Source organism: Pseudomonas sp. Ga0074129 (assembly GCA_001465025.1).
Lineage (GTDB): Bacteria > Pseudomonadota > Gammaproteobacteria > Pseudomonadales > Pseudomonadaceae > Aquipseudomonas.
Map to the genome: position 1 here is coordinate 1 of LNDO01000036.1, position 43,495 is coordinate 43,495.

At 57.2% G+C, this 43,495-nt stretch carries 39 protein-coding genes and 3 tRNA genes; 20 read left to right on the forward strand and 22 right to left on the reverse strand.

Features of this window, described 5'->3' with window-relative positions:
- Positions 1-216: 216 nt before the first annotated feature.
- Positions 217-2,379 carry a TonB-dependent receptor gene (locus AUK77_RS02040; RefSeq protein WP_296125619.1) on the reverse strand — a complete coding sequence of 721 codons (2,163 nt, stop codon included), beginning with the start codon at positions 2,377-2,379 and terminating at the stop codon, positions 217-219.
- A gap of 357 nt (positions 2,380-2,736) precedes the next feature.
- Positions 2,737-3,900 (reverse strand): type III PLP-dependent enzyme, encoded by a 1,164-nt coding sequence (locus AUK77_RS02045; RefSeq protein ID WP_296125620.1) that lies wholly within the window; start codon positions 3,898-3,900, stop codon positions 2,737-2,739.
- Between the two features lie 481 nt (positions 3,901-4,381).
- On the opposite strand from AUK77_RS02045, the gene AUK77_RS02050 reads away from it, so the two are divergent.
- Entirely contained in the window at positions 4,382-5,965 is a 1,584-nt protein-coding gene (locus AUK77_RS02050) for a peptide chain release factor 3 (RefSeq protein WP_296125622.1), read from the forward strand.
- A 389-nt stretch (positions 5,966-6,354) separates the two neighbouring features.
- Here the strand turns inward: AUK77_RS02050 and AUK77_RS02055 are convergent, their stop codons facing one another.
- Entirely contained in the window at positions 6,355-6,741 is a 387-nt protein-coding gene (locus tag AUK77_RS02055; protein ID WP_296125624.1) for an endonuclease domain-containing protein, read from the reverse strand.
- 49 nt (positions 6,742-6,790) lie between these two features.
- Between AUK77_RS02055 and AUK77_RS02060 the strand changes: the two genes are divergently transcribed.
- Complete coding sequence (locus AUK77_RS02060; RefSeq protein ID WP_296125626.1) at positions 6,791-7,612, forward strand: TatD family hydrolase; 822 nt, start codon at positions 6,791-6,793, stop codon at positions 7,610-7,612.
- A gap of 147 nt (positions 7,613-7,759) precedes the next feature.
- Here AUK77_RS02060 and AUK77_RS02065 read toward each other — a convergent pair whose 3' ends face one another.
- Positions 7,760-9,790 (reverse strand): methyl-accepting chemotaxis protein, encoded by a 2,031-nt coding sequence (locus AUK77_RS02065; protein WP_296125627.1) that lies wholly within the window; start codon positions 9,788-9,790, stop codon positions 7,760-7,762.
- A 229-nt stretch (positions 9,791-10,019) separates the two neighbouring features.
- Here AUK77_RS02065 and AUK77_RS02070 point away from each other — a divergent pair, with 229 nt between their 5' ends.
- Positions 10,020-10,910 carry an ROK family protein gene (locus AUK77_RS02070; RefSeq protein WP_296125629.1) on the forward strand — a complete coding sequence of 297 codons (891 nt, stop codon included), beginning with the start codon at positions 10,020-10,022 and terminating at the stop codon, positions 10,908-10,910.
- On the opposite strand, the gene ampE is transcribed toward AUK77_RS02070, so the two are convergent.
- Positions 10,903-11,739: a regulatory signaling modulator protein AmpE gene (ampE, locus tag AUK77_RS02075; protein ID WP_296125630.1), complete on the reverse strand. Its 837-nt coding sequence runs from the start codon at positions 11,737-11,739 to the stop codon at positions 10,903-10,905. The genes AUK77_RS02070 and ampE overlap by 8 nt on opposite strands.
- Positions 11,736-12,293, reverse strand: coding sequence for a 1,6-anhydro-N-acetylmuramyl-L-alanine amidase AmpD (gene ampD / locus AUK77_RS02080; protein WP_296125632.1), 558 nt, complete (start codon positions 12,291-12,293; stop codon positions 11,736-11,738). The genes ampE and ampD overlap by 4 nt, the downstream gene beginning before the upstream one ends.
- Here ampD and AUK77_RS02085 point away from each other — a divergent pair.
- Positions 12,189-12,410: a hypothetical protein gene (locus tag AUK77_RS02085; RefSeq protein WP_296125680.1), complete on the forward strand. Its 222-nt coding sequence runs from the start codon at positions 12,189-12,191 to the stop codon at positions 12,408-12,410. The two genes, ampD and AUK77_RS02085, sit on opposite strands and share 105 nt — an antisense overlap.
- Positions 12,411-12,487: 77 nt before the next feature.
- On the opposite strand, the gene AUK77_RS02090 is transcribed toward AUK77_RS02085, so the two are convergent.
- Positions 12,488-14,809 carry a DUF1631 domain-containing protein gene (locus tag AUK77_RS02090; RefSeq protein WP_296125634.1) on the reverse strand — a complete coding sequence of 774 codons (2,322 nt, stop codon included), beginning with the start codon at positions 14,807-14,809 and terminating at the stop codon, positions 12,488-12,490.
- A 349-nt stretch (positions 14,810-15,158) separates the two neighbouring features.
- On the opposite strand from AUK77_RS02090, the gene nadC reads away from it, so the two are divergent.
- Positions 15,159-16,007: a carboxylating nicotinate-nucleotide diphosphorylase gene (gene nadC / locus AUK77_RS02095; protein ID WP_296125635.1), complete on the forward strand. Its 849-nt coding sequence runs from the start codon at positions 15,159-15,161 to the stop codon at positions 16,005-16,007.
- Positions 16,008-16,087: 80 nt separating this feature from the next.
- Here nadC and AUK77_RS02100 read toward each other — a convergent pair whose 3' ends face one another.
- The 6 genes from AUK77_RS02100 to AUK77_RS02125 form a co-directional block, all read right to left on the reverse strand.
- Positions 16,088-17,098 (reverse strand): acyltransferase, encoded by a 1,011-nt coding sequence (locus AUK77_RS02100; RefSeq protein WP_296125637.1) that lies wholly within the window; start codon positions 17,096-17,098, stop codon positions 16,088-16,090.
- A 41-nt stretch (positions 17,099-17,139) separates the two neighbouring features.
- On the reverse strand, positions 17,140-18,021 hold the full coding sequence (locus tag AUK77_RS02105; RefSeq protein WP_296125639.1) for an ABC transporter ATP-binding protein: 882 nt from the start codon (positions 18,019-18,021) through the stop codon (positions 17,140-17,142).
- On the reverse strand, positions 18,018-18,854 hold the full coding sequence (locus tag AUK77_RS02110) for a hypothetical protein (protein WP_296125640.1): 837 nt from the start codon (positions 18,852-18,854) through the stop codon (positions 18,018-18,020). Before AUK77_RS02110 ends, AUK77_RS02105 begins: the two co-directional genes overlap by 4 nt.
- Positions 18,851-19,651, reverse strand: a complete 801-nt coding sequence (locus tag AUK77_RS02115; RefSeq protein WP_296125641.1) for an ABC transporter permease — start codon at positions 19,649-19,651, stop codon at positions 18,851-18,853. The genes AUK77_RS02110 and AUK77_RS02115 overlap by 4 nt, the downstream gene beginning before the upstream one ends.
- 68 nt (positions 19,652-19,719) lie before the next feature.
- Positions 19,720-20,172: a hypothetical protein gene (locus AUK77_RS02120; protein ID WP_296125643.1), complete on the reverse strand. Its 453-nt coding sequence runs from the start codon at positions 20,170-20,172 to the stop codon at positions 19,720-19,722.
- Between the two features lie 18 nt (positions 20,173-20,190).
- Positions 20,191-20,376: a prepilin-type N-terminal cleavage/methylation domain-containing protein gene (locus AUK77_RS02125; protein ID WP_296125645.1), complete on the reverse strand. Its 186-nt coding sequence runs from the start codon at positions 20,374-20,376 to the stop codon at positions 20,191-20,193.
- A gap of 238 nt (positions 20,377-20,614) precedes the next feature.
- Between AUK77_RS02125 and pilB the strand changes: the two genes are divergently transcribed.
- The 5 genes from pilB to yacG all read left to right on the forward strand — a co-directional run bounded on the left by pilB (position 20,615) and on the right by yacG (position 25,421).
- The gene (pilB, locus tag AUK77_RS02130) at positions 20,615-22,321 is read left to right on the forward strand and encodes a type IV-A pilus assembly ATPase PilB (protein WP_296125646.1); all 1,707 of its coding nucleotides are present in this window, start codon (positions 20,615-20,617) and stop codon (positions 22,319-22,321) included.
- Positions 22,322-22,324: 3 nt separating this feature from the next.
- Positions 22,325-23,548 carry a type II secretion system F family protein gene (locus AUK77_RS02135; RefSeq protein WP_296125648.1) on the forward strand — a complete coding sequence of 408 codons (1,224 nt, stop codon included), beginning with the start codon at positions 22,325-22,327 and terminating at the stop codon, positions 23,546-23,548.
- On the forward strand, positions 23,548-24,417 hold the full coding sequence (locus AUK77_RS02140) for an A24 family peptidase (RefSeq protein WP_296125650.1): 870 nt from the start codon (positions 23,548-23,550) through the stop codon (positions 24,415-24,417). The genes AUK77_RS02135 and AUK77_RS02140 overlap by 1 nt, the downstream gene beginning before the upstream one ends.
- Before the next feature lie 192 nt (positions 24,418-24,609).
- Positions 24,610-25,224, forward strand: a complete 615-nt coding sequence (gene coaE / locus AUK77_RS02145) for a dephospho-CoA kinase (protein WP_296125652.1) — start codon at positions 24,610-24,612, stop codon at positions 25,222-25,224.
- Positions 25,221-25,421: a DNA gyrase inhibitor YacG gene (gene yacG, locus AUK77_RS02150; protein WP_296125653.1), complete on the forward strand. Its 201-nt coding sequence runs from the start codon at positions 25,221-25,223 to the stop codon at positions 25,419-25,421. The genes coaE and yacG overlap by 4 nt, the downstream gene beginning before the upstream one ends.
- Before the next feature lie 341 nt (positions 25,422-25,762).
- Here yacG and AUK77_RS02155 read toward each other — a convergent pair whose 3' ends face one another.
- The gene (locus tag AUK77_RS02155; protein ID WP_296125655.1) at positions 25,763-25,978 is read right to left on the reverse strand and encodes a hypothetical protein; all 216 of its coding nucleotides are present in this window, start codon (positions 25,976-25,978) and stop codon (positions 25,763-25,765) included.
- A 104-nt stretch (positions 25,979-26,082) separates the two neighbouring features.
- On the reverse strand, positions 26,083-26,772 hold the full coding sequence (locus tag AUK77_RS02160; RefSeq protein WP_296125657.1) for an energy-coupling factor ABC transporter permease: 690 nt from the start codon (positions 26,770-26,772) through the stop codon (positions 26,083-26,085).
- Positions 26,773-26,948: 176 nt separating this feature from the next.
- Between AUK77_RS02160 and AUK77_RS02165 the strand changes: the two genes are divergently transcribed.
- The 4 genes from AUK77_RS02165 (at position 26,949) to AUK77_RS02180 (ending at position 29,648) form a co-directional block, all read left to right on the forward strand.
- A complete protein-coding gene (locus tag AUK77_RS02165) occupies positions 26,949-27,578 on the forward strand; it encodes a DUF1780 domain-containing protein (protein WP_296125659.1) in 630 nt (209 codons plus the stop codon).
- A complete protein-coding gene (locus AUK77_RS02170; protein ID WP_296125660.1) occupies positions 27,575-28,069 on the forward strand; it encodes an MOSC domain-containing protein in 495 nt (164 codons plus the stop codon). The genes AUK77_RS02165 and AUK77_RS02170 overlap by 4 nt, the downstream gene beginning before the upstream one ends.
- Positions 28,070-28,109: 40 nt before the next feature.
- Positions 28,110-28,283: a DUF3094 family protein gene (locus tag AUK77_RS02175; protein ID WP_296125661.1), complete on the forward strand. Its 174-nt coding sequence runs from the start codon at positions 28,110-28,112 to the stop codon at positions 28,281-28,283.
- A gap of 63 nt (positions 28,284-28,346) precedes the next feature.
- Complete coding sequence (locus tag AUK77_RS02180) at positions 28,347-29,648, forward strand: NAD(P)/FAD-dependent oxidoreductase (RefSeq protein WP_296125663.1); 1,302 nt, start codon at positions 28,347-28,349, stop codon at positions 29,646-29,648.
- 158 nt (positions 29,649-29,806) lie between these two features.
- Here AUK77_RS02180 and AUK77_RS02185 read toward each other — a convergent pair.
- The 3 genes from AUK77_RS02185 to AUK77_RS02195 all read right to left on the reverse strand — a co-directional run bounded on the left by AUK77_RS02185 (position 29,807) and on the right by AUK77_RS02195 (position 30,049).
- Positions 29,807-29,882, reverse strand: a tRNA-Lys gene (locus AUK77_RS02185).
- A 5-nt stretch (positions 29,883-29,887) separates the two neighbouring features.
- Positions 29,888-29,964 (reverse strand) — tRNA-Pro (locus AUK77_RS02190).
- Between the two features lie 9 nt (positions 29,965-29,973).
- Positions 29,974-30,049 (reverse strand) — tRNA-Asn (locus AUK77_RS02195).
- A gap of 212 nt (positions 30,050-30,261) precedes the next feature.
- Here AUK77_RS02195 and AUK77_RS02200 point away from each other — a divergent pair.
- Both AUK77_RS02200 and AUK77_RS02205 read left to right on the forward strand, forming a co-directional pair.
- Positions 30,262-32,613, forward strand: coding sequence for a DUF1631 domain-containing protein (locus AUK77_RS02200; protein WP_296125664.1), 2,352 nt, complete (start codon positions 30,262-30,264; stop codon positions 32,611-32,613).
- Between the two features lie 9 nt (positions 32,614-32,622).
- Entirely contained in the window at positions 32,623-32,958 is a 336-nt protein-coding gene (locus tag AUK77_RS02205) for a PilZ domain-containing protein (RefSeq protein WP_296125666.1), read from the forward strand.
- Between the two features lie 213 nt (positions 32,959-33,171).
- On the opposite strand, the gene clpB is transcribed toward AUK77_RS02205, so the two are convergent.
- From clpB to rluD, 3 genes are all read right to left on the reverse strand, one after another.
- Positions 33,172-35,736: an ATP-dependent chaperone ClpB gene (clpB, locus tag AUK77_RS02210; protein ID WP_296125668.1), complete on the reverse strand. Its 2,565-nt coding sequence runs from the start codon at positions 35,734-35,736 to the stop codon at positions 33,172-33,174.
- Positions 35,737-35,898: 162 nt separating this feature from the next.
- Complete coding sequence (gene pgeF / locus AUK77_RS02215; protein ID WP_296125669.1) at positions 35,899-36,624, reverse strand: peptidoglycan editing factor PgeF; 726 nt, start codon at positions 36,622-36,624, stop codon at positions 35,899-35,901.
- Positions 36,625-36,628: 4 nt separating this feature from the next.
- Complete coding sequence (gene rluD / locus AUK77_RS02220; protein ID WP_296125670.1) at positions 36,629-37,603, reverse strand: 23S rRNA pseudouridine(1911/1915/1917) synthase RluD; 975 nt, start codon at positions 37,601-37,603, stop codon at positions 36,629-36,631.
- A gap of 158 nt (positions 37,604-37,761) precedes the next feature.
- Here rluD and AUK77_RS02225 point away from each other — a divergent pair, with 158 nt between their 5' ends.
- The 4 genes from AUK77_RS02225 to AUK77_RS02240 all read left to right on the forward strand — a co-directional run bounded on the left by AUK77_RS02225 (position 37,762) and on the right by AUK77_RS02240 (position 42,084).
- A complete protein-coding gene (locus tag AUK77_RS02225; protein ID WP_296125672.1) occupies positions 37,762-38,745 on the forward strand; it encodes an outer membrane protein assembly factor BamD in 984 nt (327 codons plus the stop codon).
- Positions 38,746-38,919: 174 nt separating this feature from the next.
- Positions 38,920-39,165, forward strand: a complete 246-nt coding sequence (locus AUK77_RS02230) for a PP0621 family protein (protein WP_296125674.1) — start codon at positions 38,920-38,922, stop codon at positions 39,163-39,165.
- The gene (locus tag AUK77_RS02235; protein ID WP_296125676.1) at positions 39,155-40,744 is read left to right on the forward strand and encodes an ATP-binding protein; all 1,590 of its coding nucleotides are present in this window, start codon (positions 39,155-39,157) and stop codon (positions 40,742-40,744) included. The genes AUK77_RS02230 and AUK77_RS02235 overlap by 11 nt, the downstream gene beginning before the upstream one ends.
- A 2-nt stretch (positions 40,745-40,746) precedes the next feature.
- Positions 40,747-42,084: a sigma-54 dependent transcriptional regulator gene (locus AUK77_RS02240; RefSeq protein WP_296125677.1), complete on the forward strand. Its 1,338-nt coding sequence runs from the start codon at positions 40,747-40,749 to the stop codon at positions 42,082-42,084.
- 57 nt (positions 42,085-42,141) lie between these two features.
- On the opposite strand, the gene thiO is transcribed toward AUK77_RS02240, so the two are convergent.
- Complete coding sequence (gene thiO, locus AUK77_RS02245) at positions 42,142-43,248, reverse strand: glycine oxidase ThiO (protein WP_296125678.1); 1,107 nt, start codon at positions 43,246-43,248, stop codon at positions 42,142-42,144.
- Positions 43,249-43,495: the final 247 nt, after the last annotated feature.

A 43,495-nucleotide genomic window follows, 5' to 3' on the forward strand; every position in this document is an offset into this window, starting at 1 on the left:
ACCGTGAAAATTGAATCGTCTTCATGATCAATCCCTCGTATTCGGAGATGTCACGATTCAGTTTAGACCACTGCAACAGTTAACTCAGACAGAGCCATCTTTATTAGATCTGTATTAAGGGATGAAGCCTGAAAAGCGCGATTTAAAAGGCAGAAGGTAGGCGGGAAGAAGGACCATGAGCCCCTGCCTGTATTCAGGGGCTCATGGTGTTATTGCTTAGAAGCTCAGGCGAACACCTACCGCTGCTGTTCTTGGCGCATTGCCGCGCGCACCGTCTGCACCGCGATGGGTAATGGCTTGCTCGTCAAACACGTTATCGAGACGCGCATAAACATCTGCTTGCTCAGTCAGCGGGTAAGTAGCAACCAAGTTCACCGTGAACAGATCATCCGTCTTCAGGAAGCGATCATCCACACCCGAACGCCCGGCAATGGGAGAGGTATAGGACTCGTCGGAATAATTCAACGCCGCATACGCACTCCAGCCACGATCGGCCTCAAGGCCAATTTGCAGCTGACCGATATTTTTTGGGGTGTAATCGATCACATCCCCTTTGAGTACCGCACCGGTGTCAGAGCCACGGGTGTACTCGCCATCGGTGTAGGTGTAGGCCAGGCGCACCGGGACGGTGTAACCACGACCTTGATAAAGATCGGCAAACAGACCCAGTTCAACCCCGTAGACCTCCTTCTCACCGTCTTGCTGACTGCCTTCAACAATGCCACCCGGGCATGGGTTAGCCACCAGGCAGGTACGCACGGCGTTTTGGTAGTCCGTGAGGAAACCAATGGCATCGACCCCGAAGCTGCCACTACGGAAGCGAACACCGCCTTCGTAGTTAAGGCTTTCTTCGCCCTCAGTCCCTTCAGAGGCACCGTTACCCGGTGGAGCAAAGCCTTCATGCACACCAGCCAGCAAGGTCCACTGCTCTGTCAGTGCATAGTTCACGCCCAAGCCAGCGGTCGTGCTGGTCAGGCTATTGGTGGCACGCGCGGCGCGCTGAGCCGGAGTTGCATTGGAGGCGATGTTGGCTTTGGATTCGATGTCTTCGTAACGCAGGATCGGCAACAAGGTCCACTTGCCCACACTGATTCGATCAGCAATCCAGCCGGACCAGGCTTCGCTTTCGCCCTGCTGGGGTGCGCCCAACGTCGTGCGATCATAAACGAGGCGGCCATTGATCTGGCGGTAGACACTGGAGGCACGGCCCTTGACCTGATTCTTTGTGGTGTCTTCATGCCAGCGCACGCCGACCATCAACTCGTGTTCAAGCACACCGGTCGTAAACCAGTGGTCAACCTGAGTCTGTAGCCCCTGACTGATGTATTCCTGATCCCCATGCTGATAACGCACATGGTTGGCATGCGTCGTATCGGCCGTGCCATCGAGCACGCCTTGAATCAAGCCAGCATTGGCCAGCCCGTTGTTGACGATGGAGGTCACGCCACCCAAGTTAACCCCGTTAATCTGGTTGATGCGGTCGTAGTAGCGGTAGGTGTCGCTCCAATAGGCCGTGGTAGTCAACTGGGTGTTATCGGTAAAACCAAACACGTGGCGCAAGCTGGCCGATTTGCGACCGCGGTCCATCTGCTCCAACTCACTCAGACCGTAGCGGCGGTTAGGATCACGCTTGAAATCCTCATCTGTCAGGCCAAGGTAGCTGACGTTTGCGACCTCAACGCCATACAGTAACTTCAGCTCCAACTCCTGGGCATAGGCCGCATCGGCATCGCTGGTCCAGCGCAGCTTACCCATGTATTCCTCAACATCGTGCCCCGCTGAGCGATCAGAGCGGTCGATTTCATGGAAACCGTCACCTTGCGCTTGGTAGGTCTCAACCAGAAAACCCCATTGACCTTCGGTCGCACCGTAATGCGCGTGTAACTTGAGCGCACCAAAAGAGCCGTACTCGGCATTGAGCTTGCCGCCGGCCTTCTCGGGAATTGGCGTGGAGATTAAATTGACCACACCGGACGTGGTGTGCGGACCATGCATCAGAATTTCCGGTCCTTTGAGTACTTCAACGCTGCTCATGCGCCCCATATTGGGAAAGTAGTAGGCCGAGGTATTGGCATAAGGGGCCATAGCAGCCGGGATACCGTCTTCCAACACCGAGATGCGATCGCTGCGACCGCTCGCGGCAGCACGGATGCTGATGCGCGGGAATACCCCTTGACCAACTTCTTCACGGGTATAAACACCCGGCACGCTGCGCAAAACATCGTTGGCGTTGCTGGAGGAAAATTTCTCCAACTCACGCTCGGTGAGCACATAAGCTGAGCCGGTCGAGCTTTGCGGATCTTCCGGGTTGGCAATCACGCTCATCGAGTCAAGCTCTTTGACCTTCTTGCTCTCATCCGCAAACGCGGAAGGCGACATGGCAACTAAGAGGGCCGTAGCGAGGGGGGTTAGGCAGAACGATCGAACGAATGAATAACCATCAGCAGGTAATTTGCATTTGCGCACAAGAATCACTCCTTTTAAGACTGCGCGGATCTTAAATGAGATGCGATCTCAATCAATCTTTACATAGCCTTTACAGGAACTTATTTGTAACAAGATTGTAATGCACTCTCACCGACCCACGCCGCGGCCAGCGCGCGTCGCATAGCAACAGCAGCGCCGGCTGTAGAGCATCGCGTCAGGGTCGACTATGAGCGTTGGTCACACGCGGGGCAGAACGAAAAAAGGCACGGTGCTAAGCCCGTGCCTTCTTGAACCGCAGTGAATACTGCCTTACAGGTAGAACGACTTCAGCGGCGGGAAGCCGTTGAACTCCACGGCGCTGTAACTCGTGGTGTACGCGCCGGTGGACAGCCAGTACAGGCGGTCACCGATGGCCAGGTTGAGCGGCAGGCCGTACTTGTAGTTCTCATACATGATGTCGGCGCTGTCGCAGGTAGGGCCGGCGATGACCACTTCTTCCACTTCGCCTTTTTTCTCGGTCCAGATCGGGAATTTGATCGACTCGTCCATGGTTTCGATCAGCCCGCTGAACTTGCCCACGTCCACGTACACCCAGCGCTCGACGGCGGTGCGCGACTTACGCGCGACCAACACCACTTCGCTGACCAGAATGCCGGCGTTGGCGATCAGCGAACGGCCCGGCTCCAGAATGATTTCCGGCAGGTTGTCGCCAAAGTCTTCCTTGAGGAAACGGATGATTTCCTCGGCATAGGTTTCCAAGCTGTTGGTGCGGGTGATGTAGTTGGCCGGGAAGCCGCCGCCCATGTTGATCAGTTTGAGTTCGATGCCGTCTTCTTCTTTCAAGCGCTCGAAGATCACCTTGACCTTGGCAATCGCCGCGTCCCACACCGAGATATCGCGCTGCTGCGAACCGACGTGGAAGGAGATGCCATACGGCACCAAGCCCAGGTCGCGCGCGAGGATCAGCAGGTCCATGGCCATGTCCGTCTGGCAGCCGAATTTGCGCGACAGAGGCCAATCCGCCGTGGTCGAGCCTTCGGTGAGGATGCGCACATAGACTTTCGCGCCCGGCGCGGCCTTTGCGATATTGCGCAAGTCAGCTTCCGAGTCGGTGGCGAACAGGCGCACGCCCTTCTCAAAGAAGTAACGGATGTCCTTGGATTTCTTGATGGTGTTGCCGTAGCTAATGCGCTCAGGGCCAACACCACGGCTCATCACCTTATCCAACTCGTAGATCGAGGCGATGTCGAAGCTGGAACCCTTTTCCTTGAGCAGGTCGATGATTTCCACAGCCGGGTTGGCTTTGACGGCGTAATACACGCTGGCAAATTCAAAACCCGCGCGCAGGTCGTCGTAGGCCTTGCTGATGATCGAGGTGTCGATCAGTACGAACGGGGTTTCCTGGGTATCAGCGAAAGCTTTCATTCGCTGAAAAGTGGCGGGTGCGTAATAGTCTTCGACCTTGATCGACATGCGTGAGCTCCAGTGGGCAGAACCAGTTAAAACACATTCAGCAGGCGAGCACTGCAACACAGTCACTCGCCCACCGTTCAGGGAGACCTGCGGTGCGCGCAGGCAGAACGTCTGATCAGTTTCCCCATTTTGGTTCGCCTACTTCCCAAGGCTGTGTCGCCGAGGATTGTCTATATAGAGGACAACCTCTCGTCGTCAGTACTTGAGCCGGATGGATCGTTGCCAGCATGGACGTTCGGGCGCGAACTTTAGGGCCATGGGGAGCCGAGATCAATCAAAAAATGCCGTGCTTTTGACCCCCTTTGTCGCCTTATTGACTGAACGTTTTATATTCAAAACAAAACGTTATGGAATGCTGCACAAGCCACGCTAAATCACTGTTTTGTCACGCTGACTTCAGGTCGCCGCGCGGGCCGACGTTTACCGTTATAATCGCCGCCTTTTTTGACAGACCGACTCTTCAGTCGACGGATTCCGCACAATGACCCTCCAGGCCACCGAAGTCGGCAAACGCCGCACATTCGCGATCATCTCCCACCCCGACGCCGGTAAGACCACCATTACCGAAAAGCTCTTGTTGATGGGCAAGGCGATTGCCGTGGCCGGTACGGTGAAGTCGCGTAAATCCGACCGCCATGCGACGTCCGACTGGATGGAAATGGAGAAACAGCGCGGCATCTCGATCACCACCTCGGTGATGCAGTTCCCGTATCGCGAGCACATGATCAACCTGCTCGACACCCCCGGCCACGAAGACTTCTCCGAAGACACCTACCGCACCCTGACCGCAGTGGACAGCGCGCTGATGGTGCTCGACGGTGGTAAAGGCGTTGAGCCACGCACCATCGCCTTAATGGACGTGTGCCGCCTGCGCGACACGCCGATTGTCAGCTTCGTCAACAAACTCGACCGTGATATCCGCGACCCGATTGAGCTGCTCGACGAGATCGAAGCAGTCCTCAAGATCAAAGCCGCGCCTATCACCTGGCCAATTGGTTGCTACAAAGACTTCAAGGGCGTTTATCACCTGGCCGATGACTACATCATCGTCTACACCCCCGGCCACGGCCACGAGCGCACCGATGTGAAAATCATCGAAAAACTCGACTCCGACGAAGCCCGCGCCCACCTCGGTGATGAGTACGAGCGCTTTATCGAGCAGTTGGAGTTGGTGCAGGGTGCTTGCCATGAATTCAATCAAGAAGAGTTCATGAACGGCCAACTGACCCCGGTGTTCTTCGGCACCGCGCTGGGCAACTTCGGCGTTGATCACGTGCTGGATGCCGTGGTGAATTGGGCACCCAAGCCGCTGGCACGGGTGGCCAACGAGCGCACCGTGGAGCCGGTGGAAGAGAAGTTCAGCGGCTTCGTGTTCAAGATTCAGGCGAACATGGACCCCAAACACCGCGACCGCATCGCCTTTATGCGCATCTGCTCGGGCAAATACAGCCAGGGCATGAAGATGCGCCACGTGCGCACCGGCAAGGACGTGCGCATCGGCGACGCCCTGACCTTCTTCTCCAGCGAGCGTGAAATGCTGGTTGAAGCCTACGCTGGCGACATCATCGGCCTGCACAACCACGGCACCATCCAGATCGGCGACACCTTCACCGAAGGCGAAGCACTGGGCTTCACCGGCATCCCGCACTTTGCCCCGGAACTATTCCGCCGCGTGCGCCTGAAAGACCCGCTGAAGTCCAAGCAACTGCGCCAAGGCTTGCAGCAATTGGCCGAAGAAGGCGCGACCCAGGTGTTCTTCCCCGAGCGCAGCAACGACATAGTCCTCGGCGCCGTCGGTGTGCTGCAGTTCGACGTGGTCGCCAGCCGCCTGAAAGAGGAATACAAGGTCGAGTGCGCCTACGAGCCCATCACCGTGTGGTCGGCGCGCTGGATCGAATGCAGCGATAAGAAGAAGCTAGAAGAGTTTTCCAACAAAGCCGTGGAAAACCTCGCACTGGATGGCGGCGGCCACCTCACCTACCTGGCCCCGACGCGGGTCAACCTGGCGCTGATGGAAGAACGCTGGCCGGACATCAAATTCCGCGCCACGCGCGAGCATCACTAAACCGCACCACCCTCTCCCCAACCCTCTCCCGCAAGCGGGAGAGGGAGCCGAACGCGGCAAGCCGTCGATCTGCTACCTGCCTCACGTGCGCTGGCGACATGCGATTTTGCGTCATGCATCCCCTTCCAAAACGACACGGCTAGCTCCCCTCGCCCGCTTGCGGGAGAGGGAGCCGAACGCGGCAAGCCGTCGATCTGCTACCGGCCTCACGTGCGTTGGCGACATGCGATTTTGCGTCATGCATCCCCTTCCAAAACGACACGGCTAGCTCCCCTCGCCCGCTTGCGGGAGAGGGAGCCGAATGTGACAAGCCGTCGATCTGCTACCTACCTCACGTGCGTTAGCGACGCGCGATTTTGCGTCATGCATCCCCTTCCAAAACGACACGGCTAGCTCCCCTCGCCCGCTTGCGGGAGAGGGGCTGGGGGAGAGGGCTGATTTTGCTCCACCCGCAAACGCAATCGCTCAAGCACAGCATCCGTTTGCAGCAATACTTCATGATTCCAGAAACGCAAAACATCAAAACCTTGCGTTCGCAGCCAACAATCACGCCGCTGGTCATACACAAATTGCTCGGCGTGCTGACCGCCGTCCAACTCGATGATCAGGCGCATCTCCAAGCAAACGAAATCAACAATGTAACGACCTAGCGGCTTTTGCCGATTGAACTTCAGCCCCATAAAGCGATGGGCGCGCAGTTGATACCAAAGACACCGCTCTGCCTCGGTCATCTCACGCCGCAGCGTTCTGGCACGCTCCCTAATCAGCCCGCCCATAAGCTACCCTGCTCCCTGCAAAGACCACTGTTTGAGCAAACACTAGACCATGCACCTGATCGACACCCACACCCACCTAGATTTCCCCGACTTCGACGCTGATCGCGGCGAACTGCTGGCCCGCTGCCGCGATCTGGGCGTCGCGCGCCTGGTGGTGTTAGGCGTGCATCAGGCCAATTGGCAGCGTGTGTGGGATCTGGCACAGGCAGAAGACAGCCTGTACGCCGCCTTCGGCCTACACCCCGTGTATCTGATAGAGCATCGCCCGGAGCACCAGAGCGAACTGCGTGACTGGCTGACCCGCTACGCCGGGCATCCCAAGCTCTGCGCCGTGGGCGAGATCGGCCTGGACTACTTTCTCGACACGCTGGACCGTGAGCAGCAACAGCGGCTGTTCGAAGCTCAACTCAAGCTCGCCATCGAATTCGAGCTGCCTGCACTGCTCCACGTGCGCCGCGCCCATGCCGCGACCATCGCCACGCTCAAACGCTTAAAACCGGGCCGTGGCGGCATCATCCATGCGTTTGCTGGCAGCCTTGAAGAAGCCCGCGAATACCTCAAACTCGGTTTCAAACTGGGTCTTGGCGGCGCACCCACCTGGCCACAAGCCTTGCGCCTGCGCAAAGTGGTCGCACAACTGCCGCTGGAGGCCATCGTGCTGGAAACCGACGCCCCTGACATGGCTCCCGCCATGTACCCCTACCAGCGCAACAGCCCGGAATACCTGCCAGCGATTTGCACAGCCCTGGCCGAATTGCGCTGCATCAGCCCCGCCGAGCTGGCCAGCGCCAGCAGCCGCAATGCGGCGCATTTATTTGGTTGGGAGGCTGACGCAACCACCGTAGCCCGGGTGCAATTCGAGAACAGTTAACGACTGGCACCGCTCCCGGATTTCAGCCGGGCTACTGCCTGCCCGCCATGGCCAAGCGGGTGTGACTTTAAGACCCAGCGCATCGCTAAACTCAACTGCAAAAAAGCCCGTCAACTCGACGGGCTTTTGATTTGCGTACGGCTTTATCTAAACGCGGAACGCACCAATCAGCTGCTTGAGCTGCGCCACCAAGGCGGACAGTTCACGGCTGGCTTGCTCGGTCTGGTTCGCGCCTTCGGCGGTTAGCTCACCGGCCTGGCTGATCTGCACGATGTTTTGATCAATGTCCTGCGCGACAGCCGTTTGCTCTTCAGCAGCGGTGGCAATCTGCTGGTTCTGATCAACGATCATACCCACAGCGCCGAGTATGTTTTCCAACGCCTGCTGCACTTTGGACGACTCGCTGACCGTGTTGTCGGCCATCTGGTGGCTGGTATTCATGGCTTTAACCGCTGCGCTCACGCCGCTTTGCAGTTTGGCAATCATGGACTCGATTTCTTCGGTGGACTGCTGAGTGCGCTTGGCCAGGTTACGTACTTCGTCGGCAACGACGGCAAAACCACGCCCCTGTTCACCGGCACGTGCGGCCTCAATGGCAGCATTGAGCGCGAGCAGGTTGGTTTGCTCAGCAATGCCTTTGATCACATCCAACACCTGGCTGATCGAAGCGCTGTCGCTGGCCAATTTGTTGATCACTGAAACCGATTGGTCGATTTCACTGGCCAAACGCTGAATGCTGCCAACCTGGGACTCGACCAGCACGCGGCCATTTTCAGTTTCATGGTTCACGCTTTGCGCGCTGCCCACCGCTGCCGCTGCGCTGCTGGCCACCTCCTGCGCGGTAGCAGACATCTGATTCATGGCGGTAGCAACCTGATCAATCTGCCCACGCTGGCCAGCCACGGCATTGTTGCTCTCGCCCGATACGTGCTGCACACGATCTGCTTGGCGCTCAACCTCTACAACCGTCTGCCCGACGCGCTCAATCAGTTGGTGAATCTTGCTCACCGTCTCGTTAAACACCTCGCCCAACTCGCCCAACTCATCACGGCTCTGGGCTTTGAAGCTGACCGTCATGTCGCCGGCAGCCACCTGATTCATCACCCGACCGAGGCTTTTCAGGGTGCCGCGAATCGATACATAAAAGCCGCTGTACAGATACACAATCAGCAGGAACACCACTGCCAGCGCAGCGACCAGCAGCACCATTTGCGAGCGATTTTCTAGCAGGCGCACCTGCAGTTGCTGCTCAAGGTACTCAAGCACAGCGCTGTTGAGTTGATAGGTTTGATCCATCGCACTGCTGACGTCGGTATAGAACTGCCCCCAAGGCGTATCCAGCGAGTCGGCAATAACCACTTGATCTTCAAATATCACCGCACTGGTTTTGAGCGTTTCAAGGCTGTTTGCGGCCTGAGTGGCCAAGGCGGCACGGGCTTGCGCGCTGCTGTTGAGCGTGGCTTGCAGGGTCAAACCGTACTCTGCGTGCAGTTTTTCCAGCTCCAGCAGCAACTCATCAAAAGCAGTACTGGCCGAGGAATTAAGAAAGCCCTGCGCCAGCGAGTACGCACCGATGGCTCGCCCTTCACTTAGCGTTGCGGTGACCGTGGGCGTTGCAACAGTCACCAACTCAACCATCTGCCGGACAGCGCCGTCGCGGTCCTGGCTAAGCCCCGCCTGATTGGCCACCAGCTTGATAAGCACCTGCGAGGAGCCCAGCAGCTTTTCGGCCAGAGCAATCTTGCCTTGCAGTGAAGTTTCATTTTTGATCGCTTCTAGCTCAGCGATCAGCTCATCACGCTTGCTGTTGAATTCTTCAATCTGCTCCGCTTCATGCACCACAGCGGCGAAACTCTGCAGGGAGGTGGCGATAGAATCATGCAGACGGTTCAGGCGTGAATCCAAATCACCACCCTGACCGGACTGACCGATCATGGCGTTAATTTCGGTGAGGTCGACGTAATCCTCAAGATTGCGCCGTAGCAGCAGGCTCTCGCTAAGCAAATCGATGCTTTCAAGCGCTGCCTGGGTGCTGATGAATTGGCGATAGGAGTCGCGCACCAGATAGAAATTGGTGACCAGCATAGGCATAAAGAACAGCACACTGATCAGGCTGAATTTCATCCCGAAACTGAGGCGGTTCATAAGCGCGATGGCCGGATACAACACGGTCTTCACAGGGCGTCTCCAGTTCTAATTATTGTCATAGTAGGCACAACGTAGCCGCAGAGAATCTCAAACTGCGGCAAACCTGTCTTCTTCTGCTCGACCTGTGGCGTGTGGATCAGCAGAGCAAATAAAGGCAGATTAGCGTGACCAATACCTCACTAAACAGTTGAGGTCGGCGCTATGTATACCTTTTATCGACCTCTTCCTATGTAACTTAAGGTTAATGATGCGAAGCAACATGAAATTCGGCGTGGACCTAGGCGGTACAAAAATCGAAATCATCGCCCTCGATAACGGCATCCAACGCCTGCGTCGTCGTGTGCCCACACCCCAAGGGGACTATCAGCAGACCGTCGCGGCTATTGCCAGCTTAGTTGAAGATTGCGAGCGTGAAATGGGCCAGCAAGGCTCCCTTGGCGTGGGCATTCCGGGCACACGCTCACCGGATCACGGCCGAATAAAAAACGCCAACTCACAGTGCCTGATTGGCCAAGACTTACAGGGTGATCTTGAGCAGCGCCTGCAACGTCCCGTGCGCCTGGCCAACGATGCTGACTGTTTTGCCCTGTCTGAAGCGTGCGACGGTGCTGGTGCCGGGGCGCACAGTGTATTCGGGGTAATTCTGGGGACTGGCGTGGGCGGAGGTCTGGTTATTGGTCAACAGTTGCTCGGCGGGCCCAATGCCATTACCGGCGAATGGGGCCACAACCCCCTGCCCTGGCGACGCGAAGACGACGGGCCGATACGTCGTTGTTATTGTGGCAAGGATGACTGTATCGAAACATTTCTCAGTGGCCCGGGCTGGGCGGCACGCAGCGCGCTGGGGCTGGATGCCAGCGCCTTGGTCAGCGCAGCGCACAGCGGCCATGCGGCGGCGCAGCAAGCGCTTTCACGCTATTGCGATCAACTGGCGCGCGGACTGGCCTCTGTGATCAACCTGATTGACCCCTACGTCATCGTGCTGGGCGGCGGCCTGTCCAATACGTCTGAGCTGTATCAACAGGTGCTGCCGCTGTTACCCAAGTACGTGTTTTCAGATCAGGTCAATACGCGCCTGGTACAGGCTCGCCATGGCGATTCCAGTGGCGTTCGCGGGGCGGCCTGGCTGTGGAATGACGAGTTCAGATGAGCAGAATCCACACCGCAAAGGCGGCGTACCAAAGCATTGCCGCACGCACCAAGAGCTGCCAAAGACTGTCCAGCGTACTCACGCCAGCTTCACCAATCACCGGTTCTGGCGTTTCCCCCGCCGCACGCGCACTGATGATGACCAACTGCGCCGCGCTGATGTCCCAGCTCAACAGTTCGTGCAGCAACGCCCGGCTAACGCTGGCAAAGTTGCCGACCAAGGCAAAGCTGGAGGCCAGCACACGCACGGGCAGCCAATCAAAGCCATGGCGCAATTGCACCGCGGCTTCGCGCAGGGTAGGCGTGGTGCTGTGCTCCACCGCCAAGGCAATCAAGCGATAAGCCAGCGCGGCCATGGGCCCGAGCAATGCGTACCAAAAAATCACCGCAAAAAAACTCTGATAGGCCTGCCATACCAAATGTCCCTGCACGCCTTTGAGCAGGGAGGCTTCGTCCTCTGCTTCGACCGACAGATCGCGTCGCGCCACCAGATAAGCGGCTTCCGCATCGCCACGCCGCCAGCTGTCACGGAACGGCCCCAGCGCTGCCAGTACATCGCCGCGACCCAGGCTGTAAATCACCACCAACACATGCACAGGCAATACCAGCCAGCCGTAAGCCAGAGGTTCTAACAGCCACAGCACCAGCCCCAACAACAACACCGGCGCAAGCACCAGCACGGCCAGCGCCAACCACGGCTGATGCTCAGTACGAGGCTTGCCTTCTACCGTCGCAAGTAAGCCCAACCATGGACCGTCCTGTTGAACCTTGTTGCGCAACGAGGAAAATTTTTCCACCCAAAGCACTAGCAACAGCACCAGAAAATTCATCTCGTCTCCTTAACCAACGTCATGCGCACACGCGACCAGTCAAATGCCGGCCCCGGATCAGTTTTGCGCCCTGGGGCAATATCACTGTGACCACAAATCCGCTCCAGCGTAATGGCTGGGTAAACCGCTTGCAGCTCGCGCGTCAACGCAATCAATGCGACATATTGCAGCTCAGTAAAAGGCACATCATCGGTGCCTTCCAGCTCAATACCTACGGAGAAATCATTGCAGTTGTCTCGCCCCTCAAAGCAGGACTGCCCCGCATGCCAGGCGCGCTCGTTGCAGGAAACAAACTGAGTGACGCCACCGCCACGCTCTATCAAAAAATGCGCCGACACCGTCATGCTGGCTATACCCGCAAAATAGGGGTGCTCGTTGCCATCCAAATGATTCTGGAAAAAAGCCTTCACCTTCCCTGTGCCAAATTGGCCCGGCGGCAGGCTGATGTTATGGATAACCAGCAAAGATACTTCGGCCAGCGGCCGCTGATTGAAGTTGGGGGACGGGCAGTGCTCAACACCTTCGCACCAGCCACTGGAGGGATCCAGCCGCATAACAAGCTCCTTGAACGAGCCTTCACTCTAGAGCAGCGGCGCTTTAAGGCCAAGCGTGAGCAGATCCGTAGGTTGGCGTTGAGCGAAGCGAAGCCCAACAACGCGCCCAAAATCTAGCTGCATAAACCCAAACAAAAACGCCGCCAAGGTATTAGCCGAGGCGGCGTCATGTTTGTGGCTGATAAGGCGACGAATCACGCACCTTTGAGTTTGCGTAAATTGCCAATCACCGACTCCAGCGCCCGATCAAACAACAAGGCGTCATCAAGCAGGCGAATGGCGTTGCGGCGGAACTCCACCGCCAAGCCCATACGGGTTTTCTCCAACACCTTCATGCCCGTGCGGTTGACGAAAATAAACTTGCCGGTGGGTTTGATCACCGCCGCCAGCTTGCAACGCAACTTATGCTCGTCATCTTCCTGAAACTCGACCCAACTGCCGACGTGCAGGTTGTCCACTTTCAACAACGCCTCATCGTCATCCGGCAGACAGATCTCCGGTTCAGCCGGGCGCAACTCACCGGGTGCGAGCAGAATAATCTCTTCAACCACCTCGACCATCGCTGGCGCTTCAACCGCCTCAGCCTCCGGCAGCACCAACAATGGCAACTCCAACTCGACAGCGGATTGGGCACTGAGTGACGCAGACTCGTCCTCACTGCCTGCGACGGCAATAACATCGATGGCCGGTTGCTCGGCGGCCATATTGCGCTTGAAGCGCTGGAAAGCCTGCACATGCAGCGCCTCCAGTTGATTGAAAAACTCACCCATGGAGAACGGATCAAACGCCGCACTCGCCATGCCTTCACGCAGCGCCTTGAGCAGCCCCGGCACCATCTCCAGCAAACGCATGCGCGCTTCTGGCTCCTCGTGAGGCTCCACACTCCACACCAAATCATCCATGGTCGCCAGCGCCGCATGCCACTCCGGCGAGGTCACACCGTGCTTCAGGCATGTAAGCATCAACACCTTGCTCCACGCCTCCTGCAGCAAACGCACCACCACCTCCGGCAGAGTTTTACCGAGCAGTCGCTCGTTCAACGCCTGCTCCACTTCTCGCCGGGCCATGGCGGCTTTTGCGCTGCCTTCCTCGGCGTCGCGGGTGCGTTGTTCCAGCAACTCACTGCGCCGACGCTCATCGCCGGTAAAGGCGGTAAATTCCGCCAGCAATTCGGAAAAAATCAGCGGATCATCGACAAAGTCATTAAGCAGTCGCTGCACCACCTGCTCGATCTTCTGGTACAGGCTGTCGCGCTGTGTATCGTCCTGCTCACCCCAACCCAGGGCCGCCGAGGCGATTTCATTAAGCAGGCGGCGCGCCGGATGGCTGCCACGGCTGAAGAAGGTTTTGTCGATCACAGCCACTTTCAGCATGGGGATCTGCAAGCGCCCGATCAGCGCTTTGAGCGAGTCCGGCAGCGTGCGGTCATCGAGAATAAACTCGAAGAGCATCGACACTAGGTTGATCACATCCTCATCAACCTCGCCTACCACACGGGCTTTACCCGCCTTGGCACTGGCGCGCGTCAGCAGACCTTCTAGTTGCTCGCGCAGATCAAAATCGTCGCTCACCTGCGCAGGCGCACGCTGCTGCATGTGCGACAGCAGGCGCATCAAATCATTGGTGGAAATCGGCAAGGCATCAGCCGGGCGATTGCGGCGTGGTGCCAATGTGCCGCGCGCCTCGGACAACAACGCCTGCAACGCGCCAAACACTTCCTGCACGCCCTCATCGGCAAACTCTGCTGCAAAGCCAGCCTCCGCATCCTGACGCGCAGAACCCGCAGCCGCACTCGGCCGTGACGGATTACGCCGTACCGGTGCGCTTTGCAGTTCGGGTAATACACCGGCATCAATCAGCGCTTGATTAGCCTCGCCATAGAGCTGATCCAGTCCGCTGAGTACGTACTTTTCATAGAGTTTGAGAATGATCAGCTTGACGCGGATCTCAACGCCCAAATCACTGCAGGCATCCAGAAAGAACGCGCACAAACAGGTCGGCCCGAGCGGGTTGCTCTTGTCATCCAACTTGCGACTGACCATCGCATTGATGCGCGTGGTCAGGTGGCTCAGCGCCGTGGCGTCACGGCTCATCACCTTGGCCACCATCGACTCCAGCGCCACCGACTCTTCCAGCGCATCGTTTTGCACCAGAGACAACGAATCGAAAGACACTGCATCTAGTGGTGCCGGTTTGCCAATCTCGTATTGATTGAGCGTGGCGAAGGCTTCAAAAACCTTCTGCAGAAAGCCGCGCTCGATGTTTTTACGCTTTAAACGCAAATCGCGCATCGCCTCAAAAAAGGCATTCTGCTCAGCATTGCTAGTCGCACGATCGGCCATTTCAAACAGCGTATCGTCGGCATTATCAAACAGCGCCTGCAACGAAGCCTTGAGCTGTTGAGCCGCTTTGTCACGCACATTTGTTAGCGCCACAGGCAGTCTTCCTACCGGCGAAGTGGGTGATAGCTTAGGGCTCACCTTGCTCAGATGAACCACATTCGCATCAGTCTTCATTGCGAGTCTCCTGCAGACTGCCCCTCTTGGGCGAACCGATCTGCACAGCGATCAACTGAGCGTCATCCGTAACGTCAAAGGCCTGGCGTCAACAAATACCACCTTAAAAGTAAAGCCATTATAGGGATGCACACGCACATACCAAGCTGACTTTTCTCACAGACATGACCCAGATCACAGATGCAGCCCGGCAGCTTCCCAACGGCTAGCTACAGACGACCAGCTGCCGCTCAATCAGCCACCAACCTCGCACTAAAGACACCCACAGCATAGCCAGCCTAACGCGCAAACACTGCGCAAATGCCCTGCAATCCCTATAATCGGCGCATTCTGCTGACTGGAGCCTGCCATGCCTAACCTTATCCTTGCCGACCTCGCCGCTGAAATCGAGGCCAATGTGCGCGTTGCACTGGCAGAGGACATCGGCAGCGGCGACATCACCGCCCAGCTCATCCCCGCCAAACGCCAGGCACATGCCAAGGTCATCACCCGTGAAGCAGCGGTGATCTGTGGCACCGCTTGGGTGAATGAGGTATTCCGCCAACTGGATGCTCAGGTAAAGGTGCACTGGCATATACAGGATGGCCAGCGCGCCGAAGCCAATCAGGTGCTCTTCGAGTTACAAGGTCCGGCACGCGCCCTGCTCAGCGGCGAACGCAGCGCCCTGAACTTCCTGCAAACCCTGTCTGCCGTGGCCACTCGCTGCCAACACTACGCAGATTTAGTCGCAGGCACCTCCGTGAAACTGCTCGACACCCGCAAAACCCTGCCCGGGCTGCGCGTGGCACAAAAGTACGCCGTGACCCAAGGCGGCTGCCACAACCACCGTATCGGCCTTTACGACGCCTTCCTTATCAAGGAAAACCACATCGCCGCCTGCGGCGGCATCGCCCAAGCAATAACCGCCGCGCACAAAATCGCCCCCGGCAAACCCGTGGAAGTTGAAGTGGAGAGTCTGGAAGAGCTGCGCCAGGCCTTGGATGCAGGAGCCGACATCATCATGCTGGATGAGCTGAGCTTGGAGGAAATGCGTGAAGCCGTAACCCTCACCGCTGGCCGCGCAAAACTTGAAGCCTCAGGCGGCGTAAACGAAAGCACCTTACGTGCGATCGCCGAAACTGGCGTGGATTACATCTCGATCGGCGCACTGACCAAGGATGTAAAGGCAGTGGATTTGTCGATGCGGCTGAGCCTCTAGAAAACCTACTGAGCGGCTCGGACTTGTCGTGCAGATGAGAATAATCAACTGCAAAAAATCAAAATGTACAGCGCCACACTTTAGCGACTCTTACGCCACACGCTAATGGGCTTTTCAAGCAAATACCAACTCAAAACAGCCAATATAAAAGCCACCAGCACACCTACCCCAATCGTGACAGGCCACGGATACTCTGCTTTTATAAATTGCATCACGGGATAATGAAATAAATATAACCCATAGGAAATTTTCCCAATGAAAACCAACCATGACTTACCCAGCACCACAGACAATATGCACCCTGGCTGCTGAACAACCCACAAAACAGAAAGAACGGTTAGTATCTCTACGACCGTCAAGCCATAACCTAATCGCCATGCCTGACCATGATCGGGCAGTATCAGTAAAAGCAGTAGCAATATCAGCAGAGGCAAAAAAAGGCTGCTCACACGTTTTAAATCTGGCAATAAATTTGGCGGCACCCAAGCCACAGCAACACCTAGCAGCAAACCACTGATACGCAGATCAAAGCGATAATAAAGCGTCCCTGAATACGCCGCGTAAACCCAATAAAAACGCCACGCAGTTACGAGCACAGCCAATAGCAGGAAAACTCGCCAAACAAGCGCTCCCGCCACACCACGCATTAAAAAAAGACACAGCACAGGCAACAAAAGGTAGAAGCGTTCTTCAATACCCAGTGACCACGTGTGAGCCATATATTGCGGACCATCGCCAAAGACCAAAGCAATATCAGCGAGGTATAGAAGTACAGCAAACACATCACGCAGGTGAAAGAAATAATCTGGCCAAATCTGTGGCGCAATCAGTGCATACAACGCAACCAACACCACAAGCGGTGGCATCAAACGCCATAAGCGGCGGCGATAAAAGCGCTTTAAGTTCAAAGCGCCATACGCGCTGTATTCGGCTAATAACAAACGTCCAATCAGAAAGCCGCTCAACACAAAAAAAATGTCTACACCAAGATTGGCACCCGGTAGAAAAGGGACATCGGCGTGAAACACCATGACCAATGCGATGGCCACGGCACGCAGGCCATCAAGGGCTGGCACGTAATCAAGCGCCAACGTCCTTCCAACCTGTCCGCCTGAACTCAACACTGGCTCACTTATGGGAGCACCAATCCTTCAAAGACATTTTCCAACGTGCTCTGCGGGTGTGCGTCAATCAACACAGCCCCACACTGCTCGAGCTGCACCAGCAACGCCGCAAGCTGCTCACGCGGACACATGCCTTTCCAGATACGCTGCGCGTCAGGCCGAAAACCCTCAATCGCCGTATCACCGTGATACCGCACAACCAGCATATTCTGACTGGCCAACATATCGGCCATGGATTGCTGGGCGACGATTCGCCCTTGGTTAATCATCACAAAACGATCAGCCAAACGCTCAACGTCATGCAGGATGTGCGTGGAGAAAAAAAGCGTACCGCCTTGCTGACGGTATTCCTGCATCAGGTCAGCCACTTGCCTACGCCCAACAGGGTCCAGCCCTGACATGGGCTCGTCCAGCACCAGCAATTCAGGCCGAATAGCAAATGCATGAGCAAGGGCGGTTCGCTGCGTCATGCCCTTGGAGAGATTGCGAATACGCTTATCGGCGGCGTAGGCAATGCCCAACTTATCCAGCCACAACTCAGTGCGCCGGGTATTCTCTTGCCCACGAATACCATGCAGACGTAAACCTGCCGACAACACTTCACGCGGGGTCAGTTGCTCATACAGATAAGGATTTTCCGGTACATAACCCACACCAGCGCGCGAGAGGGGATCTTCTGCCGAGCGCCCCATCAGCAAGGCTGCGCCAGATTCGGCACGGATAGCACCGAATAGGATCTTGATCGTTGTACTTTTACCCGCACCGTTCTGGCCGATAAAACCCACCGACTCGCCAGCGGCGACCGTAAAGCTCACATTATCAAGGGCTTTGACTTCCCGCCCCTTTAGCTTGAATCGTTTGATCAAGCCCGCCACTTCAACCAGATTCATTCTTGCTTCCGTATGTCGATATGGTCAGCCACCTGCAACTCACCGCTGGCGTCAAGCGTGTAACCTGCACCCAGCGGATCCTCAGGGAAAACCTTAAGCCCACCATAGCCAATCAGCTGCTCCCAGGCAGTGGGCAGTTTGCCTTGATGTTGCTGCTGGTAATCAGCCAATGCTACGCGCAGTGCCAGCAAACCCTCCAGGCGCGCAATACGCCAACCCAGGAGCTGGCGAAAATCCTTGTCGGTACTTTGCGCATACATATTGCGCAATACATCCAACGCCACCGCAGAGTCATTCTGCCGCTCATACCAAGCCGCAGCCATGCTACGCAAAGCTGGAGCATTACGAGGATGCCGCTGTGCAGCAACCTCCGCCCACTGCCCTGCCCGGGTCATGTCGCGTTCAAAATACATGGCGTTAAACGCGTAATAAAACGCTGGCCACATATCCCAAGTGCGAGCCTCTGCAGCCTTAATCAGCACCGCCTGCCCCGCGTCAACCTGATCGTTCCACGGTAGTATCGCGGCCGCCAGGTAGTAATTATCTTCATGTAAAGGATTGAAGCGCGCAGCGTCTACCTGCAACTGCCCCTGAATACGATAGGTCTCCCGCTCGGTCACTGCCGTATCCACCACCACACTGCGAAATACATTAAGATTCGCCGCCAGATAGGGGTCACCGCCCGAATAGAGTAATTGCACCAACAACGGTAGGCGCACCCGCAGCACCTCAAGACGCTGATCCAAGCGTTGATGGTCATGCAAACGCAGGCCGCTGTAGGCAAAAGCGCCCCAACACAAAACAACCACCAACAGAGGACGCCACAGACTCATGTGAAGTTGCGCCGCTGAAAGACCACTGCAGCCAGCGTCATAAGCAGCGCGATATAAGCGATTGCGTTGAGTGCAGCCAGCCCCATTGCCGGTAAATCGGGAGTCAACCCGTATAACGCCAGCGCCCTCCAGTCCAGCCGCGACAAATCGGGCAGCCAAGCATAAGCATGTTCCAGCACAGGGCTAAACATGGCTTCATGCAAGGGATCAGACCGCGCGCTACGCAAGTGGCTAATAGTTGGACCCAGCCCACGAGCAGCGAGAGCAAAAGCAAACCCCAGCAGCAACGGTAAATAAGGGGTAGTAGAAATACTGGCCAATAAAATGGCAAAAGCTGTAACCACCAGCAGATCTAACCAGATACCCAGCAGCGCCATCACATAGGGCATGCCCAGCGCAGGAGGCTGCAGCTGCGGATGGCTAGAACCAAATAGATACAGCACCAGCCATAACGCCAGGCCGACGAAAACCAGTGCGCCTGCGCTTAAGAAAGCGACGGCGAAAAAACGGGAAAACAGGAACTGGCTTCGGGTAATCGGGTATGCAAGCAAAAAGTAGATAGTTTTGCGCTCTATATCACGAGCCAGCAAATCCTGCACCCAAAGCAATGCCATTAACAGCAGTACAAAACGCAACCCGCTCAGCCCCACATCCAAGGCTACCGTCAACGGCTGGCGTCCGGAAAAATTACCCGCCAGCAACGCCGCACCCAGCAGTACCAACGTGATCAGCAGCAGGATACGAAATCCTTGCCCCCGCACTCCTGCCCGCACGCCTAAGGCTGCTAACTCAAACATCTTTAATCATCCATAACAAAAACAAAGACTCCCCAGTAAAGGGGAGTCATTAAAAGCACTTGTAACAATTACGGCGTAGTAGAAATACCGCAACCGTTTGCATTGGCTAGGTTAAGAGTACCAGTCACTACCGCTTTGGCTGCCAAGAGCGCTTCGGTCTTGGCAATCTGAGGACCACACTGGGACACGCTACCGCCTACTGAAGAGCCGGTGAAGACGACGTAGCCTTTATTCGAGCCGGCAACAGCACCAAAGCGATTAGTTCCTGCAAGATCACTTACACCGGCGGCAACGTTGGCAGACAAAGTGCTTTCGAAATTGTTTTTAACGAAACCGGTACGACCTTGAATAGCAGTCACAGCAAACTGCTCTGCCAGGTTGATGTTGGTAGCATCACCAGCCCTGAACGATAAATAACCATCGACCAGCTGTTTGGCCGTTGGGGTGGTAGCACCACCAGCAAAAACACCAGTAGAGGCAAAGAGGCCAGCAACTAAGGAAGCAGCGATAATTTTTTTCATGATCTCAGTCACCTTGAATTAGTTAGAGTTGGCGATGGCGCCGGTCAGCAAATTGCGCGCATCGGACTGAGCGGACTTGTCATAGCCCTTGGCTTGGTAGTCCTGGAACTGAGGAATAGCAACCGCGGCGAGAATACCGATAATTGCAACCACGATCATCAGCTCAATCAGGGTAAAACCCTTCTGGCTCTTGTTCGACTTCATAGTGTTCTCCTAAATAGGTTTTTAACGTAGCCATTTGGCTCGTACCTGCATTCCATACAAATGACGTGCCAACTCGCAAAACCTGCAGAACGCAGACAAAACCACTTTTCACCACCCATACAGGCGCACCACAGGTTAAAAAATGACGTTTTTTGTCACATCAATGTCACGCAGTGGCACCTTGGACACTTCTCGTTTATAAGTTGTGGCCACACAACGGCCTGCAACGTGACCCCCTATGAACGACGCCCCCGCTCTAACCGGCCTGGTTCGCCAACTGGTGCTTGCTGAAATCATCGATGAAAAAACCGCCCTAAAAGCGGCCCAGCAGGCTCAGCGCAACAACATCCCCCTGGTGACTTACCTGGTGCAAAACAAGCTGGCCAACAGCCGGCAAATTGCCGCGCAAGCCGCGGAGCAGTTTGGCGTACCGCACATGGACCTGGCCTCACTCGACCGCGAAGCCCAGCCCAAAGAACTGATCAGCGAAAAACTGGCCCGTAAGCATCGCGTAATCCCACTCTGGAAGCGCGGCAATAAGCTGTTTATCGGCATCTCCGACCCGACCCAGCAACAGGCCATTACTGACATTCAGTTCAGCACCGGCATGAACACGGAAATGGTCATGGTCGAAGATGACCGCCTGGATGCGGCCATTGATCAGTATTTCGACAACGGCAATAAAACTACGGCCGGCATGGGTGACATCGACCTCGACGAAGGCCTGGAGTTTGAAAACGAAGCGGAAGGCAGCGACGATAACACCAGCAACAACGACAGCGATGACGCCCCTGTGGTGCGTTTCGTCAACAAGATGCTGCTGGACGCCATCAAAAGCGGCTCATCCGACCTGCACTTTGAGCCTTACGAAAAGACCTACCGCGTACGCTTTCGCACCGATGGCATTCTGCAGGAAATCGCCCGACCGCCCATACAGCTCGCACCTCGTATTTCCGCGCGCCTGAAAGTTATGGCGGGGCTGGACATTTCCGAACGGCGTAAGCCACAGGATGGGCGCATCAAAATGCGCATTTCCAAGAGCAAATCTATCGATTTTCGTGTCAGCACCTGCCCAACCCTGTGGGGCGAGAAAATCGTGATGCGGATTCTTGACTCTGCCAGCGCACAGATGGGCATTGATGCGCTCGGCTACGAAGAGGACCAGAAAGAACTGTATATGGCCGCACTGAAGCAGCCACAGGGCATGATCCTGGTGACCGGCCCAACAGGTTCAGGCAAAACAGTATCGCTTTACACGGGGTTAAACATCCTCAACACAGTGGACGTGAACATCTCCACCGCCGAAGACCCGGTTGAAATCAACCTTGAAGGCATTAACCAGGTTAACGTCAACCCCAAGCAAGGCATGGACTTTACTGCCGCACTGAAGTCCTTCCTGCGCCAAGACCCCGACATCATCATGGTGGGGGAAATACGTGACCTGGACACTGCCTCTATCGCCGTGAAGGCCGCGCAAACGGGCCACATGGTGATGTCAACGCTGCACACCAACAGCGCGGCAGAAACCCTAACACGCCTGCGCAACATGGGTGTGCCCTCGTTCAACATCGCCACCTCGGTCAACCTGATCATCGCCCAGCGCCTTGCGCGCAAGCTGTGCAGCCACTGCAAAAAAGAAGTGCAGGTACCACGCGAAACGCTGATTGAGGAGGGCTTCCCTGTCGACCAGATCGGTAAATTCAAGATTTATGGCCCCGTCGGCTGCGACATTTGCAACGGGGGATACAAAGGCCGTGTTGGTATTTATGAAGTAGTTAAAAACACGCCTTCGCTGCAACGGATTATCATGGAGGAAGGCAACTCGATTGATATTTCCATCCAGATGCGTAAAGACGGCTTTAATGACCTGCGTACCTCGGCCCTGCTGAAGGCCATGCAAGGCGTGACCAGCCTCGAAGAAGTGAACCGCGTCACTAAGGACTAACCCATGGCGACCAAAGCGACTCAGCCCAGCACGTTTCAGTGGGAAGGCAAAGACAAGAAAGGCAATAAACTCAAGGGTGAGGTTAACAGCACCTCGGCGGCCTTGGTCAAAGCCCATCTTCGCACGCAAGGCATCTCCGCAAACAAAGTTAAAAAGAAGCCCAAATCTTTATTCGGCGGGGCAGGCAAGAAAATAACCCCAATGGAGATCGCGCTATTTACACGCCAAATGGCCACAATGATGGGTGCTGGCGTACCGCTTCTTCAGGCGTTCGACATTATTGGCGAAGGTTTTGAAAATGCCAATATGCGCACACTCATCGCCAATGTTAAGCAGGAAGTTTCAGGCGGCAATAGTTTAGCAACCTCACTGCGTAAATTCCCCAATCACTTTGATGACCTCTATTGCAACCTAGTGGATGCCGGCGAGCAATCTGGCGCATTGGAAATGCTGCTGGACAGAGTGGCAACCTATAAAGAAAAGACTGAAGCACTCAAAGCCAAAATCAAAAAAGCCATGACCTACCCCATCGCGGTTATTGTTGTGGCATTTGTTGTGACCGCCATTTTGCTGATTAAAGTAGTACCTACATTCCAAGGTGTTTTTGCCGGCTTTGGCGCGGAATTACCTGCATTCACCCTGATGGTTATTGGCATGTCCGAATTTATGCAGAAGTGGTGGCTTTTAATCATCTTGGGGCTTTTCGCAACTGGCTATGGGCTTAAAACCCTGCATCAAAAAAGTGAAAAGTTTCGCGATGCGTCTGATAAGGCCAAGCTTAAACTGCCTATCGTAGGCAGCATTTTGTTTAAGGCAACTGTTGCACGTTTTGGTCGCACGCTAGCCACCACTTTTTCGGCAGGTGTACCACTGGTCGAAGCACTTGACTCTGTCGCGGGTGCTACCGGCAACGTTGTTTTCCGGACTGCGGTTAATCGTATAAAACAGGATGTATCCAGCGGCATGCAGTTAAATTTTGCAATGCGCAATACCGGTATATTTCCGGCTATGGCGGTGCAAATGGCAGCCATCGGTGAGGAGTCCGGATCACTGGACGCTATGCTGGATAAAGTTGCCAGCTACTATGAAGCGGAAGTTGACAACGCGGTGGACAACCTTACTACGTTACTAGAACCTCTCATTATGGCCGTGCTTGGTGTATTAGTGGGCGGATTAATTATTGCTATGTACCTCCCTATATTTAGCCTGGGCGGCGTAATCGGTTAATGCAAAACTTACCAATGCTCTCCGAGCACTCAATTGTATTTTTAACTTCCGCGCTAGTGCTTGGCCTGTTAATCGGCAGCTTTCTCAACGTTGTGGTGTATCGCTTGCCAATCATGATGCAGCGCGATTGGCGTGAGCAGGCGCGGGAGATTTTGCAGTTGCCCGCGGAGCCTGAGGCGGACACCTTTAATCTGGTATTGCCCAACTCACAATGCCCGCACTGCGACCATGAAATTCGGCCGTGGGAAAATATCCCGCTGTTTAGTTACCTGTTTCTGCGCGGCAAGTGCTCAAGCTGTAAAGCGCCAATTAGCCTGCGCTACCCCGCCGTGGAGTTAGCCTGCGGCGTGCTGTCGGCGTATGTGGCCTGGCATTTTGGCTTTACCTGGCAGGCGGGTGGCATGCTGTTGCTGACCTGGGGCTTGCTTGCAATGAGCCTGATTGATGTTGACCACCAATTGCTGCCGGATTCGCTGGTGCTGCCGCTGCTTTGGTTGGGCTTGATCGTCAACAGTTTTGGCTTAATCACCGACCTGGAAACAGCGCTATGGGGCGCGATAGCTGGTTATTTAAGCCTGTGGTCGGTGTATTGGCTGTTTAAGCTGGTCACGGGCAAGGAAGGCATGGGCCATGGCGACTTTAAGCTACTGGCCATGCTCGGTGCGTGGGGCGGCTGGCAGGTTTTGCCGCTGACCATTTTGCTGTCTTCTCTGGTGGGCGCCGTGTTGGGCACCATTATGCTGCGGATGCGCAATGCAGAAACCAGCACACCGATTCCATTCGGCCCATATCTGGCGATTGCAGGTTGGATTGCCCTGCTGTGGGGTGAACAGATCACCGCCCGCTACTTGCAGATTGTAGGGTTCTGATCGCATCGCCGCTAAAGCGCCTCCCACAACTGGTTGTGTTGCCTGCACGAGTGCGGGTTGTCTCACTATGTGTGGGAGGGGCTTTAGCCGCGACCGTTGAAGCCGTACGACACGCCCTACGCACAAGCGATTAGCCTACCCACCGCCCCTGCACTACAATCGCGCCCTGAACGAACAACCCGAGCGCTGATCTTGACGACACGACCGTGGATTCTCGGCTTAACCGGCGGTATCGGCAGCGGCAAGAGCGCTGTTGCTCAGCACTTTATCGACTTAGGCGTTCATCTGATTGATGCCGACCATGCCGCGCGCTGGGTGGTTGAGCCGGGCCGGCCGGCGTTGGATAAAATCGTCGAGCACTTCGGTCCTGACATTTTGCAGGCCGACGGCCAGTTGGATCGCAGCGCGCTGCGCGGCCGTATTTTTGCCGACACGAACGAGCGGCGCTGGCTGGAAGCCCTACTGCATCCGCTGATTGGCCAGGAGATTACCCAGCACCTTTCACGGGCTGAGTCGTCTTACGCCATTTTGGTTTCACCACTATTGGTTGAATCTAACCAGCACACGTTAACGCAGCGCATTCTGGTGGTAGATGCGCCAGAACACCTGCAAGTGCAACGCACCATGCAACGCGACCAAAGCTCCAGCGAGCAGGTGCAGGCCATTCTCAAGGCTCAAGCCAGCCGCGAGCAACGCTTGAGCCGTGCGCATGATGTGCTGGTGAATGATCGCGATTTAAGCTGGCTGCAAGATGAAGTGCAGCGCCTACACCGCTTCTACCTAACCCTACGCGGAGGCCAAACATGAGCACACCAACCTTGGTAGCCTGCCCAACCTGTGGCGCGGCTGTTGAATGGGGCCCGCAAAGCCCGAGCCGGCCCTTTTGTTCTGAGCGTTGCAAATTGATTGACCTCGGCGCTTGGGCTTCAGAAGAACACGCCATCGCAGGCGACTCGCTTGAAGATGATGTGTTCTCCGGCGAATTATCGCCACGCCATCACTAGCCGTCGCAGGAAGAAAGGCACGAAGCCCAAATGCCTTGCGCATTTATCGCCGCTAATGCGCCTCCCACAGGTAGTTGTTGCTTGCTGCAAGTACCCCCCATGCCAAGAGTTGTGGGAGGGTCTTTAGCCGCGACTGGCTGTTTACGCCGTTGGGCTTCGCTGCGCTCAGCGCCAACCTACAAATTGCAGATAACGTATGAACGTAGGTTGGGTTGAGGAGCTTGCGACGAAGCCCAACATGAAATCGCCCCATCTAGTGCATTTATCGCCGCTAAATTGCCCACAAATGCGGGTGTTGCTTGCGCAAAGCCCCAAGTGATCGCAAGCCTGCGGCCTTACTCTCAAGGCCGCATAAAGTTGTAGTCGCGGTCGTCATCCAGATTCTCAGCCAAAAACTGCAACTCGGCGGCTAAGTCTGCCGCTGTGCGCCCTGCCCGGCTGCATTCGACTACGGCACTAAGCAATGCGCGCAAGGCCATCGCGTGGTCGAACCCTTGAGCGTCAACCGCGTCGAGGCTGCGTTGTATTTCTTGCCTTGCCCATTGATGCACACCCATGTCGCGCCCTCCTTATAAATGAGACAAGCATGCCGCGCGAACGACTCGCCGCGTTGATTCAGGTCAACCGACGTGGGGCGATCACGCGGCTGATGGAGGCCTTATCAACGCGGCCGATCATCGTCATTCCAGGGCGCGGCCAGATAACGGGTGCGATTGAAGGTTTCCAGCCAGTCGGGATAAAACACCACCAGCGCGGTGACCAGCATGCCGTTGATAAAGGCTTCGGGGAAAATCACCAACCAGAGGTAACCGACAAAATCCTCCAGCCAGGGCGGCATGGGAAACAAGCCATCAAGCCACAGCACGGAGAACGCTGCGAGGATGCACACCAGCGTGGCCAGCGCCGCCGCAAAAAAACCGCTAAAGAAGATGTACACGAACAGATTGCGCGGTTGCTTCTTCTCAACCCACAAGGCGCAGACTTCAGTGATCCACACCGGAATCACCACCAGCAGCACGCCATTAACCCCAAGCGCGGCCAAGTCATGTCGGCCCAGCGCGAGCAGGCCAAGTTGTGCGACAAACCCGGCGAGTATGGCCAGCGGCCAGTCCAACAGCAGTGTCACCACCGTCATGCCAACAAAGTGGTAGGACAACCCCGAGTCAAAGTCGCGGCGCACCAGCCACAGCATAAACAGCGCCAGCGCCGTGCCGGCCAGCAGATGTTGACGGCGCTGGTCGCTGCACAACTCAACCCAGGGTGCGCGCCAGATAGCCCAACACAGCAGTGGCAGGTAAATCAGCCAGCCTACGACCTGACTGGTCGTTGAAAGCAGTTCTGCGGCAATCATCCACGGTCACTCCCATGCGTTAGGAACTGCCACGCAGTCTACAGCCGCGCAGCACCATCAGCGTAAGGATCACCCAAGCGCGACGACGGGCCGCAGGCCAACGTGGATCGCACTGCGCCACATACGGCCAGATAGAGAGGTTTCAAGTGCGTCACGGCCTGGGCTAAGCTGGGCCCATGGACGACTCCGATTATCTGCGCCTACTGACGCATCAAGCCGAACAGGCCAATGCCTTTCTCTCCAATGCCCGTAAGTGGGAACGCGAGCGCTGGGTGTGTCAGCGCCTGCTACAAGCCTTAAATGTTCCTCACCGACTGGACGAGTTCAACGCTGCTGGCCATGAGCCGCCTGACGTGCTGTTTCGCGATGCCAGCTTTGAGGTGTTTTTTGTGCTGGATGAAGGTCGCCGCCTAAACGATGAATGGCGCGCAGAACTGGAACGCCGCCGCAGTGCGTTTTCCCTCAGCCAACTGGTGCGGCGCGAAGCAAAACCCCGCCGCATTGGCGCAGGTGACCTGCAACAACGACTGACGCCCACGCTGCGCAAAAAAGCGCATAACTACCAGGAGCGTGGACTTGATTTGGGTGAGTTGGACTTGCTGGCTTACGTCAATCTCAAGCGCGCCATACCCGACTTCAACAGCCACTTCCCACCACCCACCGAGTTTCTGCGCCAAGGTTGGCGCTCGCTCTCGCTGGTCGGCCCGACCTTTGCGCGCGTACTGTTCGCCCACCCCGACGCGCCAGATTTTCTGCGCACCAACCTGGGCCGCACCGTGCTGTTTGATGTGGGGATCAGCCTATGATGCCGCCGCCCGAATTGCTGGCCAGTGTGCCGCAACAAGGCTGCGTGCGTTGGATGGGCGTGCGCCCGGTTTCGCGTGCGCCGATGATCGAACTGGATGCCGTCGAAGCGCGCCGTGAAGCTGGTCTGACCGGCGATCACAGCCGACCGGGGCCGCGTAATGCACGGCAAGTCACGCTGATTCAATTTGAGCATCTGGCCGTGATCAGCGCGCTGATGGGCCGCGCGGATGATCACCCCATCACACCGGCTGAGCTGCGCCGCAACATTGTGATCAGCGGCATTAACCTGTTCAGCCTAAAAGGACGACGGTTCCGGATTGGTCAGGCGATTCTCGAAACAACGGGCTGGTGCCAACCCTGCGCTAAGCTGGAAGAACGTCTTGGGCCTGGAACCTTCCAGGCCATGCGCGGCCACGGCGGGATTACTGCCCGTGTGTTGCACAGCGGCATTATTCGCCTAAATGACAGCCTGCGCGTTGAGCCTTTATAAGCCGCGCAGCTAGAATGCCACCCCTGCCAGCGAGGCCCCCATGTCCAGCCGCCTGAATCCTGATGATCAAAAACGTGTCGAGCAATACCTCAGTGCTCCACAGCATCAGGTCGAGCGCCAGCCTTTTCGGCTCTGGCGTTTGCTGCTGATCATCCTGGTCGCGGTCATTGGCCTGGGCCTGCTAAGCCGTTTTCTGGGTCAATTAGTGCTATGAGCTGCCTGGCGCTCGCCCACATTGACTCACAGCCTTTCCTTAAAAGCCTTGTGAGCGTCTCAAATGACTCATCAAATCGTAATCGTCGGCGGCGGTGCCGGCGGCTTGGAGCTTGCTACCCACCTGGGTAGATCCTTGGGCAAGCGCGGCCAAGCCACTGTCACCTTGGTTGACGCTAACCTCACCCATATCTGGAAACCCCTTCTGCATGAAGTGGCGGCCGGCTCGCTGAACTCCTCCGGGGATGAACTGAACTACGTGGCGCAGGCCAAGTGGAATCACTTCGAGTTCCAACTGGGGCGCATGTGCGACCTCAACCGCGCCGAAAAACGCATCGCCTTGGCGGCAACAGTGGATGAAAACGGCCAAGTGCTGATGCCTGCGCGCACCCTCAGCTATGACAGCCTGGTGATTGCCGTAGGCAGCACCACCAATGATTTCGGCACCGAGGGCGCTGCCGAACACTGCCTGTTTCTGGACACCCGCGAGCAGGCGGAACGCTTTCATCGGCAATTACTCAACCATTACATGCGCGCCCACGCCAGCCAGAGCGAAACCACCGAACGGATCAATGTTGCCATCGTTGGCGCGGGTGCAACGGGGGTTGAGTTGGCCGCCGAGCTGCACCATGCCGCACGTGAACTAGCCGCTTACGGACTGGATAGCATTCGTCCGGAGAACATGCGCATCACCCTTATTGAGGCCGGTCCGCGCGTACTGCCCGCCCTGCCGGAGCGCATCGGCCGCCCCGTGCATAAAACCCTGGAGAAACTGGGCGTCACCGTGCTCACGGGCGCAGCGGTTAGCAAAGTCACCGCAGACGGCCTGCATACCGCACAAGGCCAGGTTATCGCGGCGAGCTTGAAAGTCTGGGCGGCGGGTATTCGCGCGCCGGAGTTTCTGCAGGGCTTGGACGGGCTGGAGAGCAATCGCATCAACCAATTGCAGGTGCGCCCTACATTGCAAACCACATTGGATGACAACGTGTTTGCCTTTGGCGACTGCGCCGCATGCCCGCAACCCGGCAGCGAGGGCCGCAATGTGCCGCCGCGTGCACAAGCGGCGCACCAGCAAGCGTCCATGTTGGCTAAATCACTGAAGCTGCGTATTGAGGGCAAACCACTGCTGGAATATCGCTACCGCGATTACGGCTCGCTGATTTCGTTGTCGACCTTCTCGGCGGTCGGTAACCTGATGGGCAACCTGACCGGCAGCGTCATGCTTGAAGGTTGGCTGGCGAGAATGTTCTACGTGTCGCTGTACCGCATGCATCAGGTAGCGCTGTATGGCGTTACCCGCACCATGCTGATGATGCTCAGCGACCGCATCGGCAGAAGCACCGAGCCACGCCTCAAGCTGCACTGAGCCTGAACTGCAAAACATGTAGGAGCGGCCTATGCCCGCGAAACGCGGCCATGGACCACTCCTACATTATTTACGCGCCCCGAAGGTCTTCGCCATAAATCGCAGGCAATAAAAAACCCGCACTAGGCGGGTTTTTTATCATTCAAGCATGCTTGAAATGGTGGGTCGTGTGGGATTCGAACCTACGACCAATTGGTTAAAAGCCAACTGCTCTACCAACTGAGCTAACGACCCAAAAATGGTCGGGGTAGGGGGATTCGAACTCCCGACATCCTGCTCCCAAAGCAGGCGCGCTACCGGACTGCGCTATACCCCGATGAAAGATTGGCTCCGCGACCTGGACTCGAACCAGGGACCCAATGATTAACAGTCATTTGCTCTACCGACTGAGCTATCGCGGAACTACTTGCTTCCTTCTCAGATTTCGCTTGGAGATTGTTAATCTCGTTTGCTGTTCTGAGGCGCGCCATTTTACGGTTCTACGCGAAGCTGTCAACCCCTTAAATTGCTTTTAGTACAATGATTTGCAGCTGCGTGACTGGCTGCTATATCTTCAGTAGGTCTGCGTACATTGCAGGACGCATCAGCCGTAAGGCCCCAGCCAGGAAAGTCCATGAGCAACCAGGGCATACCGCCAACTCCACCCACTACCGTGCAGACCCTTGCCAACCGAGGCATCCAGCCGCGATTTGGTGAGCTGGTGCAAAGCTGCCGGAAACTGGTGATGAACCGCCTGGCCGAACAACTCACCAGCGTCTTCGCGCAAGTGGACGACACGCTGTTTGAGTGCGCAGAAAAGGCCGAGAACAATCAGGTGCAAACCTTGTTCTTCGACAACATGCGCGAAATCCGCAAGCAGCGTCCTTTAATAGAGCGCAGCTACCACCAGCAGATTGCCGGTAACTTCTCCGATTTCCTTGAGGGCAAGCTCAAGCCTGCCCCAGTCACCAGCGCCCTCGACGCCGAGGAAATGGCCCTGGTGCAAAACGAGGATTACGAAGAAAGCCTGCAAGTCACGAATATGGTGAGTCGCGTCAAGGCGCGCTGTGCGCAGCCGTTGTTCGCCTTAGAGCAACGTTTGGCGCTGCTTAATAACGGCCAGAAGCTTGGCGAAGACATAAACCCCTTTGGCCCGCAGATGATTGCTCAGGCGTTTCGCGACGCACTGGCACCCAGCCCGTTCCCCCTGCGCATAAAGGTCATCCTCTATACGTTGTTTGATACCCACGTAATGCAGAGCCTGGATGGCCTCTACGCGGCGCTCAATAAGCGCCTGATTGAAGCAGGCGTACTGCCCAACCTTAAGTTCACCGCACAACGCAACAGCCAACCTGAGCGGCCAAAACCTGCGGCTGGTGCAGCCGAGCAGCCAAGTGAAACGGCACCCAGCAGCCCCGCGCAGCCCGGCACCCTATTCGCTCATCCCGGCAACCCGTCTTACAACACAACAACGAGTAATCTGAGCGGACCGCCCCCTACCGACCCACTGGAGCTACTGGGCAGCTTGGCAGCCCTGCTGGGCGAGCATCGCCAGCGCGATATCGATGCGCCGCTTCTCGGTGGCACACGCAGCATTGCCAGCTTTGCCCCTGCGGATGCCACCAGCACCTATACAGCCACGGCACTGCTCGACGCACTCAACCGCATGCAACGTCAGTCGGCCAGCGATATCTCGCAACGCCTGCAGCGCCCGCAACAGGTGGAGGGGCTCAAAGTCGACCTGCACCAACAGCTGGAAACCTACAGCACCTTGCCTGGCCAGCAAAAGCTGTCTGATCAGGAAGCGGATGTAATCGACTTGGTCGGCATGTTGTTCGACTTCATTCTCGATGACGACAACCTGCCCGACAGTTGCAAGACCACACTCTCGCACCTGCACACGCCCTACCTAAAAGTGGCGCTGCTGGATAAAGCCTTGTTTACCCAGCACCACCACCCCGCTCGACGCTTGCTGAACGGTATGGCGCAGGCGGGCGTGCTGTACGGCGGCGATGGTGACGAGCGTGGCCTACTGGCCAAGATGCAGTGGGTTGTTGAGCGTGTCATCCAGGACTTTAATGGTGACCTGCAACTGTTTGAGAGCCTGCTGGAGGAATTCAACGAGTTCGTTGCCACCCTACGGCACAAAGTGGAGTTGCGCGAACGGCGCGCCGTAGAGGCCGCCAAAGGTCGCGACAAATTACTCGGCGCACGTCAGCACGCTGTTGAAGTGATTGCCACCAGCCTGGCAGACCGTCAATTGCCGAGCATTATTCGCAATTTTCTTGAGCTGACCTGGGCTGACGTACTGGTGTTTGTGCTGCTGCGTAATGGCGAGCGCAGCCCAGAATGGCTACGGGCCTGCGAAGCTGCAGAACAACTGGCCTGGAGCGGCACCCTGCTCGACGATGCCGGACGTGAACGCCTGCAAAAACTGCGCGTACCGCTGCTGGAAGACCTGCGCAAGGGGCTAGAGTTGCTTGGCGGTTACCACGAAGATGGCATCCGTCGCCTGCTACAAGACTTAGTCGTCTGCCAACACGCTATTCAGGCCAAGCAGCCGCAGGTGGCGGCGCAACTTAAACCCACACTGCCAGAAAGCCCGCTGGGCGCCATGCTCGGTGAAGATGCAGCACTGGCGACGCAAGCGCCACGCGAGTCAACCCTGTCTGCCCGCGCTCAAGCGCTGGCCAAGGAACTGGGACATATCGAATTTGGTACCTGGTTTGAGTTCGTCAACGGCCAACAAGTGCGGACGCTGAAGCTCTCCTGGTTCAGCCCGACGACCCGCAACTACATGTTTGTCGACCAGAGTGGGCAGCGTGTGGCCATCAAGCCGCTCACCCAACTGGCCACTGAAATGGAACAAGGGCTGGCGCGCATCGTCACCCCAGAGCGCGGCGCACCGCTGGTAGACCGCGCACTCACAGCCATTTATCGCGTGCTGCAACGGTTCACCGGACGCACAGCCGAGACACAAGAATAAGGAATGGGTATGGAAGACGAACGTCGCTCGCACAGCAGGCATCATGCCGAAGTGCAGCTAGAAGTCTTTGAGCTGCACACTGGCCAACGCTTGGGGCGCGTGGTCGATTTGTCTGCAGACGGATTTATGCTGTTCAGTGACACGCCGCAAGCAGCCGACGAACTGCTGGAGTGCCGCTTGGTTACAGAGCACGCCGTAGACGGCGTATGTGAGGTCACCCTCGGCGCAGATTGCTTGTGGAGCCGCCCGGGCGCTGACGGCCAGCACTGCTGGGCAGGCTTTCACATTATCGACCTAGCCGACGATCAAGCCGCAGCCTTAGAGGTTCTGCTCAAGCATCTGTGACACAGCCCCACATAAAAATACCCCGGTCAGGCGAGCTGAACCGGGGTGTTTTTATTTCACAGACTGGCACTAAGACCACAAAGGCCAACCGGTCGATTTCAGCGTTAAGCTGGACTGGCGGCCGTAGGAAGGGCTTTAGCCACGACAACGGAGTTGAGAACTCGCCGCCAAAGCACCTCCCACACTGCAGCCCCAAAGACTCAGTACACGCTCTTACGCGAAGACAATCTCGTCACCTTCAACACGGCCAGTCACACTGCTGCCTGGGGCGAACTTACCCGACAGGATCAACTGAGCCAGCGGGTTTTCGATCCAACGCTGCACAGCGCGCTTGAGCGGCCGCGCGCCGTAGACCGGGTCATAGCCAATGGCAATCAGCTTATCCAATGCCTCATCCGACAGCTCCAAACTCAGTTCGCGCTCAGCCAGACGCTGACGCAAACGGCCCAATTGGATCTGCGCAATGCCAGCGATCTGATCACGGGCCAGCGGCTCGAAAATCACCACCTCGTCAATCCGGTTGATGAATTCCGGGCGGAAGTGCGTACCGACCGCATCCATTACCGCCGCTCGCTGCCCTTCACGGTCGCCAACAAGCTCCTGAATCTGCGACGAGCCCAGGTTGGAGGTCATCACCACCACGGTGTTTTTGAAGTCTACGGTGCGGCCATGGCTGTCAGTCAGACGACCGTCTTCCAGCACCTGCAGCAGTACGTTGAACACATCCGGATGCGCCTTCTCCACCTCATCCAGCAGGATCACCGAGTAGGGTTTACGGCGCACCGCCTCGGTCAAGTAACCGCCCTCTTCATAACCGACATAGCCGGGCGGCGCGCCGATCAGACGGGCCACCGAGTGTTTCTCCATAAACTCGGACATATCGATACGCACCAGCGCCTCTTCAGTATCAAAGAGGAATTCGGCCAGCGCCTTGCACAGCTCGGTTTTACCCACGCCGGTCGGGCCGAGGAAGAGAAACGAGCCACTCGGGCGGTTCGGGTCCGACAACCCCGCACGCGAACGACGCACCGCATTCGCCACCGCCACCACGGCTTCGTTTTGACCGATAACACGCTGATGCAGCAGGCCTTCCATTTTCAGCAGTTTGTCGCGCTCACCTTCAAGCATTTTGCTGACAGGGATTCCCGTCCATTTCGATACCACCTCGGCAATTTCTTCCTCGGTGACCTTACTGCGCAACAACTGGTTCTCGCTCTTGCCGTGCTGATCAACCATCTGCAGGCTGCGCTCCAGATCCGGAATAATGCCGTACTGCAACTCAGCCATTCGATTCAGATCACCCTTGCGCCGCGCCGCTTCCAACTCCTGGCGCGACTGCTCGATCTTTTGCTGAATCTGCGCGGAGCCTTGCACTTCGGCTTTCTCGGCTTTCCAGATCTCTTCCAGATCCGCGTATTCGCGCTCAAGCCGGGCAATGTCTTCGTTAAGCTTGGCCAGCCGCTTGATAGCGGCTTCGTCATCTTCTTTTTTCAGCGCCTGGCCTTCGACCTTAAGCTGAATCAGACGGCGTTCCAAACGGTCCAGCACTTCCGGCTTGGAATCGATTTCCATACGAATTCGGCTGGCCGCCTCGTCGATCAGGTCGATGGCTTTGTCTGGCAACTGGCGATCAGTGATGTAGCGGTGCGACAGCTTGGCCGCCGCGATGATCGCACCGTCGGTGATAGCCACCTTGTGGTGCACCTCGTAACGCTCTTTGAGGCCACGCAGGATGGCGATGGTGTCTTCCTCGCTCGGCTCATCGACCAACACCTTTTGGAACCGACGCTCAAGAGCCGCATCCTTTTCAATGTACTGGCGGTACTCGTTAAGCGTGGTCGCGCCCACGCAATGCAGCTCACCGCGCGCCAGCGATGGCTTGAGCATGTTGCCCGCGTCCATCGAGCCTTCGCCTTTACCGGCACCGACCATGGTGTGCAGTTCGTCGATAAACAGAATGATCCGACCTTCCTGCTTGCTCAGCTCGTTAAGCACCGCCTTTAAGCGCTCTTCAAACTCGCCGCGGAACTTGGCGCCGGCAATCAACGCGCCCATGTCCAGCGACAGCAGGCGTTTATCTTTTAGGCCATCGGGCACTTCACCATTGACGATGCGTTGCGCCAGACCTTCGGCAATCGCGGTTTTACCCACACCCGGCTCACCGATCAGCACCGGATTATTCTTGGTGCGGCGCTGCAATACCTGAATGGTGCGACGGATCTCATCATCGCGACCAATCACCGGATCGAGCTTGCCCTCCTCGGCGCGCTTGGTCAGGTCAACGGTGTACTTATCCAGCGCCTGGCGATTTTCCTCGACGTTCGGGTCATTCACCGCATCACCACCGCGCAGGTTGGTGACCGCGTTTTCCAACGCTTTACGGCTTACGCCCTGAGCAAGCAGCAGCTTGCCCAGCTTGGTGTTTTCATCCATCGCAGCCAGCAGTACCAGCTCGCTGGAGATAAATTGGTCGCCCTTTTGTTGCGACAGACGGTCCGCCTGATTGAGCAGGCGCGCCAGATCCTGCGACAGGTTCACGTCGCCCGACGGGTTCTGGATTTTGCCCAACTGATCAAGCTCTTTGCCAAGCGCAGCGCGCAGGCTGCTGACATCAAAACCAACCTGCATCAGCAGCGGTTTGATCGAGCCACCCTGCTGCTCCAGCAGCGCTTGCATCAGGTGCAGCGGTTCAATAGCCGCGTGATCAAGGCCAACGGCCAACGATTGCGCATCAGAGAGCGCAAGTTGCAATTTGCTGGTTAAACGATCGATACGCATAGAATTCAATCCTCGTGTGGAGGCAGGCCGGCGCACTGAATCGCGCCACTGCAGAAAAGCCTGCGGATGAAGAGTAGATGAGGACGATTGTGCGAGTTTCAAGCCGCACAACCTTGACCTGAGTCATTTGCTGACGCAGGGCCGCAGACGCGGCCGATGAAATTAGTTAGCCAGCCAGATGAGGCTGGCAAAGCGCCCGGTTTGCGCCGAACGGCGATAGGAGTAGAAACGCGGGTCGTTAAATGTGCAGAAATCACCGCCGTAGACAGCGACTACACCGCGCTCCGCAAGACGAATGCGCGCCAACTGATACATGTCCGCCATAAACTTGCCTGCATTGTTGCTGGGCTGAAAGGCGACGGCCGCTTGCGCATGCTGGGCGACAAAAGCATCACGCACCTCGCCCCCCACTTCGAAAGCCTGCGGCCCAATTGCAGGGCCCAACCAGACCAACACTTGATCGGCGGGTAACGCCAGCTTGTCCAGGGTCGCTTCCAGCACACCGGCCGCTAAGCCGCGCCAACCGGCATGGGCAGCGGCCACGCGACTGCCCGCGCGGTCACAGAACAACACAGGCAAGCAATCTGCCGTCATCACTGTGCAGGCAATACCGGTTTTTTGCGTCCAACTGGCATCCGCTTGCAGCACCTGCGCCGGCGTGGCTTCGACCACTGCCACGCCATGCACCTGCTCCAGCCAGGCCGGTTTACAGCCGAGCAAACTGACCAGGCGCTGACGGTTTTTTTGCACGGCTTGCAGGCTGTCGCCCACATGCATGCCCAAGTTACAACTGTCGTAAGGAGCAACACTCACTCCGCCGGTACGCGTGGTTACACAGGTTTTAACTCTTGCCGGAGCGGGCCATTGCGGCGTTAACCAGTCGTGCATCCTGTCACCCAATAAAAGCCTCACGGTCCTGGCGCAACAACGTCAGCAGCCAGACGAAATCATCAGGCAGCGGCGATTGCCACTTCATCCGCTCGCCAGTGATCGGATGATCCAACTCCAGGAAGCGTGCATGCAAGGCCTGGCGAGGAAATTCCTTCAGGGTTTGCACCATGCTCGGATTGGCCGCCGGCGGAATTCGGAAACGCCCGCCATAAACCGGATCACCCACCAAAGGGTAGCCGACATGGCTCATATGCACGCGAATCTGGTGCGTGCGCCCGGTTTCCAGCTTGACCCGCACATGGGTGTGCGAGCGATAGCGTTCCAGCACGCGGTAGTGGCTGACCGCAGGCTTACCGCCGTCACTCACAGCCATGCGTTGACGCTGCGATGAACTACGCCCGATTGGCGCGTTGATCTTGCCGCCGGAGGTCACCACGCCAATCACAATGCACTCGTAGATGCGGCTGACCGAGCGCTTTTGTAGTTGATCTACCAGGCGGGTTTGCGCCTCGATGGTTTTGGCAACCACCATCAGACCGGTGGTGTCCTTGTCCAGGCGGTGCACAATACCGGCGCGCGGCACATTAATGATGTCCGGCACGTGATGCAGCAGGGCATTCAGCAAGGTGCCATCAGCATGCCCGGCTGCGGGATGCACAACCAGGCCAGCGGGCTTGTCGATAACAAGGATCTGATCGTCTTCGTAGACGATATTCAGCTCGATATCTTGGGCGATCCACTCACCCTGCGCCTCCTGCTCGGCTTTGAGCGCCAGTTGAGCGCCGCCATGGACAATGTCGCGCGGGCGCAGCACAGCGCCGTCGACGGTAAGCCGCCCCTCTTTGATCCAGGCAGACAGACGCGAACGCGAGTGCTCGGCAAACAGGAGTGCGGCGACTTGATCGAGGCGTTGACCGCCCATTTCATAGGGCACCTCGGCGTTCAGTTCAATGATCTGCTTATTAATAGAGGACATGCTCGGCAACGGCGGGGAGGTCTGAGAGGTCTAGCCTTTGGTTTCGGCTACACGCTTGTGGTTAAATACGGCGTCTTTGCCCCAGGGGTACCGGGGGCGCTCATCATAACAGGACGGCTCTACTCAAGACAGCCGCCGTCACAGGGACGCAAGCCGCCATGCAAGTGAAACACCTGCTGCTGATCGCAATCCTCGCCCTCACCGCCGCCTGCTCCTCTAAGGAAGTGGTTGACGAGAACCTGAGCGAAGCCGAACTCTACCAGCAGGCACAAGCCGACCTGGACAATAGTAGCTACACCTCAGCTGTTGCCAAGCTCAAGGCGCTGGAGTCGCGCTACCCGTTCGGGCGCTACGCCGAGCAAGCGCAGCTTGAGCTGATCTACGCCTATTACAAAAACGTTGAGCCAGAAGCAGCCAAGTCTTCTGCTGATCGCTTTATTCGTCTGCACCCGCAGCATGCCAACGTTGACTACGCCTATTACCTCAAAGGCCTGGCGTCTTTCGACCAGGATCGCGGCCTAATCGCCCGTTTCGTGCCGCTGGACATGACCAAGCGCGACCCCGGTGCCGCACGCGACTCCTACAATGAGTTCGCCCAACTCACCAGCCGCTACCCCAACAGCCGTTATGCGCCGGACGCCAAGCAGCGCATGATTTACCTGCGCAACCTGCTGGCGGCCTATGAAATTCATGTGGCGCACTACTACCTGACGCGCAATGCCTACGTCGCCGCCGCCAACCGTGGCCGCTACGTGGTGGAAAACTTCCAGGAAACCCCTGCAGTAGGCGACGGCCTGGCCGTAATGACGGAAGCCTACCAGCGCCTGAGTCTCGATGATTTGGCCGCGACAAGCCTGGAAACGCTCAAGCTCAACTACCCAGACCATCCAACACTGGTCGACGGTCAATTCGTGCCGCGCGAAGAAGAAGCGGACACCCGCTCCTGGATCGCCAAAGCCACGCTGGGCCTGATTGAAACTGACGTGCCGCTGCCACCGGGTGAAACCCGCGCTGGCCAGGACGTGATTCGCCAGTACGAAGATGCCGCCGAGCAAATTCCGGACGAGCTCAAAGCTGGCGCCGCAGCAGAGACGCCAAGCCGCTCGTGGTTCAGCTACCTGACCTTCGGCCTGTTCGACTAAGCAACAAGCACGCACACAAAGGGAGGCTACAAGCCTCCCTTTTTTATGGACTGGCACCACACAACCCAAGTCAAACCGCCAACCTGCGAAACAACACGCAGCGCACTCTTTCAAGGCTGGGCGCGCGTCAGAGGGTTCGCTAAACTCCGTTCAACCCCACCCAAAGAGAGCGTCATGGGCCTGTTTCGCTTGCTGATCTGGATTGCCATCATCGCCGCTGCCTTTTGGCTTTGGCGGCGCTTCACCCGCCCCAAAACCGTACAGCCCGACACGCCCAAAGCGCCAACCGAGCCCGCACCCATGGTGCGCTGCCAGCATTGCGGCGTACACGTGCCGCGCGATAACGCCTTGGCCAACGGCGAGCAATGGTACTGCAGCCAGCTTCATCTAGAGCAAGGCCCGCACGACAATGGGCGCTGACTTCGCCCTGAGCGGAGAGCAAAGCCGGCGCATCCTCAGGCTTTATCACCTCTACCGGCTGGTTATCGGCATCACGCTGGTGTTGCTGGTATCCAGCGACCTGCACACCGACCTGCTGGAAATCACCCACCCAAGCTTGTTCCGCAATGGCAGCCTGCTGTACCTGACCATCAACGCCTTGCTGATTGTCACCGTTCGCCGACCTAAGCACCTGCCGCAGATTTTCAGCCTGGCCCTGATCGATGTGATCCTACTATCTGGGCTGTTTTATGCCGGTGGCGGCGCAGCCAGCGGCATCGGCAATCTGCTGATTGTGGCGGTGGCCATTTCAAATATTTTGTTGCGCGGCCGAATTGGCTTGTTGATAGCCGCCATCGCAGCCATTGGCATGATTTACCTGACCTTTTACCTCAGCCTCAGCCGACCGGCCGTCACCGCGCAGTACGTGCAGGTCGGGGCATTCGGTGCGCTGTGCTTTGCCGCCGCACTGTTTGTGCAAGGCCTTACACGCCGCCTGCAAGCCAGCGAAAACCTGGCTGAACAGCGCGCCGCCGATGTAGCCAACCTTGAAGCGCTCAACGCGCTGATCCTGCAACGCATGCGCACCGGCATTTTGGTGCTGGATGAAGTGCACCGCGTCCTGCTCGCCAATCAGGGCGCTAATCACTTGCTTGGCCACGCGGACCTAACCGGCAAAATCCTCGACCCGCGCTGCCCCGAGCTGATCAAGCGCATGCAGCAGTGGTCGCACAACCCCAGCCTGCGCCCGGCCAGCCTGCAAGCGGCGCACGATGGCCGCGTGCTGCAGCCAAGCTTCATTGCTTTGCAGCGCGGCGAACACAAACACACACTGATTTTCCTCGATGACATTTCGCAGATCGCCCAGCAGGCCCAGCAACTCAAGCTCGCCTCATTGGGTCGACTGACGGCGGGCATTGCCCATGAAATTCGTAACCCGCTCGGCGCAATCAGTCATGCGGCGCAACTGCTGCAGGAATCCGAAGACCTAGAGGGCGCCGACCTGCGCCTGGCGCAGATCATTCAGGATCACTCACGCCGCATGAACTTGGTCATCGAAAACGTCCTGCAACTGTCCCGCCGCCGCCAGGCCGAGCCGCAACTGCTGGACCTTAAATACTGGCTGCACCGCTTTGCCAGTGAGTTTCGCAACAGCGCCAAAGCCAACCAAATGCTGCACCTTGAGACCACGCCGGGCAGCATTCAAACGCGCATGGACCCACACCAACTGACTCAAGTGCTGAGCAACCTGGTTGAAAACGGCATTCGCTACAGCGCGCAAAAGCATAAAAACGCGCAAGTCTGGCTGCGCCTATTTCGCGATCCCGACAGCGAACTGCCAGTATTGGAAGTGCTCGACGATGGTCCCGGCGTAGCTGAAGAACAACTGCACCACCTCTTCGAGCCCTTCTACACCACAGAAAACAAAGGCACCGGCCTTGGCCTCTACATCTCCCGCGAGCTGTGTGAAAGCAACCAGGCACGCCTCGACTATAAACTGCGTGAAGGTGGCGGCAGCTGCCTGCGCATCACCTTCGCCCACCCGCGCAAACTGAGCTGACCATGAACCGCCAGAGAGCACTGATCGTCGACGACGAACCCGATATCCGCGAATTGCTGGAAATCACCCTGGGCCGGATGAAGCTCGACACCCGCAGCGCACGCAACGTCAAAGAAGCGCGCGAATGGCTGGCCAAAGAACCCTTTGACCTGTGCCTAACCGACATGCGCCTGCCCGACGGCACAGGGCTCGATCTGGTTCAGCATATTCAGCAACGCCATCCGCAAGTGCCCGTGGCGATGATCACCGCCTACGGCAGCCTGGACACCGCGATCAATGCACTCAAAGCTGGTGCGTTTGACTACCTGACCAAGCCCGTAGACCTCGGCCGCCTGCGCGAACTGGTGGCCGCCGCGCTGCGCCTACACAGCAATTCCGGTGAAGATCAGCCCGTCGACAGCCGCTTGCTCGGCGACTCGCCACCGATGAAAGCCCTACGCAAGCAGATCCTCAAACTGGCACGCAGCCAGGCACCGGTATACATCAGTGGTGAGTCCGGCAGCGGTAAAGAACTGGTCGCTCGGCTGATCCACGAACAAGGCCCGCGCGGCGAACAGCCTTTTATCCCAGTGAACTGCGGAGCCATCCCCACCGAGCTGATGGAGAGCGAGTTCTTCGGCCATAAGAAAGGCAGCTTCACCGGCGCAATAGAAGACAAACAAGGACTGTTTCAGGCCGCCAACGGCGGCACACTGTTTCTCGATGAAGTCGCTGATCTGCCACTGCCCATGCAGGTAAAACTGCTGCGCGCCATTCAGGAAAAAGCCGTGCGCGCCGTGGGCGGCCAGCAAGAATTGATCGTCGATGTGCGCATTCTATGCGCCACTCACAAAGACCTCGCCGCAGAAGTCGCCGCCGGTCGCTTCCGCCAGGACTTGTACTACCGCCTCAACGTCATCGAGTTGCGCGTACCCGCCTTGCGCGAGCGCCGCGAAGACATCGTCCTGCTGGCCGACGCCATGCTCAAGCGCCTGGCCGAAGGCACCGGCATGAGCTCCGCCAAGCTGGACGAACAAGCGCTGGAGAAACTCAAAAGCTACCGCTTCCCCGGCAACGTGCGCGAACTGGAGAACATGCTTGAACGCGCCTACACCCTCTGCGAAGACGACCGCATCAGCGCCAGCGACCTGCGCCTGGCCGACAGCTGCAACCCCAGTGAAAACGGCGAAGCCAGCCTGGCGCACATCGATAATCTGGAAGATTACCTGGAGAGCATCGAGCGCAAACTGATCATGCAAGCCCTCGAAGAAACCCGCTGGAACCGCACAGCTGCCGCCCAGCGCCTGGGTCTGAGCTTCCGCTCCATGCGCTACCGGTTAAAGAAACTGGGTATCGACTAAGGCGCGCATCAAATGTGGGAGGGGCTTTAGCCGTGAGCCCCACACCCAGAAAACCGCTCAACCCGCAGAAGCCAACCGCCCTGCCGGCGCATAGGGTGCAGGGTCTACAATCGGCTCACGGCCGAGCATTAAATCCGCCAGCAACTGGCATGAGGCTGGGGCCAGCACCAACCCATTGCGGTAGTGCCCGCAGTTCAACCATAAACCTTCATGCCCAGGCACCGGCCCAATAAACGGAATGCCTTCAGGCGAACCCGGCCGCAATCCGGCCCAATGCCCCACCACTTCGGCATTCGCCAACGCTGGCAACAACTCAACAGCAGAGGCCTTCAGGCTCTCAAGGGCATCCTCCGTTGGCGTTTTATCAAAGCCTGCATGTTCCAGCGTGCTGCCCACCAACACATGACCGTCACGCCGAGGAATCGCATAACGTCCTTTAGCCAAGACGATGGAGGGTAAAAAGTCGGCCGCACACTTGTACAAAATCATCTGACCCTTAACTGGCTCAACGGGCAACTCAAGCCCCAACGTCTTCATTAACTCGCCACTCCAGGCTCCGGCAGCCAGCACCACCTGATCGGCCCGCATATCGCCCTGGCGGGTCTGCACGCCAGCAATACGCTCACCCTCACGGATAAAGCCCGTTACCGCACAGTGTTCATGCAGCGTGACGTTCGGCATTTGCAGCAACGCCGCGCGCAACGCCTTGATCAAGCGCGGGTTACGCACATTCGCCACATCCGCCATGTGCAACGCACAGCCAAAGCCCGTTGCCAGAGCTGGCACCGCGCGGTGCACATCCGCCATGGCCACTTCACGCAACAGCCGCCCCTCACGCCGCGCCCACGCCAACGCCTGCGCGTCGTCATCCAGATCCAACCAATACAGCCCCGTCGCATACACCTCAGGGTCCACCTGCGTCTGCGCCAACAACTGCTCACCCAGCTTCGGATAAAAATCCTGCGACCAATGCGACAAAGCAGTCACCGCCGGGCTGTAACGCCAGGGATAGAGCGGCGATACAATACCGCCACCCGCCCAAGAGGACTCCGTCCCCACAGACTGGGAATCAAACAATGCAACATGGTTGCCGGCTGATGCCAACGCATAAGCCGATAGCAACCCAAGCACCCCACCACCAACGATGAGCTGACATTCGGACACTTAAAAACCTAAAAAATAAAATAGCGTTATTGGAATCACTCAATGACGAGAGAGCTTATCAAAACTGGACTTGCACCACGCAAAAAAACGACTAGGTTTTAGATGCGAACAAAGGCTACCAAGGAAGCTAGCCTGCACGTCAAAAGGATCGGCGGTTGCAGGAGCTGAGTGCAACACGGTCATTGAATTGAAGCTGGAGCATCATGCCGCATAGCCATGGCCTTCTGCATCACCTCACCCATAACTT

Excerpts from the sequence above, each read along its gene's own strand:
- AUK77_RS02040 (WP_296125619.1), bottom strand. The coding sequence starts at position 2,379 with ATGTCGCCTTCCGCGTTTGCGGATGAGAGCAAGAAGGTCAAAGAGCTT.
- AUK77_RS02045 (WP_296125620.1), bottom strand. The coding sequence starts at position 3,900 with ATGTCGATCAAGGTCGAAGACTATTACGCACCCGCCACTTTTCAGCGA.
- AUK77_RS02050 (WP_296125622.1), top strand. The coding sequence starts at position 4,382 with ATGACCCTCCAGGCCACCGAAGTCGGCAAACGCCGCACATTCGCGATC.
- AUK77_RS02055 (WP_296125624.1), bottom strand. The coding sequence starts at position 6,741 with ATGGGCGGGCTGATTAGGGAGCGTGCCAGAACGCTGCGGCGTGAGATG.
- AUK77_RS02060 (WP_296125626.1), top strand. The coding sequence starts at position 6,791 with ATGCACCTGATCGACACCCACACCCACCTAGATTTCCCCGACTTCGAC.
- AUK77_RS02070 (WP_296125629.1), top strand. The coding sequence starts at position 10,020 with ATGAAATTCGGCGTGGACCTAGGCGGTACAAAAATCGAAATCATCGCC.
- ampE (WP_296125630.1), bottom strand. The coding sequence starts at position 11,739 with ATGAATTTTCTGGTGCTGTTGCTAGTGCTTTGGGTGGAAAAATTTTCC.
- AUK77_RS02085 (WP_296125680.1), top strand. The coding sequence starts at position 12,189 with ATGGATAACCAGCAAAGATACTTCGGCCAGCGGCCGCTGATTGAAGTT.
- ampD (WP_296125632.1), bottom strand. The coding sequence starts at position 12,293 with ATGCGGCTGGATCCCTCCAGTGGCTGGTGCGAAGGTGTTGAGCACTGC.
- AUK77_RS02090 (WP_296125634.1), bottom strand. The coding sequence starts at position 14,809 with ATGAAGACTGATGCGAATGTGGTTCATCTGAGCAAGGTGAGCCCTAAG.
- nadC (WP_296125635.1), top strand. The coding sequence starts at position 15,159 with ATGCCTAACCTTATCCTTGCCGACCTCGCCGCTGAAATCGAGGCCAAT.
- AUK77_RS02105 (WP_296125639.1), bottom strand. The coding sequence starts at position 18,021 with ATGAATCTGGTTGAAGTGGCGGGCTTGATCAAACGATTCAAGCTAAAG.
- AUK77_RS02110 (WP_296125640.1), bottom strand. The coding sequence starts at position 18,854 with ATGAGTCTGTGGCGTCCTCTGTTGGTGGTTGTTTTGTGTTGGGGCGCT.
- AUK77_RS02115 (WP_296125641.1), bottom strand. The coding sequence starts at position 19,651 with ATGTTTGAGTTAGCAGCCTTAGGCGTGCGGGCAGGAGTGCGGGGGCAA.
- AUK77_RS02120 (WP_296125643.1), bottom strand. The coding sequence starts at position 20,172 with ATGAAAAAAATTATCGCTGCTTCCTTAGTTGCTGGCCTCTTTGCCTCT.
- AUK77_RS02125 (WP_296125645.1), bottom strand. The coding sequence starts at position 20,376 with ATGAAGTCGAACAAGAGCCAGAAGGGTTTTACCCTGATTGAGCTGATG.
- pilB (WP_296125646.1), top strand. The coding sequence starts at position 20,615 with ATGAACGACGCCCCCGCTCTAACCGGCCTGGTTCGCCAACTGGTGCTT.
- AUK77_RS02135 (WP_296125648.1), top strand. The coding sequence starts at position 22,325 with ATGGCGACCAAAGCGACTCAGCCCAGCACGTTTCAGTGGGAAGGCAAA.
- AUK77_RS02140 (WP_296125650.1), top strand. The coding sequence starts at position 23,548 with ATGCAAAACTTACCAATGCTCTCCGAGCACTCAATTGTATTTTTAACT.
- yacG (WP_296125653.1), top strand. The coding sequence starts at position 25,221 with ATGAGCACACCAACCTTGGTAGCCTGCCCAACCTGTGGCGCGGCTGTT.
- AUK77_RS02155 (WP_296125655.1), bottom strand. The coding sequence starts at position 25,978 with ATGGGTGTGCATCAATGGGCAAGGCAAGAAATACAACGCAGCCTCGAC.
- AUK77_RS02160 (WP_296125657.1), bottom strand. The coding sequence starts at position 26,772 with ATGATTGCCGCAGAACTGCTTTCAACGACCAGTCAGGTCGTAGGCTGG.
- AUK77_RS02165 (WP_296125659.1), top strand. The coding sequence starts at position 26,949 with ATGGACGACTCCGATTATCTGCGCCTACTGACGCATCAAGCCGAACAG.
- AUK77_RS02170 (WP_296125660.1), top strand. The coding sequence starts at position 27,575 with ATGATGCCGCCGCCCGAATTGCTGGCCAGTGTGCCGCAACAAGGCTGC.
- AUK77_RS02175 (WP_296125661.1), top strand. The coding sequence starts at position 28,110 with ATGTCCAGCCGCCTGAATCCTGATGATCAAAAACGTGTCGAGCAATAC.
- AUK77_RS02180 (WP_296125663.1), top strand. The coding sequence starts at position 28,347 with ATGACTCATCAAATCGTAATCGTCGGCGGCGGTGCCGGCGGCTTGGAG.
- AUK77_RS02200 (WP_296125664.1), top strand. The coding sequence starts at position 30,262 with ATGAGCAACCAGGGCATACCGCCAACTCCACCCACTACCGTGCAGACC.
- AUK77_RS02205 (WP_296125666.1), top strand. The coding sequence starts at position 32,623 with ATGGAAGACGAACGTCGCTCGCACAGCAGGCATCATGCCGAAGTGCAG.
- clpB (WP_296125668.1), bottom strand. The coding sequence starts at position 35,736 with ATGCGTATCGATCGTTTAACCAGCAAATTGCAACTTGCGCTCTCTGAT.
- pgeF (WP_296125669.1), bottom strand. The coding sequence starts at position 36,624 with ATGCACGACTGGTTAACGCCGCAATGGCCCGCTCCGGCAAGAGTTAAA.
- rluD (WP_296125670.1), bottom strand. The coding sequence starts at position 37,603 with ATGTCCTCTATTAATAAGCAGATCATTGAACTGAACGCCGAGGTGCCC.
- AUK77_RS02225 (WP_296125672.1), top strand. The coding sequence starts at position 37,762 with ATGCAAGTGAAACACCTGCTGCTGATCGCAATCCTCGCCCTCACCGCC.
- AUK77_RS02230 (WP_296125674.1), top strand. The coding sequence starts at position 38,920 with ATGGGCCTGTTTCGCTTGCTGATCTGGATTGCCATCATCGCCGCTGCC.
- AUK77_RS02235 (WP_296125676.1), top strand. The coding sequence starts at position 39,155 with ATGGGCGCTGACTTCGCCCTGAGCGGAGAGCAAAGCCGGCGCATCCTC.
- AUK77_RS02240 (WP_296125677.1), top strand. The coding sequence starts at position 40,747 with ATGAACCGCCAGAGAGCACTGATCGTCGACGACGAACCCGATATCCGC.